Source organism: Nonomuraea soli (assembly GCF_013761175.1).
GTDB lineage: Bacteria > Actinomycetota > Actinomycetes > Streptosporangiales > Streptosporangiaceae > Nonomuraea > Nonomuraea soli.
Window position 1 is genome coordinate 512,407 of sequence record NZ_JACDUR010000004.1, and the last position, 54,659, is coordinate 567,065.

58 protein-coding genes (2 of these 58 only partly in view) are annotated in these 54,659 nt (G+C 71.3%); 37 read left to right on the forward strand and 21 right to left on the reverse strand.

Annotated features, from left to right (window positions below; genetic code table 11):
* Window positions 1–26: the 3' end of an SWIM zinc finger family protein gene (locus HNR30_RS20815; RefSeq protein WP_181611563.1), read on the forward strand. It extends 1,300 nt beyond the left edge of the window; 26 of the gene's 1,326 nt are visible here — the last part of the coding sequence; the start codon falls outside the window, past its left edge; its stop codon occupies window positions 24–26.
* Complete coding sequence (locus tag HNR30_RS20820; protein WP_181611564.1) at window positions 23–2,932, forward strand: DUF7824 domain-containing protein; 2,910 nt, start codon at window positions 23–25, stop codon at window positions 2,930–2,932. The genes HNR30_RS20815 and HNR30_RS20820 overlap by 4 nt, the downstream gene beginning before the upstream one ends.
* A gap of 20 nt (window positions 2,933–2,952) precedes the next feature.
* Here HNR30_RS20820 and HNR30_RS20825 read toward each other — a convergent pair whose 3' ends face one another.
* The 3 genes from HNR30_RS20825 to HNR30_RS50215 form a co-directional block, all read right to left on the reverse strand.
* Window positions 2,953–3,336 (reverse strand): TIGR03618 family F420-dependent PPOX class oxidoreductase, encoded by a 384-nt coding sequence (locus HNR30_RS20825; RefSeq protein WP_181611565.1) that lies wholly within the window; start codon window positions 3,334–3,336, stop codon window positions 2,953–2,955.
* Between the two features lie 86 nt (window positions 3,337–3,422).
* Window positions 3,423–4,718 carry an FAD-binding oxidoreductase gene (locus HNR30_RS20830; RefSeq protein ID WP_181611566.1) on the reverse strand — a complete coding sequence of 432 codons (1,296 nt, stop codon included), beginning with the start codon at window positions 4,716–4,718 and terminating at the stop codon, window positions 3,423–3,425.
* Window positions 4,719–4,868: 150 nt separating this feature from the next.
* Entirely contained in the window at window positions 4,869–5,699 is an 831-nt protein-coding gene (locus tag HNR30_RS50215) for a helix-turn-helix domain-containing protein (protein ID WP_220133795.1), read from the reverse strand.
* Between the two features lie 87 nt (window positions 5,700–5,786).
* Between HNR30_RS50215 and HNR30_RS20840 the strand changes: the two genes are divergently transcribed.
* Genes HNR30_RS20840 through HNR30_RS20850 form a run of 3 tightly spaced genes read left to right on the forward strand, consistent with a single transcriptional unit; the run spans window position 5,787 to window position 8,877 of the window.
* On the forward strand, window positions 5,787–7,403 hold the full coding sequence (locus HNR30_RS20840) for a PP2C family protein-serine/threonine phosphatase (protein WP_312894540.1): 1,617 nt from the start codon (window positions 5,787–5,789) through the stop codon (window positions 7,401–7,403).
* Complete coding sequence (locus HNR30_RS20845; protein WP_181611568.1) at window positions 7,400–8,524, forward strand: cobalamin B12-binding domain-containing protein; 1,125 nt, start codon at window positions 7,400–7,402, stop codon at window positions 8,522–8,524. Before HNR30_RS20840 ends, HNR30_RS20845 begins: the two co-directional genes overlap by 4 nt.
* Window positions 8,521–8,877, forward strand: coding sequence for an STAS domain-containing protein (locus HNR30_RS20850; RefSeq protein WP_181611569.1), 357 nt, complete (start codon window positions 8,521–8,523; stop codon window positions 8,875–8,877). The genes HNR30_RS20845 and HNR30_RS20850 overlap by 4 nt, the downstream gene beginning before the upstream one ends.
* Here HNR30_RS20850 and HNR30_RS20855 read toward each other — a convergent pair.
* Window positions 8,869–9,288 (reverse strand): STAS domain-containing protein, encoded by a 420-nt coding sequence (locus HNR30_RS20855; protein ID WP_181611570.1) that lies wholly within the window; start codon window positions 9,286–9,288, stop codon window positions 8,869–8,871. The genes HNR30_RS20850 and HNR30_RS20855 overlap by 9 nt on opposite strands.
* Window positions 9,289–9,395: 107 nt before the next feature.
* On the opposite strand from HNR30_RS20855, the gene HNR30_RS20860 reads away from it, so the two are divergent.
* Window positions 9,396–10,007 carry a DUF6461 domain-containing protein gene (locus HNR30_RS20860; protein WP_181611571.1) on the forward strand — a complete coding sequence of 204 codons (612 nt, stop codon included), beginning with the start codon at window positions 9,396–9,398 and terminating at the stop codon, window positions 10,005–10,007.
* A gap of 5 nt (window positions 10,008–10,012) precedes the next feature.
* Here the strand turns inward: HNR30_RS20860 and HNR30_RS20865 are convergent, their stop codons facing one another.
* Window positions 10,013–11,167, reverse strand: coding sequence for a VLRF1 family aeRF1-type release factor (locus HNR30_RS20865; protein ID WP_181611572.1), 1,155 nt, complete (start codon window positions 11,165–11,167; stop codon window positions 10,013–10,015).
* Between the two features lie 128 nt (window positions 11,168–11,295).
* Between HNR30_RS20865 and HNR30_RS20870 the strand changes: the two genes are divergently transcribed.
* Window positions 11,296–13,860: an ATP-dependent Clp protease ATP-binding subunit gene (locus tag HNR30_RS20870; protein ID WP_181611573.1), complete on the forward strand. Its 2,565-nt coding sequence runs from the start codon at window positions 11,296–11,298 to the stop codon at window positions 13,858–13,860.
* Here HNR30_RS20870 and HNR30_RS20875 read toward each other — a convergent pair.
* The 3 genes from HNR30_RS20875 to HNR30_RS20885 form a co-directional block, all read right to left on the reverse strand.
* Complete coding sequence (locus HNR30_RS20875) at window positions 13,789–14,826, reverse strand: hypothetical protein (protein ID WP_181611574.1); 1,038 nt, start codon at window positions 14,824–14,826, stop codon at window positions 13,789–13,791. The genes HNR30_RS20870 and HNR30_RS20875 overlap by 72 nt on opposite strands.
* A gap of 13 nt (window positions 14,827–14,839) precedes the next feature.
* Window positions 14,840–15,262 (reverse strand): hypothetical protein, encoded by a 423-nt coding sequence (locus HNR30_RS20880; RefSeq protein WP_181611575.1) that lies wholly within the window; start codon window positions 15,260–15,262, stop codon window positions 14,840–14,842.
* A gap of 106 nt (window positions 15,263–15,368) precedes the next feature.
* Entirely contained in the window at window positions 15,369–16,148 is a 780-nt protein-coding gene (locus tag HNR30_RS20885; protein ID WP_181611576.1) for a DeoR/GlpR family DNA-binding transcription regulator, read from the reverse strand.
* A gap of 78 nt (window positions 16,149–16,226) precedes the next feature.
* On the opposite strand from HNR30_RS20885, the gene HNR30_RS50220 reads away from it, so the two are divergent.
* Genes HNR30_RS50220 through HNR30_RS20905 form a run of 4 tightly spaced genes read left to right on the forward strand, consistent with a single transcriptional unit; the run spans window position 16,227 to window position 20,606 of the window.
* Window positions 16,227–17,624: an FGGY family carbohydrate kinase gene (locus HNR30_RS50220; protein WP_312894541.1), complete on the forward strand. Its 1,398-nt coding sequence runs from the start codon at window positions 16,227–16,229 to the stop codon at window positions 17,622–17,624.
* Window positions 17,621–19,021 (forward strand): FGGY family carbohydrate kinase, encoded by a 1,401-nt coding sequence (locus HNR30_RS20895; protein WP_312894542.1) that lies wholly within the window; start codon window positions 17,621–17,623, stop codon window positions 19,019–19,021. The genes HNR30_RS50220 and HNR30_RS20895 overlap by 4 nt, the downstream gene beginning before the upstream one ends.
* Complete coding sequence (locus HNR30_RS20900; protein WP_181611578.1) at window positions 19,018–19,623, forward strand: histidine phosphatase family protein; 606 nt, start codon at window positions 19,018–19,020, stop codon at window positions 19,621–19,623. Before HNR30_RS20895 ends, HNR30_RS20900 begins: the two co-directional genes overlap by 4 nt.
* The gene (locus HNR30_RS20905; protein WP_181611579.1) at window positions 19,620–20,606 is read left to right on the forward strand and encodes a 2-hydroxyacid dehydrogenase; all 987 of its coding nucleotides are present in this window, start codon (window positions 19,620–19,622) and stop codon (window positions 20,604–20,606) included. Before HNR30_RS20900 ends, HNR30_RS20905 begins: the two co-directional genes overlap by 4 nt.
* 3 nt (window positions 20,607–20,609) lie before the next feature.
* Here the strand turns inward: HNR30_RS20905 and HNR30_RS20910 are convergent, their stop codons facing one another.
* The 3 genes from HNR30_RS20910 to HNR30_RS20920 all read right to left on the reverse strand — a co-directional run bounded on the left by HNR30_RS20910 (window position 20,610) and on the right by HNR30_RS20920 (window position 23,419).
* Window positions 20,610–21,260, reverse strand: coding sequence for a TetR/AcrR family transcriptional regulator (locus HNR30_RS20910; protein WP_312894543.1), 651 nt, complete (start codon window positions 21,258–21,260; stop codon window positions 20,610–20,612).
* 4 nt (window positions 21,261–21,264) lie between these two features.
* Window positions 21,265–22,536 carry an MFS transporter gene (locus HNR30_RS20915; RefSeq protein ID WP_181611580.1) on the reverse strand — a complete coding sequence of 424 codons (1,272 nt, stop codon included), beginning with the start codon at window positions 22,534–22,536 and terminating at the stop codon, window positions 21,265–21,267.
* 82 nt (window positions 22,537–22,618) lie between these two features.
* Window positions 22,619–23,419: a poly(ethylene terephthalate) hydrolase family protein gene (locus tag HNR30_RS20920; protein ID WP_181611581.1), complete on the reverse strand. Its 801-nt coding sequence runs from the start codon at window positions 23,417–23,419 to the stop codon at window positions 22,619–22,621.
* A gap of 117 nt (window positions 23,420–23,536) precedes the next feature.
* Between HNR30_RS20920 and HNR30_RS20925 the strand changes: the two genes are divergently transcribed.
* On the forward strand, window positions 23,537–24,652 hold the full coding sequence (locus HNR30_RS20925) for a PucR family transcriptional regulator (RefSeq protein ID WP_181611582.1): 1,116 nt from the start codon (window positions 23,537–23,539) through the stop codon (window positions 24,650–24,652).
* On the opposite strand, the gene HNR30_RS20930 is transcribed toward HNR30_RS20925, so the two are convergent.
* On the reverse strand, window positions 24,649–26,055 hold the full coding sequence (locus HNR30_RS20930) for a carboxylesterase/lipase family protein (protein ID WP_181611583.1): 1,407 nt from the start codon (window positions 26,053–26,055) through the stop codon (window positions 24,649–24,651). The genes HNR30_RS20925 and HNR30_RS20930 overlap by 4 nt on opposite strands.
* Before the next feature lie 84 nt (window positions 26,056–26,139).
* Between HNR30_RS20930 and HNR30_RS20935 the strand changes: the two genes are divergently transcribed.
* From HNR30_RS20935 to HNR30_RS20955, 5 genes are all read left to right on the forward strand, one after another.
* Window positions 26,140–26,646, forward strand: coding sequence for a SigE family RNA polymerase sigma factor (locus HNR30_RS20935; protein WP_181611584.1), 507 nt, complete (start codon window positions 26,140–26,142; stop codon window positions 26,644–26,646).
* The gene (locus HNR30_RS20940; RefSeq protein ID WP_181611585.1) at window positions 26,643–27,383 is read left to right on the forward strand and encodes a hypothetical protein; all 741 of its coding nucleotides are present in this window, start codon (window positions 26,643–26,645) and stop codon (window positions 27,381–27,383) included. The genes HNR30_RS20935 and HNR30_RS20940 overlap by 4 nt, the downstream gene beginning before the upstream one ends.
* A 117-nt stretch (window positions 27,384–27,500) precedes the next feature.
* Window positions 27,501–29,096, forward strand: a complete 1,596-nt coding sequence (locus tag HNR30_RS20945; RefSeq protein WP_181611586.1) for a PP2C family protein-serine/threonine phosphatase — start codon at window positions 27,501–27,503, stop codon at window positions 29,094–29,096.
* The gene (locus HNR30_RS20950) at window positions 29,089–30,039 is read left to right on the forward strand and encodes a cobalamin B12-binding domain-containing protein (protein WP_181611587.1); all 951 of its coding nucleotides are present in this window, start codon (window positions 29,089–29,091) and stop codon (window positions 30,037–30,039) included. Before HNR30_RS20945 ends, HNR30_RS20950 begins: the two co-directional genes overlap by 8 nt.
* Complete coding sequence (locus tag HNR30_RS20955) at window positions 30,033–30,365, forward strand: STAS domain-containing protein (protein ID WP_181611588.1); 333 nt, start codon at window positions 30,033–30,035, stop codon at window positions 30,363–30,365. The genes HNR30_RS20950 and HNR30_RS20955 overlap by 7 nt, the downstream gene beginning before the upstream one ends.
* Here the strand turns inward: HNR30_RS20955 and recD2 are convergent.
* Window positions 30,362–32,464, reverse strand: coding sequence for an SF1B family DNA helicase RecD2 (gene recD2 / locus HNR30_RS20960; protein ID WP_312894545.1), 2,103 nt, complete (start codon window positions 32,462–32,464; stop codon window positions 30,362–30,364). The genes HNR30_RS20955 and recD2 overlap by 4 nt on opposite strands.
* Before the next feature lie 46 nt (window positions 32,465–32,510).
* Between recD2 and HNR30_RS20965 the strand changes: the two genes are divergently transcribed.
* The 12 genes from HNR30_RS20965 to HNR30_RS21020 all read left to right on the forward strand — a co-directional run bounded on the left by HNR30_RS20965 (window position 32,511) and on the right by HNR30_RS21020 (window position 43,857).
* Window positions 32,511–33,590, forward strand: coding sequence for an ABC transporter ATP-binding protein (locus HNR30_RS20965; RefSeq protein WP_181611589.1), 1,080 nt, complete (start codon window positions 32,511–32,513; stop codon window positions 33,588–33,590).
* Window positions 33,583–34,722 (forward strand): ABC transporter ATP-binding protein, encoded by a 1,140-nt coding sequence (locus HNR30_RS20970; protein ID WP_181611590.1) that lies wholly within the window; start codon window positions 33,583–33,585, stop codon window positions 34,720–34,722. Before HNR30_RS20965 ends, HNR30_RS20970 begins: the two co-directional genes overlap by 8 nt.
* Window positions 34,719–35,582, forward strand: coding sequence for a carbohydrate ABC transporter permease (locus HNR30_RS20975; RefSeq protein ID WP_181611591.1), 864 nt, complete (start codon window positions 34,719–34,721; stop codon window positions 35,580–35,582). The genes HNR30_RS20970 and HNR30_RS20975 overlap by 4 nt, the downstream gene beginning before the upstream one ends.
* Complete coding sequence (locus HNR30_RS20980; RefSeq protein ID WP_181611592.1) at window positions 35,579–36,385, forward strand: carbohydrate ABC transporter permease; 807 nt, start codon at window positions 35,579–35,581, stop codon at window positions 36,383–36,385. Before HNR30_RS20975 ends, HNR30_RS20980 begins: the two co-directional genes overlap by 4 nt.
* Window positions 36,385–36,660, forward strand: coding sequence for a DUF2160 domain-containing protein (locus HNR30_RS20985; protein WP_181611593.1), 276 nt, complete (start codon window positions 36,385–36,387; stop codon window positions 36,658–36,660). Before HNR30_RS20980 ends, HNR30_RS20985 begins: the two co-directional genes overlap by 1 nt.
* Complete coding sequence (locus HNR30_RS20990; RefSeq protein WP_181611594.1) at window positions 36,657–38,399, forward strand: ABC transporter substrate-binding protein; 1,743 nt, start codon at window positions 36,657–36,659, stop codon at window positions 38,397–38,399. Before HNR30_RS20985 ends, HNR30_RS20990 begins: the two co-directional genes overlap by 4 nt.
* Window positions 38,400–38,433: 34 nt before the next feature.
* Window positions 38,434–39,807: an ABC transporter substrate-binding protein gene (locus HNR30_RS20995; RefSeq protein ID WP_181611595.1), complete on the forward strand. Its 1,374-nt coding sequence runs from the start codon at window positions 38,434–38,436 to the stop codon at window positions 39,805–39,807.
* 1 nt (window position 39,808) lies between these two features.
* Window positions 39,809–40,699 carry a carbohydrate ABC transporter permease gene (locus HNR30_RS21000; RefSeq protein WP_181611596.1) on the forward strand — a complete coding sequence of 297 codons (891 nt, stop codon included), beginning with the start codon at window positions 39,809–39,811 and terminating at the stop codon, window positions 40,697–40,699.
* Complete coding sequence (locus HNR30_RS21005; RefSeq protein ID WP_181611597.1) at window positions 40,696–41,514, forward strand: carbohydrate ABC transporter permease; 819 nt, start codon at window positions 40,696–40,698, stop codon at window positions 41,512–41,514. The genes HNR30_RS21000 and HNR30_RS21005 overlap by 4 nt, the downstream gene beginning before the upstream one ends.
* A gap of 37 nt (window positions 41,515–41,551) precedes the next feature.
* The gene (locus HNR30_RS21010) at window positions 41,552–41,836 is read left to right on the forward strand and encodes a hypothetical protein (protein ID WP_181611598.1); all 285 of its coding nucleotides are present in this window, start codon (window positions 41,552–41,554) and stop codon (window positions 41,834–41,836) included.
* A gap of 49 nt (window positions 41,837–41,885) precedes the next feature.
* Entirely contained in the window at window positions 41,886–42,452 is a 567-nt protein-coding gene (locus HNR30_RS21015) for a DUF305 domain-containing protein (protein WP_181611599.1), read from the forward strand.
* A gap of 115 nt (window positions 42,453–42,567) precedes the next feature.
* Complete coding sequence (locus HNR30_RS21020; protein WP_181611600.1) at window positions 42,568–43,857, forward strand: FAD-binding oxidoreductase; 1,290 nt, start codon at window positions 42,568–42,570, stop codon at window positions 43,855–43,857.
* Here the strand turns inward: HNR30_RS21020 and HNR30_RS21025 are convergent.
* Window positions 43,829–44,437 carry a CoA transferase subunit B gene (locus HNR30_RS21025; RefSeq protein WP_181611601.1) on the reverse strand — a complete coding sequence of 203 codons (609 nt, stop codon included), beginning with the start codon at window positions 44,435–44,437 and terminating at the stop codon, window positions 43,829–43,831. The two genes, HNR30_RS21020 and HNR30_RS21025, sit on opposite strands and share 29 nt — an antisense overlap.
* Window positions 44,437–45,165, reverse strand: a complete 729-nt coding sequence (locus tag HNR30_RS21030) for a CoA transferase subunit A (protein WP_181611602.1) — start codon at window positions 45,163–45,165, stop codon at window positions 44,437–44,439. Before HNR30_RS21030 ends, HNR30_RS21025 begins: the two co-directional genes overlap by 1 nt.
* Before the next feature lie 120 nt (window positions 45,166–45,285).
* On the opposite strand from HNR30_RS21030, the gene HNR30_RS21035 reads away from it, so the two are divergent.
* Window positions 45,286–46,011: a helix-turn-helix domain-containing protein gene (locus HNR30_RS21035; protein WP_181611603.1), complete on the forward strand. Its 726-nt coding sequence runs from the start codon at window positions 45,286–45,288 to the stop codon at window positions 46,009–46,011.
* A 12-nt stretch (window positions 46,012–46,023) separates the two neighbouring features.
* Here HNR30_RS21035 and HNR30_RS49385 read toward each other — a convergent pair whose 3' ends face one another.
* Window positions 46,024–46,158, reverse strand: a complete 135-nt coding sequence (locus HNR30_RS49385; protein ID WP_281389733.1) for a hypothetical protein — start codon at window positions 46,156–46,158, stop codon at window positions 46,024–46,026.
* 75 nt (window positions 46,159–46,233) lie between these two features.
* Window positions 46,234–46,482, reverse strand: a complete 249-nt coding sequence (locus HNR30_RS21040; protein WP_181611604.1) for a hypothetical protein — start codon at window positions 46,480–46,482, stop codon at window positions 46,234–46,236.
* 243 nt (window positions 46,483–46,725) lie between these two features.
* Between HNR30_RS21040 and HNR30_RS21045 the strand changes: the two genes are divergently transcribed.
* From HNR30_RS21045 to HNR30_RS21070, 6 genes are all read left to right on the forward strand, one after another.
* The gene (locus HNR30_RS21045) at window positions 46,726–47,301 is read left to right on the forward strand and encodes a TIGR03086 family metal-binding protein (protein ID WP_181611605.1); all 576 of its coding nucleotides are present in this window, start codon (window positions 46,726–46,728) and stop codon (window positions 47,299–47,301) included.
* A gap of 72 nt (window positions 47,302–47,373) precedes the next feature.
* Window positions 47,374–47,952: a PadR family transcriptional regulator gene (locus HNR30_RS21050; protein ID WP_181611606.1), complete on the forward strand. Its 579-nt coding sequence runs from the start codon at window positions 47,374–47,376 to the stop codon at window positions 47,950–47,952.
* Window positions 47,885–48,295 (forward strand): ABC transporter ATP-binding protein, encoded by a 411-nt coding sequence (locus tag HNR30_RS21055; protein WP_181611607.1) that lies wholly within the window; start codon window positions 47,885–47,887, stop codon window positions 48,293–48,295. The genes HNR30_RS21050 and HNR30_RS21055 overlap by 68 nt, the downstream gene beginning before the upstream one ends.
* A 19-nt stretch (window positions 48,296–48,314) precedes the next feature.
* On the forward strand, window positions 48,315–49,397 hold the full coding sequence (locus tag HNR30_RS21060) for a serine hydrolase domain-containing protein (protein WP_181611608.1): 1,083 nt from the start codon (window positions 48,315–48,317) through the stop codon (window positions 49,395–49,397).
* Window positions 49,398–49,428: 31 nt separating this feature from the next.
* On the forward strand, window positions 49,429–50,016 hold the full coding sequence (locus tag HNR30_RS21065) for an ArsR/SmtB family transcription factor (RefSeq protein ID WP_181611609.1): 588 nt from the start codon (window positions 49,429–49,431) through the stop codon (window positions 50,014–50,016).
* Window positions 50,013–50,750 (forward strand): SRPBCC family protein, encoded by a 738-nt coding sequence (locus tag HNR30_RS21070; RefSeq protein ID WP_181611610.1) that lies wholly within the window; start codon window positions 50,013–50,015, stop codon window positions 50,748–50,750. The genes HNR30_RS21065 and HNR30_RS21070 overlap by 4 nt, the downstream gene beginning before the upstream one ends.
* Window positions 50,751–50,810: 60 nt before the next feature.
* On the opposite strand, the gene HNR30_RS21075 is transcribed toward HNR30_RS21070, so the two are convergent.
* Entirely contained in the window at window positions 50,811–51,983 is a 1,173-nt protein-coding gene (locus HNR30_RS21075) for an MFS transporter (RefSeq protein WP_312894547.1), read from the reverse strand.
* A 52-nt stretch (window positions 51,984–52,035) separates the two neighbouring features.
* Here HNR30_RS21075 and HNR30_RS21080 point away from each other — a divergent pair, with 52 nt between their 5' ends.
* Window positions 52,036–52,746 (forward strand): SDR family NAD(P)-dependent oxidoreductase, encoded by a 711-nt coding sequence (locus tag HNR30_RS21080; protein ID WP_181611611.1) that lies wholly within the window; start codon window positions 52,036–52,038, stop codon window positions 52,744–52,746.
* Window positions 52,747–52,897: 151 nt separating this feature from the next.
* Here HNR30_RS21080 and HNR30_RS21085 read toward each other — a convergent pair whose 3' ends face one another.
* The 3 genes from HNR30_RS21085 to HNR30_RS21095 form a co-directional block, all read right to left on the reverse strand.
* On the reverse strand, window positions 52,898–53,590 hold the full coding sequence (locus HNR30_RS21085) for a maleylpyruvate isomerase family mycothiol-dependent enzyme (protein WP_181611612.1): 693 nt from the start codon (window positions 53,588–53,590) through the stop codon (window positions 52,898–52,900).
* Window positions 53,591–53,655: 65 nt separating this feature from the next.
* Entirely contained in the window at window positions 53,656–54,348 is a 693-nt protein-coding gene (locus HNR30_RS21090) for a hypothetical protein (protein ID WP_181611613.1), read from the reverse strand.
* A 232-nt stretch (window positions 54,349–54,580) separates the two neighbouring features.
* Window positions 54,581–54,659 carry the end of a S8 family serine peptidase gene (locus HNR30_RS21095; RefSeq protein ID WP_181611614.1) on the reverse strand. It continues 2,120 nt past the right edge of the window, so 79 of the gene's 2,199 nt are visible here — the last part of the coding sequence; its start codon lies off the right edge, out of view — the gene reads right to left on this strand; the stop codon is at window positions 54,581–54,583.

Here is a 54,659-nt window from a genome sequence, read left to right on the forward strand (position 1 = left end):
AGACCCTCGTGGAGAGCACCCCGTGACCACCACCTGGCCCGATGTCCGCGACCTGATCGCCGGGTGCCGTCCGGTGCAGCTGTCCCGGCTCCTGCTCACGCTGACCGGCGAGGAGCGCGCGGAAATCGCCGCCCACCTGCCGGCCTTCCTCAAGGAGATGCGCTCCGCCGCGACCAGGATCGCGCGGGCGTTCTGGAACGACATCCCCGCCTCCGAGCTCGACCTGCCCGGCTGGGCGGCGGGAAGGCTCGACCATGCCGAGTTCGCCGGCGACGTCCACGAAACGTACGCCGCCTGCCTGCGCCTCGCGGGCGCGGCCACCCTGCCCGCCGCCGCCGCGGCCAAGTGGCTCGCCCACCGCGATCTCAACCCGCGCTGGGAGTCCGACCGGCACGACAGCCGCCTGCTCCAGGTGCTCGCCTCCCGCCCGACGGCCTGGCAGGGCGAGGTGGGCGTACGGCTCGCGGAACGCATCAGGCGTCCCGGCGACACGATCGTCCCCCTGGTCCTCGAGCTTCTCCGGTCCAGCGGGGCCGAACCGCCCAAACACGACCCCCTGGTGGTGGCCTGGGTGAGCGGTCCGGTGCTCAAGGACGACCCTCTCGCCCCCTGGCTTCTGCCCCGCGTGTTCGAAGCGGAAGGAGCAGGCCGAGCCCTGCGCGACGAGCAGGTGCCCTCCGCTTCCGTGCCCCGCGCCACCCCGTGGTTGCGTGCCGTGGCCGCGATGCCCCGCGAGCAGCTCCTTGACGCCCTCCTCACCCGCTTCTTCAGCGGCGGCGACCAGCTCGACCTGCGCTTCTTCGTGCGGCTCCACACCATGGCGGCCCCCACCCCCGAAGAGCGCACCGCCCGCCTGCGCGACTACGTCCGCCTCCTGCCCGCCTCCCCTGGCACCGTCGCGGAGCTGGCCCTGGACCAGGTGCGGCACCTGGAGTTCGACGACGAAGCGGATCTGGTGGAGGCGATCGAAGCCCTCACCTTCCGCCCCGAGATCAAGCTCGCCACGGCAGGGCTTCGCTGGTTCGCCGACCTGATGAAGGAGCGTCCCGCGCTGGCACCCGACCTGGCGCCGGCGCTGGCCAACGCCTTCAGCCACACCGCCTGGGCGGTGCAGCATCGTGCCGAGCAACTGGCGTTGAAGCATGCCGCCGCGCTCAGGCCCGCCGCGGCGATCCTGGCGCAAGCCGTACCCCATCTGCCTCCCGCGTCGGGGGCCAAGGTGGCGGCGTGCTTCGGCGGCGAGGTGACGCCGGAGGGGCCCTGCGGGCCCGAGGTGTTCGTGCCTGGCACGTTGCCGGAGGTGGCGGCCGAGTCGCGGTCGCGGTTGCCCGAACCTACGCTGAGCTCGGGCGTCCGCCATGTGAACGGCCTGACGGCCGAGCAGTGGATGGCGGCGTTCGTCGGACGGCTGGCGGACCGCGAGGCGTTACGGGCGGAGCTGGCCGCGACGGAACAACTCGCCGAGCCGTACCTCTTCTCGCTGGATGCCTGGCCGTCGGCCTCGATGTGGCTCACGGCCCTCGCCACCGAGGTCGTGGCTCCGGGCACTGATCCTGGCGTCCCCGACCCGGAGCCGGTGGACCGCTGGGCGGACACCAGCTTCCAGGTCAAGGTGGTCGTGACGGAGCCGGACGAAGCGGAAAGTGCCGAGACGCAACCGGGGCCGTGGTTCACCGAGATGCCCCCCGACGCGCGGGAGGAGATCTTCCGGCAGCTTGACGGCATCGGCGTCGAGGCGGAGCGCATCGCCGCCATGCGCGATGGTGGGCCGGTGCCGCCTCCGGGCTCGGACGAGCCTTTCTGGACCGTCTCCGTCATGTCCTTCGGCTTCAGCTCCTTCTTCCGCGACGAGGAGGCCGAGCGCGTCGAGCTGGAGCGCCGCCGTAGCCGCATGCCGTACCACAGCAGCGTCGCCCCGCTGCAACTGTTCATGCTGCGCCGCCTGCATGAGCTGTACCAGGCACTCCGTGAGGGCACGGTGCCGCCCGTCCTGCTGGCCACCCCCACCTGGAGCACCGGCCATCTCGACCCCGACGTCCTGGTGGATCGGTTGGCCACCTGCGCGGCGGCGGGAGCGCACCCTCTGAAGGCCGACTTCCAGCAGGCGCTCCTGCGCCTTCCCCGAGGGGCGCACCCCGAGGCGGCGGCGCGCGCCGCCGCGATCGGCTCCCGCGCGGCCGGCCAGGCGGCCGACTGGCTGGCGCGGGGCGGCCTGCCCGACCCGGAGACGGGAGTGGCCTGGAAGCCGGACGGCATCGACCCCGTCCCGGCGCTCAGCGCGGAACCCACCGGTTACGACCTGATCGACCAGCTCCTGAGCGCTCCCGCGCGGTGGCGGGCGGAGGATACCTACGACGGCATGCGCTGGTGGGCGCAGGCCATGCCCTCCCACCGGGAGGTGGTGGCGGTCCACTATCTGCCGTACCTGGTCGATCGGTGGAACCACTCCAACGTGGGGGCCGACTCGCTGGAGGCGCTGATCCAAGCGGACGGCCCGGTCGGCGAGGCGATGGCCGCCTTGGTCGCCGGCCTCCTGACCCGCCCCCACGGCCCCGGCGCGCACCTGATCCTGCACCTGGCGGTCCGTGGCCACCCCGACGCGGGCGCGGTGGGCCGTCACCTCGGCGGCCTGATTCGCCACTCCGAGGTGGAGATCCGCCGGGTTCTCCCGCTTCTGGACCAGGCGGCCCGCGAGGGTGCCCACGCTCAGGTGTGGGAGATGCTCCGCGCGCTGCTGCCGGTGGTGCTGCCCGCGGGGGAGGAGAGGGCGAACGTCAACCACAGTGACCTCGTGGCCTTCGCCGCCCGGGTCGCGGGCTGGGTGGGGGCCCGGGGGGAGATCCCCGAGGTGGCCGTCCACGCGGCGGGGAAGGGGCAGAGCCGGTTCCGTCGCGAGTGCCGGGCGTTGAACGCCGTGATCGTCGGCGGCTGAGTCGCGGCGGCGCCCGCCGATCACCCCACCCCGGCCCTCTGCCGTTCGGGCTCGATCACGACCACGACACGTTCCTCCTCCCTCGGGTACGGCATGCCGGTGTACTTCACGGCCACCCGGTCGACGATCTCCCAGGCCGCCTCACCCTCCACCCACTCGACGACCCGCCCGCGCATCACCACGGGCTCGAACGGGTTGTCCACGGGCGCGATCGACAGCGCCACCCGGGGGTCACGGCGCAGGTTGCGAGCCTTGCGCGTGTCCGGCCCGGTGAACAGGACGACGCGCTCGCCCAGAGTGCCGACGAAGACGGGGGCGACGTGAGGGGAGCCATCGGGCAGGACGGTGGCGAGGTGGGCGATCGAGGCGCCGTCGAGGACGCGGCGCACAGCGGGATCGAGCATGGAGCACTCCTTCAGCGGCATTCGCGGGCACGCCACGCGACGTGGCCGGGATCGTTCCCGGTCCGCCGCTGACGAAAATTCGCAGGTCAGATGGCTTGGGGAAAGTCGAGGAACCGGTGGGGGTCGTAGGCGTGCTTGACCGCTGCCAGCCGGGTGCGGTTGCCCGCGTGGTAGGCCGGCGCCCAGTCGTCGAGCGCCGGGTCGGGGAAGTTGGGGTAGACGCGTCCGGAGGCGTCGGGGTGGGCCGTTGCCCAGGAGCGGTCGATCCACGGGTCGTCCGCATGAGCGATGTGTTCGAGCAGGAAACGTTCGCCGCGGTGGGCGAAGGCGGTGGCGTCCTCGGCGACCCGGTTGTACGCGCCGCCCATGGCGGTGAACGTCAGCTGCCGGTGCCCGGCGCTCCTGGGTTCGGTGAGCAGGGTCAGGAGAGAGGTGAGAGTCCGAGAGGACATGGGGCGGACGAAGAATTCGGATCTGATCCTCACCTCGCGGGAGTCGGGGCCGGCGAGGGTGCCCTTCAGGCGGTGGTACGGCACGCCGGGCCGCAGGTCGATCTCGGGGGCGAGGTGCCGGAGCGCTTCCCTGGTGGCCGCCGGGCCGAGGGCGGAGGCGCCGACGAGCCTCGCCCGGACGTCAGCCGTGCCCGGCACCGAGTCGAGGGTGAGGTTGACGGTGATGTCGTCGGGAAGGTCGGGCGCCCACGTCTGCCAGGCTGCGGCCAGGTCGCGGGCGGCCGTTCCGTGGCGGTGTCCCTCGATGGGGATGACGTCCGGCTCGGCGACGGTGGCGAATCGCAGCGACGTGACCACGCCGAACTGCCCGCCGCCCGCGCCGCGCAGCGCCCAGAACAGGTCGGGTTCGTGCCGGGTGTCGCACTCCACGACCCTGCCGCCGGGCAGTACGGCCTGAGCGCCGACGAGGCGGTCGCAGGTGAGCCCGTGTTTGCGGCCGAGCAGGCCGATGCCGCCTCCGAGGGTGAGGCCGGTGATGCCGACCGTGGGGCCGCACCCCGCGGGCAGGGTGCGGGCCTGGGTGTGGAGGGCGGCGTAGACCTGCTCCAGGCGGGCGCCGGCGCCGATCGTCGCCGTCCCGTCTTCCGAAACGGAGATGCGGTCGAGCCCGGACACGTCGAGCACGATGCCGTCCGTCGTCGATCGTCCGGCGAAGCAGTGGCCGCCGTTGCGCGGGGTGAGCCGGTGTCCCGTGGCTGCTGCGTACGCCATGGTGGCGGCGACGTCGGAGACGGAGCGGCACAGGACCACGAGCCTGGGCCGCACCTCACGGAAGGCCGGGCGGCGGATCGCGTCGTAGCCCGGTGAGCCGGGAGTGAGCAGCTCGCCGTCGAGTGAGGCGCTGAACGCGGCGAGGGCGGGATCGGGCACGAGGGAGACCCTAGGCGCGGGGCGACGGCGCGGGCTTGAACAAACCGCGCACGTTCAGCTCGGAAGCAGCGGAGGGGCGGAAGGAGCCGAAAGGGCGAAAGGAGCGGCGGGAGCGGCCGGTCGCGGGCCCCCGGAAGGAGCGGCGGCCGGTTACGGGCCGTGAGGGAGGAGCGGTGGCCGGTTGCGGGCCGCGAGGAAGGGCCGGTACGAGGCGGAGTGGTCGTGCCCGCACGCACACCGATCGATGGCGCCTCCGAGCAGCCCGCTCGGTGTCAGCCCCGTCAGCCGCAGGCACTCACGGCTGAGATGCGCCTGATCCGCGTAGCCCACGTCGGCAGCCGGCCCCGCCATGCCCTCCGCCCCGCGCCGCCCCGACGCCACGGCGCCGGCCTGGGCCAGGGCGAGGAACCCCTGGAACCGCAGTGTCCGCTGAAGCGCCTTGGGGCTCACTCCGACCGCGTGCAGGCAGCGCCGTCGCAGCTGGCTGGCGGAGAGCCCGAGGTGAGCGGCCAGGCCGTCGACGGACATCGGCTGCCACGGCATCAGAGCCCTCACCGCCTCGCCCACCAGAGGATCGGCGCCTGCCGTACCCCGGAACTCGCGCAGCAGGCGGGCCTGCACGAGCGTGAGCGCCCGCTCCGGCGTCGCCGCCCCGGCCAGGCGTTCCGCCACGTCTCCCCACGGCCCTTCCAGGGTTATCCGCTGGTCGACCAGGTCGTCCAGCGGCGCAGGGAGCGGCGGCGCGCTCCCCGGGTGGAAGCGCACGCCGACGAGTGTGGTGCGCGGCGGTATGACCTCGATCGCCGGCCCGGTCAGCGGTCCGATCAGCTGCGGAAACTCGCCGAGCGGAAAATGCATCTCCACGCCGCCTGTGGGCAGATGCCTCTGCACATAGGCGTTCTCACCGGTGCGCTGGATCCAGACCGTCCGCACCAGCCCCGCCAGCTGCGGTAACGGCGGGCGCTCGACATAGGACTCCACCAAGCCATCGTCGCACTGGGCGACAGTCAGTACAGTGGAGACAGACGTCTCAGGAGGAAGGGGAGAAGGCCCACAGGGTTGCCACGCGTGGATATAGAGACTGAGCAAGCGGTCAGCGCTCCAGAGGCGGTGTGGGAAGTCGCGCCGTACCCCCTGCTCGTCGTGTCTCCGTCCGGCACCGTCGAGGTGGCCAACGCCGCGGCCCGAGCCCTCCTGCCCGACGCCGCTCCCGGCGTCGCGATCATCGATGCCGCCCCCGCCTGGTTGTCGCAGGCGTACGCCCAGGGACCGATCCAGGCGGTCAGCGGCCCGATCGGCGAACGCACCTACGAGGCCCACCCCTCCATGCTCGGCGCGGGCACCGCGTGGTGGTTCGCCGACGACACCGACCATCGCCTGGCCCGCGAGGAGCTGCGGCTCGAGCGCGAGCGCACCGCGTTCCTCTCGCAGGCGTCCACCGAGCTGCTGTCGTCGCTCAACATGGACCGCTGCATGGAGGTCACGGCGCGGCTGGCCACGCGCCACCTGGCCGACGCCGCCCTCGTCATCACGCCGAGAGCCGGCCGCCGCTACCCGATCGCCTACTGCGGGCCCGACGGGCGGGTCGTGCGCGAGAGCCTGGTCGTCGACCCGGGGGTGGTGCCCGGCCTGGCCGAGGCGCTGCAGGGGTTCCCGCCGATGCCGTCGCGCTGGATCGACCCGACCGCCGCGCCCGAGTGGCTGGCCCGCCCGGAGTTCGGTCCCGTCGGCTCCGTCGTGGTGACGGCGCTGCCCGGCCACGGCGTGCCCGCGGGTGTGCTCGTCCTGCTCCGCCGTACGGATCAGGCGGCGTTCACCGACAGCGAGGAGATCGTCGCCCGCCTCTTCGCGGCCCGTGCCGGAGCGGCCATGTCCGCCGCGCGCCTCTACACCGAGCAGGTCTCCATCACCGAGACCCTCATGCGCGAGCTGCTGCCACCGAAGGTCCAGCGGCTCGACGGCGTCGACATCGCCGCGCGCTACCGCGCCTCCGTCGACAGCGAGCTCGTCGGCGGCGACTTCTACGACCTGCACCCGGCCACGCAGGCCGGTCAGGAGTCCCTGATCGTGCTCGGCGACGTCTGCGGCAAGGGCCTGAGGGCGGCGGTGCTCACCGGCAAGATCCGCAACACCCTGCACGCCCTGCTGCCCATGGCCGCCGACCACCAGCGGGTCCTGGGGCTGCTCAACGACGTGCTCATGGACGAAGACAACGCCCGTTTCGTCACGCTGGTCCTGGCCTCCGTACGGCGTGACGCCCACCAGGTCACGCTGCGGCTGACCAGCGCCGGCCACCCGCTGCCCTTCGTCGTCAGGAACGACGGCACCGTCGAGGACGTCGACAGCAGGGGCACCCTCATCGGCGCCCTGCCCACGATCCGCTCCAACACGGCCGAGGTCGTGCTCCAGCCGGGCGAGACCTGCCTGCTCTACACCGACGGCATCACCGAGGCCAAGGGCGGCCCGCTCGGCGACGAGTTCTTCGGCGAGAACCGCCTGCGCGACGAGCTCCAGCAGTGCGCCGGCATGCCGCCTCAGGCGCTGGCCGAACGTATCCAGATGCTCGCCTCCGAATGGGTCGGCGGCGGCCACCACGACGACATGGCCGTCATAGCCATCACCGCGCCGCGCGGACGCCACCTCAGCGCGGTTGGGGGGCGCAGCCGGGGCAGGTACACGGCATGACCCATCGCACCATCGCCGCACCCGGCGGCGTCATCCCCGCATGGACGGCACGGCTGTGGGATGCCGTCCTCGACGGCGACGAGTTCGCCGCCGTCGATCTCGTCGACGCCGCGCTCGACGAGGGAGTCGAGCCCGAGTCGTTCCTCCTCGACGTCGTGGCGCCCGTGCAGGCCAGGGTGGGGGCCGAGTGGGCCGCCAACCGGCTCACCGTCGCCCAGGAGCACGCCGCCACCGCCATCAACGAGCGGGTCGTCGCCGCCCTCGCCCTCCATCCGGCCGCGCGCCGTACCTCCCGCTCGGCCGCGCCGGCCGGACGCATCACGATCGCCTGCATCGACGGCGAGTGGCACGCCCTGCCCGCCCGCATCCTGGCCGAGGTGCTGCGCCTGCGCGGCTGGCAGGTCGACTTCCTCGGCGCCCAGGTCCCGACCCACCATCTCATCACGCACATCCACCGCACCGCGCCGCAGGTGGTCGGCCTGTCGAGCAGCATCCCCACCCGGCTGCCCACCGCGCACGCGGCCATCACCGCCTGCCAGGCCACCGGCACCCCCGTCCTGGTCGGCGGCGCCGCGTTCGGCCCCGGCGGAGACTACGCCGAGATCCTCGGCGCCGACGCCTGGGCGCCCGACGCCCGCGCGGCGGCCGAGCTGATCCCCTCGATCGCCCCGCGCACTCCGGCGCCCCAGCAGGCCGCCATCGACGACCTGCCGCACCTGGCCGACCAGGAGTACACCATGGTCAGCCGTACGGCAGGCACGCTGGTCAAGAGCATCATGACCGGGCTCGAGGAGCGGTTCCCCGCCATGGCCTCCTACACCCCGAAGCAGCGCGGGCACACGGCCGAGGACGTCGCCCACATCGTCGCGTTCCTGGCGACAGCCCTGTACCTGGACGAAGAGCGGCTGTTCACCGATTTCATCACCTGGACCTCCGGCATCCTCACCGTCAGGGGAGTGCCCGCCCTCAGCCTGGTGCCCACGCTCGAGCTGCTGGCCCAGGAGCTGTCCGACTTCCCGCGGGCGCGCGCCATGATCACCGCCGCCCTGGGGACGATCACCGCGCCTCCTCCCGGCGACGCGGAACCCGCACTCCCGCACGACCACGGAAAGCCCGCATGACCAGCTACGCCCAGGATTCTTTCACCGTGGTCGAGGTCTCCTCGAACTCCCTCGCAGCCGCCTTCCGGCTGCGAGGGGACCTCGACTACGTCAGCGCCGAGGACCTGCTCACCGTCGTCACGGCCCGGCTCCGCCAGGCCCCGGCACCGCGGGAGATCCGCCTCGACTGCGCCGGGCTGGGCATCTGCGACTCCACGGGCCTGTCGGTCCTGCTCGTCATCCGCCGCCGCGCCGACGCCGTGGGAACCCGGCTCCACCTCGACAACCGGGGAGCCGCGCTGAACCGGCTCCTCGACATCACCGGCACACGAGAGCACCTCGTCGCCGGACGCGACGGGGTGCACTCAAGCTGACCGCGCCTCGCCGGTCTGCTCGCCGCCTGTGATGGTGAGCAGTGCCCGCGCGGCCTCCAGGCTGCGCGCGGACCGGATGTGGCCGGTCAGCCCGGTGCGCTCCAGCCACCCCTCGCACACCGGCGACGGCCGCGACAACACCAGCGCCCCACCGGCCGACGTCGCCGCGCGCCACACCATGATGAGCGCGCCGAGTCCGGAGGAGTCGATGAAACCCACCTGGGACAGATCGAGCACCACGGCGGGGACCCGATCGTCGCCGATCAACGCCAGGACCTGGTCGCGGAGCGACGTCGAGTTTCTGTAATCGACGTCGCCACTCACGTGGACGGCGAGCCACTCGCCCCGGTCCTCGATCCTCAGCCGCAGTTCGACGTCGCTGACAGGACCACTGCCTTCCAAGACGTCCACCTCCCTGCCCTGTCGCTACCCCGACGTCGCACGATCACTCGGATCTACGTTATCGGTCGGAGGGATGTGTGTCAGGGCACTCCACGGCCAAGAAGGAGGATCGAGCCATGCCGGGCGATGATCTCTACCACCTGCTGCGCTCCTACGACCCGAGCGACGTGTCGATGCAGCGGTTCCACACCGTCTGGTGCGAGGGCATCCCGGTCGAGGAGGCCGTCTCGCTGCTCGGCGCCGACCCCGCGACGGGCACGCCGGACCGTTTCTGCGAGTGGGGGCCGGGCTCCGACGGCGACGGCGAGCAAGCCGGAGGCCTGCTCGCCGGCACTTTCGACGGCTGGACGGTGCTGATCGGCGATCACCGCTGCACCGCCGACGACGTGGTGACCGAACTCTCCCGCCGCGACCGCCGGACGCTCGCCCTCGCGTGGGACTACCACGGCGAAAGCCTGCTCAAGTACGCACGATCAGGAGAGCTGATCACGGTCCTCGACGTCTTCGACCCCGAGGACCGTTCGGGCGCCGATCCTGACGCCCTGGACGCCTGCCTGGAGGGCCTGCGCTTCGACCTCGACGAAGGCGAGCCCGCCGTCGAACCGGCGGAGGCGTTCACCTCCGCGCTGGTCGTGATCGGCAGGGTGGTGGGGCGCCCGCTCGACCGGGAGTGGCTCGACGCGCCTCACACCGGCTACGTCGTCCCCGGGTACGAGGAGTGGGTGTAGCCCGCCTACCAGCGCAGCAGTGCCGCCACCCCGTTGTAGTCGGCCAGCCCGGCCGCCGCTTCGGGTCCCAGGACGGTGAGGGTGGCCCCGCTGTCCAGGACGGCCTCGATCATGCGCTCCCCGAGGTCGGACTCCTCGGCCCCCTCGCCCGACTCGAACAGGAACCCGTCGGCCCCCCGTACCCCGCTCCACCGTCCGGCCTCGTCCAGCAGCAGGTGCTCGACGCGTCCCTCGTTGAGCAGCGCGAGCGTCTGGTTGAGCCCCAGCGCCCCCTTGCCTCCCGACTTGGCCGTGTCGATGGCTCGCGCGACCAGGGCCTGGTCGCGCGAGACCCGGGTGGCGGCGAGTTCGCCTGACACGTGCTTGGCGACCTCGCCGGGGGCGAGGGCGTCGATGATGAGGTCGACGGTGACGGGCGTCATGGGGCGCATGGCCGCGGCCAGGACCTCGGTCACGGGCGGGGCACCGATGAGCAGGACGTCGACCCATCCGCGCGAGCGCGCCTCGGCGGTGACCGCCGGGCCTGCGGCGTGGATCTGGCGGCGCAGGTTGTCGTCGACGCGCGACTGGAACTTGTCGGTGTGGGTGGCGACGGGCTGGGAGCCGCCGCCGGGGCCGCCGCCCGGGCCGGGGCCGCGCATGAGGCGCCAGTCCTCGGTGTCGATGTCGAACGGCTTGCGCTCGAGCTCCTCGGCCATGCCGTACCTGAAGTCGATCAGCCGGAGCCCGTCGCGCGAGACGACGACGAGGCCGGCGGGCGCGCTGGTGGCCATGGCGCTGACCAGCGGGCGCACGTAGGCGGTCGATTCGAGGGTGGCGCAGTCCTCGACGGGCACCTGGAGCGAGATCTTCCTGATGTCGGAGCGGTCGCTCACCGAGGCGAACAGGGCGCGGCCGATGCCGGGCTCGGAGGCGTCGGTGAGCTCGTGCAGCTCGGGTTCGAGGGATTCGAGCCGGTTCAGGACGGCGGTGCGACGTTCGCGGTCGGGCCAGGAGGCGATCTCCTCGCGCAGCGCGGACAGCTCGTTGCGCAGGCGGATGCCCCACGCGGGGCGCTTGGACGCCTCTTCCTGCGGGGTCGCGCAGGCGTAGAGGGACAGTACGCCGATCTGGTCCTTCATGGTCACGAGGTCGCGGAGGAAGGTCTGGTCGAAAGGCACGTCTTCTCCCTTGGTGTCGTCCGTCTCTTCCGACCATACGAAGGAGAAATGTCCCAACCTGAGAGTTTTGCCGGATCTAGAGCCAAAGGTGGCAATGATCTGAAATCCGGAGGGCGATGTCTTTCATCATGAGTACATCACCCTTCGGGTCGTTCTTCGGTGAGGACCCCTTCCGCGGCTTCGACATGCTCGCGGGACGGCTGTTCGGAGGGGCTCAGGACTCCTGGCCGCCCAACCGGCCGGGCACGCAGCGGATCGACGTGGGCAAGCTGCTCACCGAGCAGGCCAGGGAGCTGCTGAGGCGGGCACTGGCCCTGGCGGGCTCGCGCGGCGCCGCCGACCTCGATGTACTCGACCTGCTCCAGGCCGCCGCGGGCGACCCCGCGACCAGAACGTTGCTGATGAACGCCGGGGCCAACCCCGAGAAGCTCGACGAGCTGATCAGCGCCATGATCCCCAAGGGCCCCGAGGGCGACCCGCCCACCACGCTGACCCCGGCGGCCAAGCGGGCGCTGCTCGACGCGCAGCGCATCTCGCAGGCCATGGGCGACTCCTACATCGGCCCCGAGCACCTGGTGACGGCCATGGCGGCCAACCCGGACTCGGCGGCGTCCCGGCTGCTCAAGGCCTCGGGCGTGTCGGCCAACGAGCTGCAGGAGTCGGCGCGTGACGAGCGGCAGCCGAGTAAGACGCCGACCGTCGAGGAGTACGGCAGGGACCTCACCGAGGAGGCCAGGGCCGGCAAGCTGGACCCGGTCGTCGGCCGTGAGGACGAGATCGAGCAGGCCATCGAGGTGCTCTCGCGGCGGCGCAAGAACAACCCGGTGCTGATCGGCGAGCCGGGCGTGGGCAAGACGGCGATCGTCGAGGGCATCGCCCAGCGCATCGTCAACGGCAGCGTTCCCGACACGCTCAAGGGCCGCCGGGTGATCGCGCTGGACCTGACGGGCATGGTCGCCGGGTCGAAGTACCGCGGCGAGTTCGAGGAGCGCATGAAGAAGGTGATCGACGAGATCACCGCCAACAGCCAGGACATGATCGTCTTCATCGACGAGGTGCACACCGTGGTCGGCGCGGGCGCCGTCGAGGGCGGCATGGACGCGGGCAACATGCTCAAGCCCGCCCTGGCCCGCGGCGAGCTCAACGTGGTCGCCGCCACGACGATCGACGAGTATCGCAAGAACATCGAGAAGGACGCGGCGCTGGAACGGCGCTTCCAGCCGATCCTGGTCCCCGAGCCGAGCGTCGACGACACGGTCGGCATCCTGGCCGGGCTGCGCGACCGCTACGAGGCCCACCACCAGGTCCGGCTCGCCGACGACGCGCTGGACGCCGCCGCCCGGCTGTCCGACCGCTACATCAACGACCGGTTCCTGCCCGACAAGGCGATCGACCTGATGGACCAGGCCGCGGCCAGGGTACGGCTGCGCGCGACGACGCCCGACGAGGGGGCGCGCGAGCTGGAGGAGCGGGTCGAGGAGCTGCGCAGGGACAAGGAGCAGGCGGTCAGGAGCGAGGACTACGACCGCGCCAAGCAGCTGACCGCCGAGATCGAGCGGGCGCGCGACGAACTCGAGAACGCCCGCCACGGCCACGACGACGTCCCGGAGGTCACCGCGCAGGACGTGGCCGAGGTGGTCTCGCGCCTGACCGGCATCCCGGCCAGCCAGCTCACCGAGGCCGAGCGCGAGCGCCTGCTCAAGCTGGAGGAGCACCTGCACGAGCGGGTCATCGGCCAGGACGAGGCGGTGGTCGCCGTCGCCGAGGCCGTACGGCGGGCCCGCGCGGGGCTGTCGGACCCGAACCGGCCGATCGGCAGCTTCATGTTCCTCGGCCCGACGGGCGTGGGCAAGACGGAGCTGGCCAGGGCCCTGGCCGACGCGCTGTTCGGCGGCGAGGACCACATGATCCGCATCGACATGTCCGAATACCAGGACAAGCACACCGTCTCCCGGCTCGTGGGCGCGCCTCCCGGCTACGTCGGCTACGACGAGGCGGGCCAGCTGACCGAGGCGGTACGGCGGCGCCCGCACACCGTGGTGCTCTTCGACGAGATCGAGAAGGCCCACCCGGACGTCATGAACATCATGCTCCAGCTGCTCGACGACGGCCGCCTGACCGACGGGCAGGGCCGTACGGTCGACTTCACCAACACCGTGGTGATCATGACGAGCAACATCGGCTCCTCGCTGATCCTGATGAGCGACGCCGACACCGCCACCCTCAAGGACCAGCTCATGGACCTGCTCCAGCAGCAGCTGCGTCCGGAGCTGCTCAACCGGATCGACGAGATCATCGTCTTCCATCGCCTGGAGAAGCAGGAGATCCGCCAGATCACCGCCCTGCTGCTCGACAAGACCAGGCGGCGGCTGGCCGCCCAGGAGGTCGAGCTCAAGGTCACCGACCAGGCCATGGACTGGCTGGCCGAGCAGGGCTACAAGCCGGAGTTCGGCGCCCGTCCGCTCCGCCGTACGGTGCAGCGCGAGGTCGACAACCGGCTGTCGACCATGCTGATCAACGGCGACGTCAACCCGGGGGACCGGGTGCTGGTGGAGGCCGAGAACGGGCGGCTGACGGTGGTGGTCGACGGCAGCGGCGAGTTCGAGACCCGCGCCGGGCACCTACCGCCGTCGGAGGGTGACGATCGACTCGGAGTCGCCGTTGACGACGGAGACGGCCAGCCACAGCTGTGAGGTGCCGGGGACGCTGGTGATGCGCGCGCGGGTCACCTCGCCGGGCGACGGCGTCAGCTCGCGGGTCCAGGTGCCGCCGTCCCCGTGCAGGATGACGACGTGGTTGGGGTAGGCGTCGTCGGTCGCCGCGATCCACACCTCGCGCGGCCCCGTGGCGGTCACGCCGACCGGCTCGGCGGTGCCGCCGGGGAGCTGCGCCGGGGTCCACGCGCGGCCGTCCCAGTGCAGGGCCAGCGGCGCCCGGCCGGCCGTGCCCACCGCCCACACGTCGTCGCCGCCGTTCTGCCAGACGCCGGTCAGCTCGCCTTCCAGCAGGTCGGGCAGCGGCTGCCGGGCGAACGAGCCGTCCCGGCCGTGCCAGAGGGCGGGGCGGCCGGAGGCAGAACCCGTGACCCAGGCGTGGCCCGCGCCCGCGTCGACGGCGGTGAGCGCCACCGTGTTGTCGTCCTGGTCGAGGACGGTGGTGAAGCGCGTGCCGTCCCACGTCGCGACGTCCGCTGCTGAGATGACGATTGCGCGGGGCCCGTCGCCGGCGACGTCACGCGGCCGGATGGGCGTCTTGATCCGGCGCCAGGCGCGCCCGTCCCAGTGCATGGCGTCCTTGTCGCCGCCCACCGCCCAGACGTTGGCCGGGCCGTCGGAGTCGATCCCGTGGAAGGACCCCGCCTGCCCGGCGGGGAGCGCGTGCCAGCGGGTGCCGTCCCAGCGGCGCAGCGTCGCGGTGACGCCGTCCTCCCAGCCGGTGTAGCCGACGGCCCAGGCGGCGCCTGGGCCCGCGGCGGTGATGTCGTGCAGGCCTCGCTCCCAGGCGTCGTCGCCGGGCAGGCCGGTCACGCGCTCCCATCGCAGTGACAGGGGGATCTCCTCCAGCGTCGCGGCGGCGGGAGAAGGCGGGGGAGGGGGAGCGGGCTGGGAGGTGCAGCCCACCAGCACGCAGCTCAGGAGGGCGATCACCCGGCGCCTCATCCGCTCCTCCTCATCACGAACGGGCGCTCGTTGCCGCCCACGATCCACGGGACACTGCCCGCCACGGCGAGCTCCAGTCCGTGCGACGACCCTGCTCGGGCGGCGCGCCGATCCCGCCGACCGCCCACACCTCGGACGGCCCGCGCCGGGCGATCGCGCTCAGATGGCCGTCCTGTACGGCGGGCACGGCGACTTCGGCGAACGGGGCGTCGGGGCGGGAGCGATGCCAGAGCGCGGGACGGAGCGAGCGGCACGACGTGTCCGTCCTGGTGCCCGCCAGCCACGTGTGACCGTCGCCCGACGCCACCGCCGCGACGGCGGCCGGCCGCCCGTGGGCCAGCCGCGCACCGCGCCCGTCCCACGTGGCCACCGACAGCGCGCCGTGATCGGAGCAGACGGCCGTCACCTGCTCGCCGTCGGCGGCGAGCTCGTTCACCGGCATCCCGGCCGCAAGCAGCCACGCCGCTCTATTCCACCGTGTTCCGGCCCCGGCTCATCGGGCGAGAGGGCCAGCAGGGCGCCGGCCAGGAGCGCGGCGACTCTCACGGCGCCGCCCTGCGCAGGTTCACGTTCGCGGAGCGCAGCGGCGCCAGGTGTTCCTCCGGAGTTCCGGCGTCGACGATCACCAGGTCGAAGTCCGTCAGCGCCGCCAACCGGTGCACCCCCTGCTTGCCGAACTTGGTGTGGTCGATCAGCAGCACCCGCTGGTCGGCGCAGTCCATCATGGCGCGTTTGACCGCGACCGTCTCCTGCGACTGGTGGTAGCAGGAGCCGTGGGTGACCGCGGTGGTCGAGGCGAACAGGAAGTCGGCGCGCAGCGACCTGACGGCGTCGGTGGTGCGCATGCCGAGGAAGGCGTCGTAGGCGGGATAGTAGGCGCCGCCCAGGGAGATGAGGTCGATGGAGGCCTCGCCGACGAGGTGGTTGACCGCGGCCAGGAAGTTGGTGATCACGGTGAGCGGTCCGCGGGAGGGAAGCAGCGCGGCCAGGGCCAGGGCGGTGGTGCTCTCGTCGAGGATCACCGACATGCCCGGCTCGATCATGGTGACGGCCGCCTCGGCCAGGCGTTGTTTCTGCGCGGCCATGGCCTGCCTGCGGTGCCGTACGTCGCCGTGGTGGAGGGCGGAGGGCTGGGCGGTGGCACCGCCGCGCACCTTGCGCAGCCAGCCCTCGGTCTGCAGGGCGTCGATGTCGCGGTGGATGGTCATGACGCTGACGCCGAAGGCCTCGGCCAGGTCCTCCATGCGCGCGAAGCCCTCGTCGGTGACGCGGCGGCGGATCTGGTCGCGCCGCTCGCGCGGGCCGAGAACATCACCCTCCATCCGGCCAACCTAACAGGAAGCGTGTTAGATATCACGACTTATTGACATATCGCGGTAGGCAAGTGTTGGGTTCTTATCGTGAAAGGTGCGATCTGCGTCGATGCCGGCACCACGATGATCAAGGCGGTCGCCTACGACGGCGGCGGCCGCGAGACAGCGCTGGCCCGCAGGCCCACGAGGGTGACCCGGCCCGCCCCCGGCCACTCGGAACAGGACATGGACGAGGTGTGGGCGGCCGTGGTGGCCTGCGTGCGTGAGGTCGTGGCGGCCGCCGGGGCGGTCGACTTCCTGGCGATCACCGCGCAGGGCGACGGCCTGTGGCTGGTCGACGAGCGCAACCGCCCCACAGGGCCGGCCCTCCTGTGGAACGACGGCAGGGCCGCCGCCATCGTCACCGGATGGGAGGAGCGGGGCGTGCTCGCGCGCGCCTTCCCGATCAACGGCTCGGTGACCTTCGCAGGCCTGCCCAACGCCATCCTCGCCTGGCTCGGCGAGCACGACCCGGCCAGGCTGGAACGCTCGGCCGCCGCGCTGACCTGCGGCGGCTGGATCTTCGCCAACCTCACGGGCCGCCGGGCGATCGACAGCTCCGACGCGGCGGCGCCGTTCACGGACCTGGCGACCGGCGAGTACTCCGCCGACCTCCTGACCCTGTACGGCATGAGCTGGGCACGGAGGTTGTTACCCGCCAGGATCGCCGACGAGCACCGCACCGCCCCCCTGACCACCGCCGAGCTGGGCCTGCCGCCCGGCACGCCGGTGGTGATGGCCCCCTACGACATCGCCGCCACCGCCATCGGGGTGGGCGCGACCGAGCCCGGCCAGGCCTGCGGCATCCTGGGCACCACCCTGTGCACGGAGATCGTGACCGCCGACCCCGCTCCGGGGAGCGCGCAGGCGGGCTTCACCGTCGCGCTCGGCCTGCCACGGCGGCACCTGCGGGTCTTCCCGACGCTCGCCGGAGTCGAGGTGATCCACTGGGCCTGCACCCTGCTCGGCCTGCGCGACCCCGAGGAACTGGGTCGCAGGGCCGCGCCCGACACCAGAGGGCTGAGCTTCCTGCCTTACCTGTCACCGGCGGGGGAGCGGGCGCCGTTCCGCGATCCCGGCATCCGCGGCTCGATGCACGGCCTGACCGTGGAGCACGGGCCCGAGCACGTGGCGCGTGCCGTCCTGGAAGGCCTGAGCCTGGTGATCCGCGACTGCCTGGAGGCGGCCGGGAGCCCGCCCGGGGAACTGCGGGTATGCGGTGGGGGAGCGGCCAGCGAGGAGTGGACCCAGCTGATCGCCGACGCGACGGGGGTGACGGTGCTGAGGCCGGTCGACACGGAGGCGGGAGCCAGGGGCGCCTACCAGGTGGGACGCCTGCAACTGGGGCAGGAGCCGGTGGCCCCCGCCGTCAGGGACGTATGGGTGCCGCGCGGCGACCTCGACGACGCGTACGAGCGTTTCGTCAGGCTGAGGGGCGTGCGGTGAGCACGTGGATGGGCGTCGACCTGGGCACCCAGAGTGTGCGCGCGCTCCTGGTGACCGCCGACGGCGAGGTGGTGGGGATGGGGTCGCGGCCCCTGACCGGCCACCGCGACGGCCCGCGTCACGAGCAGGACCCCGAGCAGTGGTGGAACGCGGTCGCGCTGGCGTGCAGGCAGGCCGCCGCAGGCAGGAGCGACATCGAGGGCGTCGCGGTCGACGCCACCTCGGGGACGGTGCTGCTGACCGATGACGACGGCCGTCCCCTCAGCCCTGCGCTGATGTACGACGACACACGGGCCGCGGCCGAGGTGGAGGCGATCAACGACAGGGGCGCCGCCGTCTGGGCCGAGCTCGGCTACCGGCGCATGCAGGCCTCCTGGGCACTGCCCAAGGCGCACTGGCTGCTCAGGCACCACGGCCATGGCCGGGTCACGCACCAGAGCGACTTCGTCAACCGTCGGCTGACCGGTCACGAGGTGGCCACCGACCTGAGCAACGCGCTCAAGACGGGCGCGCACCTGATCGGGGAACGCTGGCCGTACGAAGCCCTCGGCCTGCCCGACGACGTGCTGCCGGATCTCGTGCGCTCCGGCACGCCGCTCGGTGTGGTCTGCGAGCGGGCGGCCGAGGCCACCGGCATCCCCGCGGGCACGCCGGTGATCGCCGGCATGACCGACGGCTGCGCCGCCCAGCTCGGCGCGGGCGGCATCGAGCCGGGCAGCTGGAACTCCGTGCTGGGCACCACGCTGGTGATCAAGGGCGTCACGCGCGACCTGCTGCACGACCCCCTGGGCGCCGTCTACTCCCACCGCTCGCCCACGGGCGCGTGGCTGCCCGGCGGCGCCTCCAGCACCGGTTCCGGAGTGATCGCCCGGGACTTCGCCGACCCCGACCGGCTTTCGGGTGCGGTGGCCTTCACCGACGTGCTGGCCTATCCGCTCCTCGGCACGGGGGAACGCTTCCCCTTCGTGGCCCAGGAGGCGGAGGCCTTCATGATCGGCGAGCCGCGAGACGAGGCCGAGCATTTCGCCGCCGTGCTGCAGGGTGTCGGGTTCGTGGAACGGCTCTGCTTCGACTACCTGGACCTGCTCGGCGCCCCCGACGGCGGGCGGCTCACGCTGACCGGCGGCGCCGCCCGCAACCATTACTGGTGCCGGCTGCGTGCCGACATCCTGGACCGCCCCGTCACCCTCCTGGAGAACGCGGAACCGGCCCTCGGCATGGCGATCCTGGCCGCGGGGGAGCACGGCGGCACGATGGTCAGGGTCAGGCAGACCCTCGACCCCACGGGTGCGGGACGGTTCGACGAGCCCTACCTGCGCCTGGTCGAAGCGCTGCACGAACGCGGCTGGCTGCCCGCAGCGCTCGCCGCGCACGCCGAAGAGAGGACATCACGATGACCCGCCTCGTCCTGGTCCGCCACGGTGAGACGGTCTGGCACGCGGAGAACCGCTACGCCGGCGTCAGCGACGTCGGCCTGACCGAACGAGGCCACCGGCAGGCGGAACGGCTGGCCGAGTGGGCGGGCTCCGCGGGCCTGGCCGCCGTCTGGAGCTCCACGCTGTCGCGGGCCAGTCTCACCGCCGAGCGCAGCACCACCAGGCTCGGCCTGCCGCTCGGCGTCGACGAGCGCCTGCGCGAACTCGACTTCGGCCAAGGCGAGGGTCTGACCAGGCAGGAGATGGCCGGGCGTTTCCCCGAGGCGCTGGAGGCGTTCAAGGCCGATCCGGTCGCCCACCACCTGCCAGGCGGCGAGGACCCGGTCAGGGCCGCGGAACGGTTCGCCGGATGCCTGGCCGGCATCGCCGCCGCGCACGAGGGCGAGCGGGTCCTGGTCGTGGCGCACACCACGGCGATCCGTCTCACGTTGTGCCGCCTGATCGGGCTGCCGCTGCGCGAATACCGGCGGGTCTTCCCCTCCCTGCGCAACTGCGCGCTGACCGAGATCGAGCTGGACGGCCCGCGAGCCGCCGTCCTGGAGTACAACGGAGCCCTCGCATGAGACTGCTGGCCGCAGGCGACCACTTCGTCCTCAACAGCCTGTTCAGGCAGGAGCTGCGGGGCTACGACCTGGAGATCGGCGAGCTGACCCTGCCCTGGCCGGTGGAGCCGTTCGGCCCGGTCGCCGAGGTCGGCGAGGCCTCCGGCACCGAGGAGCAGCTGATCGAGGCGCTGCGCGGGGCGGAGATCTGCGTGACCCAGATGGCCCCGCTGACCGAGCGGGTCCTGGACGCGAGCCCTGACCTGAGGCTCTTCTGCGTCGGCCGCGGCGGCCCGGTCAACGCCAACCTGCGGGCGGCGGCCGAGCGCGGCGTCCGGGTGACCTTCGCGCCGGGACGCAACGCCACCGCGACGGCCGAGCACACCGTGGCCATGATCCTGGCCGCGATCCGCCGCATCCCGCAGACCCACGCCGAGCTGCGGCAGGGCGTCTGGCGCAGCGACTACTACCGCTTCGACGCCGTCGGTCCCGAGCTGGAGGGCGGCACGGCCGGCGTGGTCGGTTACGGCGCGATCGGCCGCAAGGTGGCGCGGATCCTGGAGGGCTTCGGGGCCGCCGTGCTGGTCCACGACCCCTACGTGCCCGAGCGCAGCGTCCCGCTCGACGAGTTGCTCGCCAGGAGCGGCGTCGTCACCCTGCACGCCCGCGCCACGCCCGGCAATGCCGGCATGATCGGCGCGCGGGAGCTGGACCTCATGCCCGCCGGCTCGGTGCTGGTCAACTGCGCACGCGGCAGCCTGGTCGACTACGACGCGGTCTGCGACGCGCTGGAGCGGGGCCACCTGTTCGCGGCCGCCTTCGACGTCTTCCCCGAGGAGCCCCTTCCGGCGGGTTCCCGCCTGCTGACCACCGAGGGGGTCGTCATGACCCCGCACCTGGCGGGGGCGAGCAGGCAGACCGCGCAGAAGGCCGCCCGCATCGTCGCCGCCGAGGTGGGCCGCTACCTGCGCGGCGAGCCCCTCCTGCACCTGGCGAACGGGTGAAGGTCAGGCGGCTCCCACGATCCGCAGCGCGAAATCGGCGTAGGTCTCGGCGATCTGCTCGGGGGAGTACGGCACGCCGGAGCCGTACCAGTTGGCCACGCGCATGCCCATGCCGCTGATCGCGGTCACCGCCAGGAAGGCGTCCGGCACGTCGAACACCTCCTCGCTGATGCCCTCGTTGATGATGTCCATGAGCAGCTGCCGCCCGTCGGCGCGCAGCAACATCGCGGGAGCGGCCATCTCGGGCGACAGCGCGTGCAGCTCGTTGTTGGAGACGACGGCCAGCAGCGGGTATTCGGCGTGGGCCAGGACGTGCTCGCGTACCACGGTGCGCAGCCGCTCGACGGAGTCGCGCCCCTGCGCGCCGACCAGGCGGGCGTGGTGCGCCTCGTGGCCGATGCGCACGAGCTCGGCCAGGACGTGCTCCTTGCTGGGGTAGTGCGCGTAGAGGGTGGCGGAGCGGATCTGGCAGGCGTGCGCGAGGTCGCGGATCGAGGTGCCGTGGAAGCCCTGCTCGGCGAAGAGCAGCAGGGCTTCGCGCAGGATCCTGCCGGAGGTGCCCTCCAGCAGGACGCTCGGCGGCAGCCGCACGTCGGAGGTGCCGACCCGGCGCTGGTCGAGGTCGGGCAGGGCTGCCGATCGATCGATAGTCACAGGCTCATTCTGCCGTGATGTCGGCCTGGTTCGTCTCGGGCAGGGCCAGGGCGCAGGCCAGCGAGACGAGCATGGACAGCGCCACGTACGCGGCCACGCTCCAGGCGCCCAGCGAGGCGAGCAGGGCGGTGGCGATGAGCGGGGCCAGGCCGCCGCCGAGGACGGCGCCGATCTGGCCGGCCAGGGAGGCGCCGCTGAAGCGCACGGAGGTGGGGAACTGCTCGGCGATGAAGGTGATCAGCGGTGAGTACATGATCGTGACGAAGCCGAACGCGAGCGCGTAGGCCAGGTAGATCACCGTGGTGTCGCCGGTGTCGAGCAGGCGGAAGAAGGCGAAGCTGTAGAGCGCGACGAGGGCGGAGCCGAGGGCGACCATCGGGCGGCGCCCGAAGCGGTCGGAGAGCTTGCCGCACAGCGGGCCGAAGACGATGACGACCAGCGAGCCGACGGCCACGGCGACCAGCGGCACCTGCGCGGGCAGCTTGAGCGTGGCGGTCATGTAGGAGCCCGCGAAGACGAGCAGCACGTAGAAGACCACGTAGAAGCCGAATCCGGTGCCCACGCCGAGCAGCAGCGGGCGGGTGTGGCGGCGGAAGACCTCCATGACGGGCATGGCGTGCCTGGTCCTGGTCTCGGAGAAGGCGGGGCTCTCCGGGGCCTTGGCGCGGATGACCAGGCCGACGACGACCAGGACCGCCGACAGCAGGAACGGGATGCGCCAGCCGTACGACAGGAAGTCGGCCTTGTCCATGCCGGCCACGACCATGATGGCGATGGTGGCCAGCAGCAGGCCGGCTGGTCCGGCGGCGGGGATGAAGCTGCCGACGTATCCGCGGCGGTGGCGCGGGGCGAACTCGGTGGTCATCAGGACCGCGCCGGTCACCTCGCCGCCGTAGGAGAAGCCCTGGACGACCCGGAGCACGATCAGCAGGATCGGGGCCCAGATGCCGATGCCGGCGTAGGTGGGCAGCAGGCCCATGGCGGTGGTGGCCAGGCCGGCGACCAGGAGGGTCATGACGAGCATGGATTTGCGTCCGACGCGGTCGCCGTAGTGTCCGGCGACGATGGCGCCGATCGGGCGGGCCACGAAGCCGATCGCGAACCCGGCGAAGGCCACCAGGGTGCCCACGGTCGGGTCGCTGCTGGGGAAGAAGAGGGTGTTGAAGACCAGGGCGGTCATGAAGCCGTAGAGCAGGAAGTCGTACTGCTCGATGACGGTGCCGACGAAGCTGCCGACGGTCACCCGCAGCAGGGGGCTCTTGGTTTCGACGGGCATGGGGGGTGCCTCCTTCGCGAGCCGATCGATCGATCGGTAGGCAGGGACTCTAGCGATCGATCGATCGGCTGGGAAGGGGGTGTCAGGGCACGAGTGCGTTGCGGCGCACGTCGGACCAGGTGCTCGTGTCGGTGCAGATCCCGCAGTTCGGCCCGTAGAACAGGGCGCGTGCCTCCTGGTCGCCCATCAGCTGGAAGCGGAACCAGGCGGTGGTGGGCGCGGCGAACGGCCCCGGGTCACCGACGACCGTGAAGTGGTCGGCGCGCCGTACCTCGCCGTAGATCGCCGGGATGTGATCGGCGTCGTTGTAGAACGACTTGACCAGCGCGGGGAAGACGATGCTGTCGTACTGACCGGCCATCAGGAAGGCGGGCCCGTCGACGGCGTCGATGTTGGCCAGCGGACCGGGCTGGATCGGCAGGATGGTGTCGACGCGCGCGTCGTCGCCGACCACGATCGCCGCGGCGCCGCCCTGGGAGTGGCCGGAGGCGCCGATGTGCTCCAGGTCGACCTTGCCGTGGAAGATGCTCGACGGGTCGGCGTCGCGGGCGGCCAGGGCGTCGATCCCGGCGCGCATCGAGATGCCCAGGTTCGACATCGGGGTGTTGGCCGCCGAGACGATGAAGCCGTGGCTGGCCCACTGCAGCATCAGGTCGCGGTAGACGACGGGGAAGGCGAAGGTGCCGTTGCCCCAGACGATCACGGGGTGGCGGCGGGTGCTCTGGGCGATGTCGCGCGGGTAGTACAGGGTGTTGACCGCGCCGACCTCGACGGCGGTGGCGTACGGCCCGGCCGCGCCGTAGTTCGTGGCCGCGTGGGCGGGCGGGGCGGCGGTCAGCATCGTGGCGATCAGCGCTGCCACGGGCAGCAGGCGTCGGAACATGGACGGTCCTCTCCAGGCTGGGGGCTTGAACGCATCCTGGATAAGAGATCGGCCCGCGTCTGTCCGCACTTGGGGCAATGATTGACCGTGAGGTTTGGGCAATGTGACGATCCGACGGTGCCCGACCTCTACTCCCGCATGGCCCCGCGGGTCCGAGAGCTCACCGCCGAGGTGGTCGCGCGGTGCGCCGCCGAGGTGCCCTTCTACCGGGAGCTGCCGCGCGAGACGCTCGACGGCGAGGTCACGCGGTCCGTCGCCGCGGTCTTCGGCCTCCTGCTGCGCTCGCTGCGCGACCCCGGCATCCTGGGTCCCGGCGAGCTGACCCGCATCATCGAGTGGTCCGCCCGCCGGGCCGAGGAGCGGCTGCCGCTGCCCGCGGCGATGACCGCCTACCTGATCGGCGCCGAGGTCTGGTGGCGCGCCCTGTGCGCGACGGCCACGCCCGACGAGCTCGCGGACGCGGGCTCGGGGCTGCTCGGCTGCCTGCGGGCCGCGGTGCCGGCGGTGGCCCTGGCCCACGACCAGGCGGCCGAGGACGTCAGAGGCGAGGAACGCAGGGTCCGCCGTGCCCTGGTGTCGGCGCTGTTCGCCGGGCAGCCCTACCAGGCGCTCGCGGAGGCGGCGCGGATCGAGGTGGCCCCCGCCTACGACGTCGTCGTCTACGCGTTCGAGGGCGGCCCGCGGGCACGCCTGGTCCAGTCGGCCCTCGACGCGCACGCGGGCACGCTGGTGCTGGCCGACCCCGACGAGGGCGTGGCGCTGCTGCCCGATCGGGGCACGCCCGAGCTCGGCTGCCTGGCCGGACGGCTGATCGGGGACGTGGGCCCGGTGCTGCTGGCCGCCGCGCGCGCCACCGACCCCGCGGGCATCCCTGGCGCGCTGGAGGAGGCCCGGCGGGTGATGGAGATCGTCCAGCGTCTCGGGCGGCCGCCGGGGCTCTATCGTTTCGACGACGTGCTGCTGGAGTATCAACTGGCCAGGCCGGGCGCCGGACTCGACCGGCTGGCGGCCAAGCTCGACCCGCTGGCCGCGCACCCGCACCTGGTCGACACCCTGCGCGCCTTCGTCAACCGCGGCCACAACCGCCGCCAGACCTCCCTCGACCTGCACATCCACCGCAACACGCTCGACTACAGGCTGCAGCGGGTGAGCCTGCTCACCGGCCTGGACCTGGGCGTGCCCGCCCAGGCCAGGCTCCTCGAAGCGGCCCTGACCGCGCGTGACCTGCTCTAGATCCAGGCCTTCAGCTCCTCGTCGCGTGGTGCGTGGACGATCCCGGACTCGGGCGCGTCGAACACCATGACCGGCCGCGAGGCGTCCCAGGCCGGCCAGCCCGGATCGCCGCCCGATGCGAACGCGATCCAGGCCCGGTGCATCGTGTCGGCGAGCGGCTGCGGTGCTTCGGGGCCGGTGAGCTCCCGCGCCGCCGCCAGGTTGTCGAAGACGAAGCCGATCTCCAGGGCGTGGCAGGCCCCCAGATCGCGCTCGGGCGAGCGCCAGGCGAACTCGTAGACGAAGCTCCTGCCCCGGTGGGAGTCGGCCAGCCTGTTGATCGGCCCGCGCAGCAGCATGTCGGTGGCGATCTCGCCGAGGATCTCGCCCGGCGGGGCGCCCGGCCTGCTGGAGCGGTAGAGCCCGGCCGCCCGCCACGGGATGCGGAACTTGAGCATGGCCAGCCGCAGCACCAGCGGGCTGATGCGGTGCACCGCCCCGGTCGGCACCAGCCACAGCCGGTACTCCTCCCGGTTGGCCCCGACCAGCAGGTCCACGTCGGCCGGCAGCGCGCCGTCGGGCACCACGACGTCGCCGTCGGTCACGATGTGGAAGCCGGGACCGCCGGTGATCGGATTGCCCTTGGAGGTGGCGGTGACCTGGGCGTCGAGCAGGCTCGACGGATCGACGTCGGCGAAGGCCGCGGCCCTGGGCGGCACCCCGAGCGCGCGCGCCATCACTTTGACGATCTTGGCGCCCTCCTTGCGCGAGACGGTGTGCGGCGGGCCGCTCTGCATCGCGGCCCGGTGGAACAGGCCGCGCGCGTGCGGGCTGGTCAGCAGGGCGGCGATGCAGATGGCCCCGGCCGACTCGCCGAAGACCGTCACGTTGCCGGGGTCGCCGCCGAAGGCCGCGATGTTGTCACGCACCCACCGCAGAGCCTCCAGCTGGTCGAGCAGGCCGCGGTTGTCGGGGGCGTCGGGGAAGACGCCGAAGCCCTCGACGCCGAGCCGGTAGTTGACCGAGACCAGCACGACCCCGTCGCGGGCGAAGGCGGCGCCGTCGTAGAGGGGGATCGTGTTGGAGCCGTTGCGCAACGATCCGCCGTGGATCCACACCATCACGGGCAGGCTCAGACCCGGCGCGGGGGAGGGCGTCCAGACGTTGACGTTGAGGCAGTCGTCCCCGGCCACGTCCGGATCGGGAAGGATCTCGTCCAGCGGCGGCCGGTAGGGCCGTTTCGGCGCCGTCGCCCCGAAGGAGAGGCAGTCCCGCACCCCGTCCCAGGGGGTGACCGGCTGCGGAGCGAGGAATCGCCGGGCCCCGAAGGGCGGGGCGGCGTAGGGCACGCCGAGGAAGGCGGCGACCCCGTCCTGGATGCGCCCCCGGATCTTGCCGTGCCGGGTGACCGCGATGGTGTCCATGCATGGATCCTACCGATCGATCGATCGGCAACAAGGCTCTGCTCTAGTGTCAACCTCGTCGGCCGCCGAAGGAGTGTGCACGGTATGGCTCACGACTTCTCCGCCTTCGTACGGCGGCGCGGCGCGCATCACCTGCGCACCGCGGTCCTGCTCACCGGCGACTGGCACGCCGCGGAGGACCTGCTGCAGAGCTGCCTGGTCAAGCTGTACAAGGCCTGGCCGCGCCTCGACACGGCCACCGATCCCGACGCCTACCTGCGGCGCACGCTGGTCAACACCCATCGATCCTGGTGGCGGGTGAGCTGGCGCAGAGAGACGCCGAGCGACGCCATGCCCGACCCGCCGGCCCGGCCCGAGGACCCCGCGCTGGCGCTGGCCGTACGGCAGGCGCTGGAGATCCTGCCGCCACGCCAGCGGCTGGCGCTGGTCCTGCGGTATTTCGAGGATCTGCCGGAAACGCAGGTGGCCGAGCTCATGGGCTGCTCGGTCGGCAGCGTCAAGACGCACACCCACCGGGGCGTGCGCAGGCTGCGCGAGGTACTCGGCGCGGAGCTGATCCCCGATGACGACGAAGTGGAGGCAAGGCGATGAACGAGGCGACGGAGCGGGCGGTCAGGTCACTGCTGGCCACCGCGAGCGACGGCGGCCCCGAGCGGGTCGAGTTCGAGGCGCCGGCACGGCGGCGCCGGGTGCTCGTGCCCGTGCTGGCCGCACTGGCAGCGGCCCTGGCGGCGGTGATCACCATGACGAGCACCACCGGCTCGGCCCTGGCGGTGGTCACCGCGGCCGCCGAGCGCACGGCGGGCGACAGCTTCAGGGTGACGGGCTCCTCCGTCTCACCCGAGAAGAGCATGACCTCGACCGGCTACTTCGACCCCGCGGCCAGGACCGGCCGTACGGTCGTCGAGGGAACCGGACGGGAGACCAGGTTCATCGGCGACCAGGTCTACCAGTACGACGGCGTGAGGTGGACGGTCGAGCCCAGGGTGGACGACCCGCCGGTCTTCAAGCTCGCCTACATGGACCCGCAGGCCGCGCTGGCCCAGCTCCAGGCGGCCAGCCAGGTCAAGGAGGAGGGCGCGGCCCCGGGCGACGGCTGGACCGGCACCCGCTACTCCTTCGAGATCGACCTGCCCGACCTCAAGGGCGACCGGCACGTGACGGGCATCGTCGACATCGACGAGCAGGGCCGGGTCCGGCACATGGAGATGCAGGTCGGCGACAGCCGCAACGTGGCCGACTACTTCGACTTCGGGGCCCGGGAGGAGGTGGCGGCACCCCCGGACGCGCAGCCCGCGCCGGACGGCAAGCGGAGCACCCGTCCCTGACCGCTACCGAGTGCGCTGAAAGCCGTACGCCACGTGTCCGATAGGGGCACAATGAGCTCAACGATGGACCAGGTGCCCGGGCCCGATCCATCACCCCCCGCTTGAAGGGTTCAGGTGATGAAAAGCGTGCCCGCGTTCGGCGGCGTCCTTGACGACGCCCCGCTGCTGGAAGGCGTGCTCGGCGCCAGCAGCGAGGGCGTCGTCCTGTGCGCGTCGGACGACACAGTCTTGCTCGCCAACGCCGCTGCGAAGGCGCTGGTGCCCGAGCTCACCCCTGGCTACTCGGTCTCGGCCGGGAGCCTCACCGGACTGTTCGATCTCATGGCCGCGGAAGGGCAGAGCCGCGAAGCCGAACACCGAGGCCGTCGCCTCAAGGTGCGAAGGCAGCACGTGGCCGGCTCACACCGCGTGTGGTACCTCCGCGACACCAGTGCCGACACCCTGCTGGCCGAGCGCCGGCAGGCCGACTTCCTGGCCGAGGCGGGCCTCCGCCTGACGGCCTCGCTGAACGTGCGCCGCTGCGCGCACGCCGCGGTCCGCCTGGCCACCGACTTCCTGGCCGACGCCGCGATCCTGCTGCTGCCCGCCCGCAGGCGGCACGTCGAGTGGGTGCGCGGCGCGGCCGGGCGCGAGGCCGACGAGGGCCGCACACCCCTGGCGGCCATGTCCGAGGTGCCGGGGGTCACCGACGCGCTGTTCGGCTCGGCGGTGCCCAGCCGGTGGCTCGACCCGCTCCTGGTGCCCGCCTGGCTCACCCCTCCGGGCTTCGGCCAGGTGCGGGCGCTGTCGGTGGCGGCGCTGCCCGGTGACGGCGTGCCCGCGGGCGCGCTCCTGCTGTTGCGGCGCGAGGGCAGCGCTCTGTTCGACGACCAGGCCGAGACGCTGGTGCGGCTGTTCGCGGCCCGGGTCGGCGCCGCGATCTGCACCGCCGCCCGCTACCAGGAACAGGCTGACGTCAACGCCGCGCTGAGCGCCTGCCTGGCCCCCGGCCAGCCGTACGTCTCGTGGGCCGACGCGGCGGGCACGATCCGCACCTGCCCGGAGGCCGGCAGGACCGGCGGCGACTTCCTCGACATCCAGGAGCGCGAGGGAGAGCTCATGGTGGCGCTCGGCGACGTGTGCGGGCGAGGGGCACGCGCAGCGCTGACCGCCTCACAACTGCGCCACTCGTTGCGCATGCTGCAGAGTGTCGAGCGGCGTCCGGTGCCGCTCATGAACCTGATCAACAGGGGGCTGCCGCGCGCCGGCGTGCCCAGCCCCTACCTGTCGCTGGCGCTGTGCTCGATGCGCCCGCTGCCCGGCGGCGGACTGCGGGCCACGCTCGCCTCCGCCGGCCATCCCGCCCCGCTGGTGCTGCGCTGCGACGGCAGCGTGCGCGCGCTGCCCGTGAGCGGCGCGCCGCTCGGGGCCTTCGACGACGACGAGCTGGGCCTGCGCGCCGTCGACTTCGAGCTCGCGCCGGGCGAGCTGTGCCTGCTCCACGCCGACGGCAACGCCGAGGCGCTCGGCGGCCCCGGCAAGGGCGAGCCGTACGGCACCGCCCGGCTGGCCGACGCGCTGGCCGGATGCGAGGGCATGCCCGCCACGGCCGTGGTCGAGCGGCTGGACCAGCTGATCACCGAATGGACCGGAGGAGACGAGCTCGACGATCGAGGGCTGCTGGCGGTCAGGGCCCGGCCCCCCGCACGGAAGGAGCGCGACGATCATGGATGACGTCCTGACGAAGGCGAGAGCGCGTTTCCTCGACCACATCGGCGACGGCGACGAGCCGGGCGCGGTGGACCAGGCCCTGCGGCTGCTGGAGCTCGGCGTCCCCGCGGAACGGCTGCTCATGGAGGTGATCGCCCCGGTCCAGCACGACGTGGGCCGGCTGTGGGCGCAGAACCACTGGAGCGTGGCGCGCGAACACCGGGCCAGTGCCATCAGCGAGCGCGCGGTGGGCGCGGTCATGACGCAGGCGCGCCCCGATCCGTGGCACGGCGGCAGGGTCGCGGTGGCCTGCGTCGACGGGGACTTCCACGCCCTGCCCGTGCGCCTGGTGGCCGAGGTCCTCAGGCTGTACGGCTGGCGCGTCGACTACCTGGGCGCCAGCGTTCCGGCCCCCCAACTGGTGGCTCACCTGCACCAGAGCGGGTGCGACGCCGTCGCCCTGGGCTGCTCGCGGGCGAGCGCGCTGCCGAAGGCGCACGCCACGATACGGGCCGGCCAGGCGGCCGGGGTGACCGTGCTCGCGGGCGGTCAGGGGTTCGGCGCCGACGGCAGGTACGCCCGCCGGTTCGGCGCGGACCTGTGGGCGGAGTCCGCGGCCGGGGCGGCGCGCGCCGTCTCGGGCGGCGTACGGCGCCCCGCCATCGTCGAGCCGGAGCCGCCGGCCGACGAGGAGTACCTCAGGGTGGCGCGCTCGCGCGGCTCGCTGGCCGAGCGCATGGCCCTGGAGGAGGCCATCGACGTGATCGACTTCCTGGCGGCGGCGCTCTACACCGACGACAGCACCGTCTTCACCGACTTCGTGACGTGGCTGGTGCCCGTCAGGAAGGTCCGGGGGCTCGACGCCGGCCACCTCGTCGACGCCCTGTCCGAGCTGGCGGGCGCGTTTCGCGACTTCCCGCGCGGCGAGAGGCTTCTCGCCGACGGCATCCGGGCGGCGTCATGTTGAGCAGGAGCCACCTGCAGATCGAGGTCAGATCCCTGGAACCTGGGGTCTGCCAGCTGATCCTGGTCGGGGACCTCGACTTCGACACCGCGGGCCAGCTGCCCGTGTCGGCCGCTCCGCTGCTGGCGGCGGGCGTCACGCGCTTGGACGTCGACCTGTCGAAGCTGGAGTTCATCGACTCCTCCGGCCTGGGCGCGCTGATCCGGGTGCGCAAGGACGCCAGGCGGCACGACGCCGGGATGCGGCTGGTGGCCATGACGCCACGGGTGCGGCGGCTGCTCCGGGTGACGTGCCTCGACACCGTCTTCGACCTGGGACCTGACCTCTAACCGCCGAGGGCGGCGGTCAGCCGCCTGGCAAGGGTGGTGTTGCGGCGCTGGCCGAGCCGCGACACCGCCAGTTCCAGCGCCTTGCGCTGGCCGACCAGCACCACCCAGGCCTTGGCCCGGGTGACCAGGGTGTAGAGCAGGCGGCGTCGCAGCATGATGCCGCCCGCCTCCACCACGACGGGCGCCACGACGAACGGGTATTCGCTGCCCTGCGAGCGGTGCACGCTGATCGCGTAGGCCTGGGTCAGGTCGTCGAGCTCGTCGAAGCCGTAGGTCACGCTCTGCTCGTCGACGACCAGCTCCACGGTGCGCTCCTCGGGGGAGAGCGCGGTGACCACGCCGGTCTCGCCGTTGAAGACGCCCTTGTCGTAGTTGTTGCGGATCGGCATGACCCGGTCGCCCACGCGGAAGACGGAGGAGCCCGCCCAGTGCTCGGGCCGGTCGGCGCCGGGCGGGTTGAGCCGTTCCTGCAGCATGCGGCCCAGCTCGGCGGTGCCCGCCAGGCCCTTGCGCATCGGGCACAGCACCTGCACCTGGTCGGGGGAGACGCCCTGCTTGCGCGGGATGCCCACGGTGGCCAGCTCCACCACGCGGGAGGCCACCTGGGCGGGATCGTCGATCTCCTCGAACCAGAACCCGCCGCCGCCCGGCAGCTGCGGCATGGCTCCCGCGCGGATGTCGTGCGCCGCGCGGACGATCGCGCTGCCCGAGGCCTGGCGGAAGATGTGCGTGAGCCGCACCCGGGGGATCTCCTCGACCTGCAGCAGGTCGGCCAGGACGCTGCCGGGGCCGATGCTGGGCAGCTGGTCGGAGTCGCCGACGAGCAGCACGTGGCTGCCCGACGGCACCGCGGAGCACAGCCGGGTGGCCAGGTGCAGGTCGAGCATGGACGCCTCGTCGATGACGATCAGGTCGGCCTGGGAGGGCACCTGGTCGAAGAGCGCCTCGGGGTCGGGCTCGATGCCGAGCATACGATGCACCGTCATCGCGGGCAGCCCCGTCAGCTCCGACAGCCGCTTGGCCGCCTTGCCGGTCGGCGCGCAGAGCGTGACCCGGCCGCCCATGGACCGCACGGTCGAGGCGATGACCTTCACGGTGTGGCTCTTGCCGCAGCCGGGGCCGCCGGTGAGGATCGACAGGGTGCTGGTCAGCGCCATGTTGACGGCCGCCTGCTGGTCTTCGTGCAGCGACGGGTCGTCGTCGAAGAGCCGCAGCCGCAGCGTGGAGCGGGCCCTGACCAGCCGGGTGAGCTCGGCGGTCAGCTTGACCTCGCGCCCGTGCAGCTCCTTGAGGAAGACGGCGTCGGCCTCGACGACCACGCGCTGCTCGGCGCGCAGCGCGTCGAGCTGCTGCCTGATCGGCTCCTCGTCCTGCTCCAGGAGCTCGACGGTCTGCGTCACCAGGGCGGTGGGCGACAGGAAGCAGTGGCCGCCGCCGCTGGCCGCGCCTTCGAGCCGGTCGACCAGGGCGGCCTTGAGGCGCTGCGGGCTGTTCTCCGGCACGCCGGAGCGCAGGGCGATGCGGTCGGCGGTGGCGAACGCGATGCCGCGCACGGCGCCGATCAGCCGGTAGGGGTCCTCGACCAGGACATGCTCGGACTCGGCGCCGAAGGCCTGGTAGACCTTGGCGGCCAGGAGCGGGCTGACGCCGAAACCCTGCAGCGTCACCATCAGCGCGGCGACGGCCTTCTGCTCCTGCCAGGCCTCGACGATCTGGTTCTGCCGCACGGGACCGATGTTGATCACTTCGCGCAGGCGGGCGGGCTCGGTGTCGATGATCTTCAGGCTCTCCTCGCCGAACTGGCTGACGATCGCCTGGGCCAGGCGCGGGCCGATGCCGCGGATCAGGCCGGAGCCGAGGTAGAGCTGGATGGCGCGGACGGTGGCGGGCATGATGCGCTCGCAGGCGCTCACCTTGAAGCGGCTGCCGTGCCTGGCGTGCTCCTCCCACTCGCCGGTCAGCCGCAGCGTCTCGCCCGGCTGCACGGCCGCCAGCGCGCGCCCGGCGGCCACGAACGCGGGCAGGCCGTCGGCGCTCATGCGCGCCACGGTGTATTCGTCCTCGCGGACGTACACGAGCTGCTCGACGGAGGCCTCCACGAAGGGAACCCTAGGTCATCTGTGGAATCACGTGTTATATGAATTGGTGGCGCTGATTCTTGACGGCGTGTCGGTACGGCAGGGCGGCCAGACTTGGCTCGACCGCGTCGACCTGGAGTTCCTCGACGGGCTCACCACCCTGATCGGCCCCCTGGGCGCGGGCAAGACGACCTTGATGAGAGTCGCCGCGGGCCTCCGGTCACCCACGACGGGCCGCATCCTGGTCGACGGTAAAGATGTCAGTTCGGTCTCGGTGCGAAAGCGATCTGTGGCTTTCGTCTACCAGCAGTTCATCAATTACCCGTCGCTGACGGTCTACGACAACATCGCCTCGCCGCTGCGCTCGCTGCCGCGCGAGCAGGCCGACGCCCGCGTGCGCGAGGTCGCCGAGCTGATGGGGCTCGGCGAGTTCCTGCGGCGCAGGCCCGCCGAGCTCTCGGGAGGCCAGCAGCAGCGCACCGCGATCGCCCGCGCGCTGGCCCGCCCGGTCGACGTGCTGCTGCTCGACGAGCCGCTGGCCAACCTCGACTACAAGCTACGCGAGCAGTTACGCGCCGACCTCAAGACGATGTTCTCCGGCTCCCGGGGCGTGGTCGTCTACTCCACCGCCGACCCGGCCGAGGCGCTGACGTTCGCCGCGCCGACGGTCGTCCTGGGCAAGGGCCAGGTGCTGCACGTCGGCTCGGTGACCGAGATGTACGCCAGGCCGCCGACCCTGGAGGTCGCCCGCACCCTCAGCGATCCGCCGCTCAACCTGCTGCCCGGCGTGGTGCGCGACGGCCGCATCGAGTGCCTGGGCGCCTCCTTCCCCGCGCCGCGCGCCCACGAGTCCGGCAGGGCCGTACGCCTGGGTGTGCACCCGCACCAGGTGGCGATCTCCCGCTCGCGCGCCGAACAGCTGGCCTTCCCGGCCGAGATCCGCCTGGCCGAGGTGACCGGCAGCGCCACCTTCCTGCACCTGATGCTCGCCGACGACCTCCACCTGGTCGCCCACCTGGAGGGCACCCAGGTGTTCGAGCCGGGCGAGCGCACCACCGCCTACGTCGACCCCGCCCACGTCTTCGTCTTCTCCGACAACGGCGAGCTGCTGGCGGCCTCGGCGACGGAGGTGGACCTGCATGGCTGACATCCGGCTGGAGGAGGTCGGCCACCGCTACACCGACGACTGGGCGGTGCGGCCCATGACGTGGACGTGGCGCAGCGGTCGCGCCTACGCGCTGCTCGGCCCGAGCGGCTGCGGCAAGACGACCCTGCTCAACATCATCTCCGGGCTGCTGACGCCCACCCAGGGGCGTGTCTACTTCGACGACAGGGACGTCACCTCGGTGCCCACGGCCGGGCGCGACATCGCCCAGGTCTTCCAGTTCCCCGTGCTGTACGAGGAGATGTCGGTCTACAACAACCTGGCCTTCCCCCTGCGCAACCGCAAGTACCCGCGCAAGGAGGTCGACGAGCGGGTACGCCGCGTCGCCTCGCTGCTCGGGCTGGAGGAGCACCTGGGCAGGCGGGCCAGGCGGCTCGACGCGGGACGCCAGCAGATCGTCAGCCTCGGCCGGGGCCTGGTGCGTTCCGGCGTGGCCGCGGTGCTGCTCGACGAGCCGCTGACCGTCGTGGACCCGGCGCTGAAGTGGACACTGCGCAGCAAGCTCAAGGAGATCCACCGCGACACCGGGCACACGCTGATCTACGTCACCCACGACCAGACCGAGGCGCTCACCTTCGCCGACGAGGTCGTGGTCCTCAAGGACGGCGCGATCGTGCAGTCGGGCACGCCGGAGGAGCTGTTCCTGTCGCCCGCGCACGAGTTCGTCGGACACTTCATCGGCTCGCCCGGCATGAACATGCTGCCCGCGACGGTCGTGGACGGCGAGGTCAGGATCGGCGGCGCGTGCGTTGGCCGGGCAGCCGGTCTGCCGCTGCCCGGCGAGCGCGGGGCCCCAGGATCGACGGGTACGGCCGGATCGGTGATCACGGGTCCCGTCCCCGGCCCGCGCTCGGCGCAGGCCATGCCGATCAGCGCGGGCCCGGTACGGCTCGGCGTGCGCCCCGAGTTCGTGCGCCTGGGCGGGAGCGGCCTGTCCGCCCGCGTGACCGGCGTCGACGACCTGGGCGCCTACCTCCTGGTCCACGCCGAGGTCGACGGCCACGCGCTGACCGCCAAGACCGCGCCCGGCGCCCCCGTGAGCGGAGAGCACGTGCGCTTCGAGAGGGCTTTCCTCTTCCGGGACGAGGTGAGGATCGGGGAGGTGGTGGCATGAGCGACGGAAGGCAGAAGCACAACCGCGCGTGGTGGCTGGTCCTGCCCGTGGTGGTCTCGGTGGCCTTCACCGCGATCATCCCGCTGATGACCGTGGTCAACTACTCGGTGCAGGACATCTTCAGCCCGTTCGACCGGATCTTCGTCGGGCTCGACTGGTTCCGCGACGTCGCCCGCGACCCCGAGGTGCGCGGCGCCCTGGTCAGGACCCTGATCTTCTCGGCCCAGGTGCTGCTGATCGAGATCCCGCTCGGCGTGCTGATCGCGGTGTGCATGCCGCGGCGGGGCTGGACGGTGAGCGTGGCGCTGGTGCTGGTCGCGCTGCCGCTGCTGATCCCGTGGAACGTGGTCGGCACCATCTGGCAGATCTTCGCCCGCGGCGACATCGGGCTCGGCGGCTGGGCGGTCAACAAGGTCGTCAACTTCAACTACACGCTCGACTCGGCCGACGCCTGGATCACGGTCCTGGCCATGGACGTGTGGCACTGGACCCCGCTGGTGGTGCTGCTGGCCTACGCCGGGCTGCGCTCGATCCCCGACCCCTACTTCCAGGCGGCTCAGATCGACGGCGCCTCGGCCTGGGCGACCTTCCGCCACATCCAGCTGCCCCGGCTGCGAGGGGTGCTGACCATCGCGATCCTGCTGCGCTTCATGGACAGCTTCATGATCTACACCGAGCCGTTCGTGGTGACCGGCGGCGGCCCCGGCAACGCGACCTCGTTCCTGAGCATCCTGCTGTCGAAGATCGCGGTCGGGCAGTTCGACCTCGGGCCCGCCGGCGCTTTCTCGCTGCTGTACTTCCTGATCGTGCAGATCGTCTGCTACGTCTTCTTCACCGTCCTGACGAGGAGCGGCCGATGAGACGGCTTCCCTGGGCACGCACGGTCTTCTGGCTGTACGCGGCCACGCTGATGTTGCCGCTGCTGTGGATGTTCGGCATGTCGATCCGCCCCAACGCCGACATCCTGGGCGCCTTCTCGCTGGTGCCGCAGCGGGTGACGCTGGAGAACTACGAGACGTTCTTCACCGACTCGACGTGGTACTCCAGCTACCTCAACTCGATCGTCTACACCTCGATGAACACGGTGATGTCGCTCGTCGTGGCGCTCCCGGCGGCCTACGCCTTCTCGCGCTTCCGTTTCGCGGGCGACAAGCACCTGTTCTTCTGGCTGCTCACCAACCGCATGGCGCCGCCCGCGGTGTTCCTGCTGCCGTTCTTCCAGATCTACCAGAGCGTGGGGCTGTTCGACACGCACCTGGGCGTGGCCCTGGCGCACATGCTCTTCAACGTGCCGCTGGCCGTGTGGATCCTGGAAGGCTTCATGTCGGGCATCCCGCGCGAGATCGACGAGACCGCGGCGATCGACGGCTACTCCCTGCCTGGCTTCTTCTTCAGGATCTTCCTGCCGATGATCCGCTCGGCGATCGGCGTGACGGCCTTCTTCTGCTTCATGTTCAGCTGGGTCGAGCTGCTCATCGCCAGGACCATCACCTCGGTCGACGCCAAGCCCATCGCCGCCACGATGACCCGCACGGTCAGCGCGGCCGGTGTCGACTGGGGCCTGCTCGCCGCCGCCGGTGTCATGACGATCATCCCTGGAGCCATCCTCATCTGGTTCGTGCGCAACTACATTGCCAAGGGCTTCGCGCTGGGGAGGGTGTGATGTTCGACTGGATGCTCTGGACGACGCCCACGGCGCTCGTCTTCGCGGGCATCGCCGCCCTGCTCCTGATCATGGGGGTCTGGGCCAGGCTCTCACCGCCCATCGCACGCCGCGGGTTCCTGCGCATCGAGACCGACCGGGGCGACCGCCTCTACATCGGGCTGATCAGCGCCGCCGCCTTCCTGGTGCTCTGGATCGCCGTCACCGACCTGTCCATGCTCCTCGCTCTGGGGGGTGCACTCGTACTGATCGTCGTCATCGGGAGGTGGGGATGAAACACCAAGCAATGGCACTGCTGGCCCTGCTGGGGCTGGTCGCCTGCTCTCAGGAGCCGGGCGCCGACTTCAACGAGGCGAACGCGCGGGCGGCCGCGCAGCGGTGGGTGAGCGGAGAGTTCACCCCGTCGACTCTCTCCAAGGAGCAGCAGCTCGCGGAGATGGAGTGGTTCATGAAGGCGGCCGCGCCGTACCGCGGCATGCAGATCAACGTGGTCTCCGAGACGATCACCACCCACGAGTACGAAGCGCAGACCCTCGCCAAGGCGTTCAGCGAGATCACCGGGATCAGGCTCAAGCACGACCTGATCCAGGAGGGCGACGTCGTCGAGAAGCTGCAGACCCAGATCCAGGGCAACCAGAACATCTACGACGCCTACGTCAACGACTCCGACCTCATCGGCACCCACTCGCGCGGCAACGCGGTCATCCCGCTGTCCGACTACATCAACGGTGAAGGCAAGGCGGTCACCTCACCCACCCTGGACCTGCAGGACTTCATCGGGATCAGCTTCACCACCGGGCCGGACAAGAAGGTCTACCAGCTGCCCGACCAGCAGTTCGCCAACCTCTACTGGTTCCGCTACGACTGGTTCACCGACGAGAAGATCAAGAAGCAGTTCAAGGACGCCTACGGCTACGACCTGGGCGTGCCGGTCAACTGGGCGGCCTACGAGGACATCGCCGACTTCTTCACCAACAAGGTCAACGGCGACGGCACGATCGACGGCAAGAAGGTCTACGGCCACATGGACTACGGCCGCAAGGACCCGTCGCTGGGCTGGCGCTTCACCGACGCGTGGTTGTCGATGGCCGGCAACGGCGACCCCGGCATCCCCAACGGCTTGCCGGTCGACGACTGGGGCATCAGGGTGGAGAACTGCCGCCCGGTCGGCTCCAGCGTCACCCGCGGCGGCGACACCAACGGGCCCGCCGCCGTCTACGCGCTGACCAAGTACGTCGACTGGATGAAGAAGTACGCCCCGCGCGAGGCGGCCGGGATGAACTTCAGCGAGTCCGGCCCGGTGCCCGCCCAGGGCGCGATCGCCCAGCAGATCTTCTGGTACACCGCCTTCACCGCCGACATGACCAAGCAGGGCCTGCCGGTCGTCGACTCCGAGGGCAAGCCGAAGTGGCGCATGGCCCCCAGCCCGCACGGCGCCTACTGGAAGGACGGCCACAAGCTCGGCTACCAGGACGCCGGATCGTGGACGTTCCTGAAGAACACCCCGAAGGAACGCCGCGACGCGGCCTGGCTCTACGCCCAGTTCGTCACCTCCAAGTCCGTCTCGCTGAAGAAGTCGATCACCGGGCTGACCTTCATCCGCGACAGCGACATCAGGTCCGACCACTTCACCCAGAACGCCGACAGGTACGGCGGGCTGATCGAGTTCTACCGCTCGCCCGCCCGCGTGCAATGGACCCCTACCGGCACGAACGTGCCCGACTATCCCAAGCTGGCCCAGCTGTGGTGGCAGAACGTGGCCACCGCGGTGACCGGCGAGACCACGCCGCAGCAGTCGATGGACAACCTGGCCAAGCAGCAGGACGACATCCTGGCGCGCCTGGAGCGCATCGGGTACGGCGGCGACTGCGCGCCCAAGCTCAACCCCGAGCAGAGCGCGCAGACCTGGCTCGACCAGCCGGGCGCCCCCGCGCCCAAGCTCGCCGACGAGCGGGGCAAGCCGGAGACGCTCGACTACGACAAGCTGCTCGCCACCTGGAAGAACGCCGACTGACGTGTGAGTGACCCGGCCCGGGCAGCTCCCGGCCATGAAGACGCCGATCCGCCTCGCGGTTCTCGCACTCGCCCTGACCTCCTGCGCCAAGGGCACAGGGGGTCAGGCGGCGCCGCAGGAGGCCGGCACGTTCAACCCGGGCGCCGCGTACACGGGCACGATCACGGTGATGGGCATCGCCGGCGTCGACGAGGTGGCCACCACCCGCCTCGACCTGGCCAAGGCCGCCCTGGGCGGAGCCGACGTCAAGCGCACCGAAGGCGACCTGGACGTGCAGCAGTTCCTGTCGTCGGTCGCCTCGGGCTCCCCGCCCGACCTCGTCTACGCCATCCGCGACCAGATCGGCACCTTCGCCTCGCGGGGTGCGATCATCCCGCTCGGCGCCTGCATCGAGGGCGAGCAGATCGACGTCGGCATGTATGACGACGCCGCGCTCGCCCAGGTCACCCTGGGCGACGAGGTGTGGGGCATCCCCGAGTTCAACCAGGTCCAGATCACCATGGCCAATGCCGGCCTGCTGGACAAGGCGGGGTTGACCATCGCGGACGTCAACGGCTCCGGCTGGGAGAACATCACCGCCGCGGCGCGGAAGCTGCACCAGAACGCCGGCGGCAAGCTGAAGGTCATCGGCTTCGACAGCAAGCTGCCGGAGTTCTTACCCCTGTGGGCCAAGGCCAACGGCGCCGACCTGCTGTCCGAGGACGGCAGGACCGCCCGGCTGAACGACCCCAAGGTGGTCGAGGCACTGACCTTCGCCGCGGGCGTCTACGACACGCAGGGCGGCTTCGCCAAGGTCAAGGCGCTGCGCGACGCGGCCGACTTCTTCGGCAAGGGCAACCAGTTCGCCAAGAACGAGCTGGGCGCGATGCCGATGGAGCAGTGGTACGTCAACGTGCTCAACGACGAGTCGCCCAAGGCGGCCATGGCCTTCGACGCCTTCCGCGACAAGGAGGGCAACCCGCTGGCCTACTCCTCGGGCCGCGCCTGGGCCATTCCCAAGGGCGCCAAGAACCCCGAGGCCGCCTGCCGCTTCGCCAAGCACATGACGCTGGTCGACACCTGGAGGGCGGCCGCGCAGGCCCGGGTGGACCTGCGCACCAAGGAGAACAAGCCCTTCACCGGCATCCTGACCGGCAACGAGCAGGCCGACGAGACCATCGAGTCGATGCTCACCCCCGGCGGCCAGCCCTGGGACACCGGCGTGAAGGCCGTCTACGAGGCCAACGACAACAACTTCAGCCTCCCGGCCAACCCGGCGGGCGAGGAGTTCAAGAAGGCCTGGCAGGATGCCGCCAACCGGGTCCTGAACGGGCAGATGGGGCCGAAGGAGAGCCTCGACAGGGCCCAGCAGGAGGCGCAGGCCGCGCTCGACAAGGCGTGGGCCGGGTGGACGAAGCGAACCAACTGAGATGAGGCGGCGTGACACCCGGGCGGCCCTGCTGTTCATCAGCCCGTGGATCATCGGATTCCTGATCTTCACTCTCTGGCCGGTGCTGTACAGCGGCTACCTCTCGCTGACCGACTACGACGTGATCAACGACCCGAACTTCGTGGGCTTCGACAACTACGCGGCGCTGTTCGAGGATCCCAAGATCGGGCTCGCCTTCCGCAACACGCTGATCTTCGCCGCGATGTCGGTCCCCGCCCAACTCGTCGTCGCGCTCGCGCTCGCGCTGCTGCTGAACGCCGCGGCGCGGGCCACCGGCTTCTTCCGCACCGCCTTCTTCCTGCCCAAGATGACCCCGCCGGTGGCGGTCGGGATCCTGTTGCTGATGCTCTTCAACGGTCAGAGCGGGCTGATCAACAGCGTGCTGGGCGTCTTCGGGATCGACGGGCCCTCCTGGACCACCGATCCCGGCTGGGTCAAGCCCGGGCTGGTGCTGATGAGCCTGTGGACCGTCGGGGCCACGGTGATCATCCTGCTGGCGGCGCTGCGTGCCGTACCCCAGGAGCTCTATGACGCGGCTCTGGTCGACGGGGCCGGATGGTGGCGGCGCACGCTGCGGGTCACCGTGCCGATGATCAGCCCGACGATCTTCTTCGTCGTCGTCGTGGACACCATCGGCGCCCTGCAGTCCTTCACCGAGGCCTACACCGCCTTCTTCGGCTCCGGCAACACCACTTACAGCAACGACGCCGCGCTCTTCTATGTGATCTACCTGTTCCAGCAGGCCTTCGAGTTCCTGCACATGGGTTACGCCTCCGCCATGGCCTGGGTGCTGTTCATCGTGATCATGGCGATCACGGTGGTGCAGGTGCTGGTCTCCAGGCGCTACGTGCACTACGAGGGGCGGCCATGAGGAAGGCGCTCATCTGGAGCACGCTGGCGCTGCTGTCGGTGGTGTTCATCTATCCGTTCGTCTGGCTGCTCAGCGCCTCCTTCAAGCCCCGCGGAGAGGTCTTCGACCACAGGCTGATCCCGGAGACCTTCACCTTCGAGAACTACCTGAAGGTCTGGCAGGAGGCCCCGATGGGGCTGTGGATGCTGAACACGGCCTACGTGACCGTGCTGGCCGCCGTGGCGGTCACCGTCACCAGCGCCATGGTCGCCTGGGGCTTCGCCTACTTCCGCTTCCCCGGACGCAACCTGCTCTTCGGCGTCGTGCTGGCGACCATGATGCTGCCCGGCGCCGTCACCATGATCCCGACGTACCTCATCTGGAACTCGCTCGGCATGGTCGGCACGCTCACCCCGCTGTGGGCGCAGAACCTGTTCGGCAGCGCCTTCTACATCTTCCTGCTGCGCCAGTTCTTCCTCGGCCTGCCGCGCGAGCCGTTCGAGGCGGCCAGGGTCGACGGGGCGAACAACTGGACGATCTTCTCCCGGATCGCGCTGCCGCTGTGCCGTCCGGCGATCGTGGTGACCTGGCTGTTCGAGTTCCAGGCCGCCTGGACCGACCTGATGCGGCCGCTGATCTACCTGCGCGACTCCTCGACCTTCACCGTGCCGCGCGGGCTCAAGGCGCTCCTGGACGCCTACGGGTTCGGCGGCGAGTGGCACTGGGAGATCGTGATGACCGCCAGCGTCATCACCACCGTGCCGATGATCATCCTGTTCTTCCTCGGGCAGCGTCACTTCGTCAAGGGCATCGCCACGACGGGCGGCAAGGGCTGATCCGGGGCCTACACCCTCCTGGGGTAAGGTACCTGCCGTGCCCGTTCGACTCGTGCTCCTGATCGCCCTCACGCTGGGCCTCGGCGGCATGCACACGATCGGGCACGTCTCGCCGGAACACTGCCACAGCGTCTCCGCCGACCACCGGCCCGACCCCTCGTCGGTGTGCGTCGCCGTCGCCGCCTCGCCCGTCGTTCTGGTGGCCGTCCTCGGAGGGGCCCTGCCGCCCGTGCCCCTGCCCCTCGCCCTGCCGTACGGCATGCGGCCGCCGGCCGAACCGGTCGCCCGCCCGCCGCCGCGCACCACGGTCCTTCGTCAGTAGGCCGGATCCCGCCTCCGGACCCATCCAGACGAAGACACCAAGGAGCACGATGTTCAAGCGCACGATCGTCGCCGTGGCGGGAGCGCTGGCGCTGGCCGCCTGCGGAAACACCTCGACCACCGTGACCCCGGCGACCCCGGCGTCCTCGCCCGCCGCGAGCGCCGCGTCGTTCAACGACGCGGACGTGATGTTCGCGCAGATGATGATCCCGCACCACCGGCAGGCCGTGCGGATGGCCGATCTGGCCGCCACCCGGGCGGCCGACCCCGAGATCAAGGAGCTCGCCGGCAGGATCAAGGCCGCGCAGGACCCCGAGATCACCACCCTGACGGGGTGGCTGACCGCATGGGGCGAGCCCGTCGAGGCGCCGATGCACCACGGCATGCCGGGCATGCTGTCCGACGACGACATGGCCAGGCTGGGCGCGGCCCAGGGCGCCGCGTTCGACAGGCTCTTCGCCGAGCAGATGATCGCCCACCACGAGGGAGCGATCGAGATGGCCGAGACCGAACGGTCCGACGGCCGTGATCCCGCCGCGAAGGCGCTGGCCAAGGAGATCGCCGAGGCGCAGAAGGCCGAGGTCGCGCAGCTCAGGAAGATCCTCGAACGGATCTGACGGAGCGAAGGGCACACCGGGCTAAGGTGTGCCCTTCAAATTTTTTCGCCACATGTGTCGAGGAAGCGTGAGCGGCTTCGACCTGTTGGTGGAAGGCACGGAAAGGAAAGTAATCATGAGTGTTGATGTCATTCGTCCCGGTGACCCGTCCTACGAGCAGGTCTCCGGTTCGTTCGCCCACAGCGGCAGCCCCGCGCACGTGTTCCTGCCGCGTTCCGCCGCCGAGGTCGCCGAGGCCGTCGGCTTCGCGCGTGACGGCGGCCTGGAGTTGTCGGTGCGCAGCGGCGGCCACCACGGCGCCGGCTACGCCACCAACGACGGTGGTGTGATCATCGATCTGTCCCGGCTGAACACGATCGAGGTCGACGGCGACCGGGTGGTCATCGAGCCGGGCGCGCACTGGCACCAGGTGGCCGAGACGCTGGCGCCGTACGGCCTGGCCCTCTCCTCCGGCGACACCCGCTCGGTCGGGGTCGGCGGGTTGCTGGTCGGCGGCGGCATCGGATGGCTGGTGCGCAAGTACGGCCTGACGATCGACCACGTGACGGCCGTCGAGGTGGTGACGGCCTCGGGCGAGATCCTGCGGGCCTCCGAGGCGGAGAACGCCGACCTGTTCTGGGCCGTGCGCGGCGGCGGTGGCCAGGCCGGGATCGTGGTGAGGTTCGAGCTGGTCGTCCCGCGGGAGACGCTCGTCACCTTCGCGCGCTACACCTACGCGGCCGACGACATCGCCTCGGTGCTGAAGACCTGGCGCGACGTGATGCGCACGGCCGACGAGGGGCTCACCTCGACGGCCTCGATCTTCCCCGCCTTCGGCCCCGACGGATCGCCGTCGCTGTCGATCGCCGCCGCCTACGCGGGCGACGACCACTCCGGCGTCGAGGTCCTGGCCGGGCTCGGGGAACTGGTCGACAAGGAGGTCAAGGTCGTGCCGTACGCGGAGGTGCTGGAGGAGGCGGGCCTGCCGCCCGGCTGGCAGCCGATCGTGCGCAACCGCCTGTCGCCCGACCTGTCCGACGCGGCCATCGACACGCTGGCCGCGGCGCAGGTCCCGCTCATGTACCGCGAGGTCCGATTCATCGGCGGCGCGCTGAACCGCGTGGCGCCCGAGGCCACGGCCTTCGCGCACCGGGACGCCGAGGTCATGATCTCCACGGTGCTCCTGGGCGCCCCGGAGGACCACCCGGCACGGCTGGAGGCCTTCGAGGAGCTCTGGGCCGGCCTGCGCCCGCACGTGAAGGGCGCGTACGGCAACTTCATCACCCACCCGGACGCCGACGACGTCGCCGAGGTCTACCCGGCCGCGACCGCGGAACGCCTGGCGGCCGTCAAGCGCGCCCACGACCCGGGCGGCCTGTTCAGCCGCAACCTGCCCATCACGGCAGGCGCAGTTCCTCGGGACTGACCCCGGGGGCCGTCTCGACGAGCGACAGACCGTCGCCGGTGACGTCCACCACGCACAGATTCGTGATCACGCGGTGGACGCACCGGCGGCCGGTCAGCGGCAGGTCGCACTCGGCGACCAGCTTGGGAGCGCCGTCCTTGGCGGTGTGCTCCATCACGACGATCACCCGGCGGGCGCCGTGGATCAGGTCCATGGCCCCGCCCATGCCCTTGACCAGCTTGCCGGGCACCATCCAGTTGGCCAGGTCGCCGTGTCGCGACACCTGCATCGCGCCGAGCACCGCCACGTCGATGTGGCCGCCGCGAATCATCCCGAACGACAACGCGGAGTCGAAGTAGCTGGCCCCCGGCACGACCGTCACGGTCTCCTTGCCGGCGTTGATCAGGTCGGGGTCGACGTCCTGCCTGGCCGGGTAGGGGCCCACGCCGAGCACGCCGTTCTCGGAGTGAAGCCAGACGCCGACGCCAGGAGGCAGGAACTCGGGGATGCGCGTCGGCAGCCCGATGCCCAGGTTGACGTAGTCGCCGTCACGCAGCTCGGCCGCCGCGCGGGCGAGCATCTCATCGCGGGTCCACGGCATCAGGCACGCACCGTCAACTTCTCGATGCCCTTCTGTACGGCTTGCGCGGGCGTCAGCACCACCACCCGCTGGACGAACACACCCGGCAGGTGCACCTCGTCGGGATCCAGCTCGGTCAGCTCCTCGACCTCGGCGATGGTGACCTTGCCCGCCATGGCGGCGAGCGGGTTGAAGTTCCTGGCGGACTTGTTGAAGACCAGGTTCCCGTGGCGATCGGCCCTGGCCGCGCGCACCAAGGCGTAGTCGGTGGTGATGGCGCGCTCCAGCACGTACTCCCTGCCGTCGAACCGCCTGACCTCCTTCGGCTCCGACAACCCGGTGCCCATCGGCATGCCGCCCTCGGCCACCTGGGTGCCGACGCCCGCCGGGGTGTAGAAGGCCGGGATGCCGCACCCGCCGGCCCTGAGCCGCTCGGCCAGGCTGCCCTGGGGGACCAGTTCGACCTCCAGCTCGCCGGCGAGCAGGAGGCGGGCGAACTCCTTGTTCTCGCCGATGTAGGAGGCGGTCACCCGGGAGATGCGCCCCTCGGCCAGGAGCACGCCCAGCCCTCCGCCGTCGACGCCGCAGTTGTTCGAGACCACCGCCAGATCCCGCACGTTCCTGTCATGCAGTGCCTGGATCAGGACCGTCGGCACGCCGCTGAGGCCGAAACCGCCCACCGCGAACGACGTGCCGTCCCGCACGTCCGCCACCGCCTCGGCCGCGGAGGCCACCACCTTGTCAGTCACGTTCGTATAGTGAACGAAGGGTGCAGTATCAGTCAATTTCCCCAGATAGTGGATCGTTCTCTATAAGAACGAATGTGCGCGATGCGGCTTTGGTCGAGCGGGCGGTAGGCTCCTGCGACTATGGAGCACGCCGAGCTTTTGGACCGCGTACGCGAGCTGCGCGGCGAGGGGAAATCGCCCAAGCAGATCGCCAGGGCGCTGGGTCTGTCACCCGCCGCCGTCGCCCCTCTCGTCAGGGAGGTGGCCGCCGCTGCCGCCCAGCGCGAGCCCGGCGAGGCCGAGCTGCTCGGCTGCTGGATGAACTCGGGGTGGAGCGCCGGGCTGGCCTTCGACGCCTCGCGCGGCTGGAGCGACGACGCGCCCGACGACACCTCGGCCGCGGGCATGGTCAGCGTCCTGGTGGCGCGCAGGCACGGCTACGACAAGGTCTCCGTCTGCGGCTACCTGGCCGACGTGTACTGCCTCGGCGTCAGGAACGCCATGGGGCCGGAGATCATGGACGAGCGCGAGCTCAGCAAGTACCGGCAGTTCTTCTTCGGGGAGTACGCCGGGTGGCAGGCCGTCCCTCTGGAACTGGCCAGGCAGGTCGTGATGGGCTCCGTGGAGTACGCCAGGGGGCTGGGGTTCGAACCGCTCAGGTTCGACGAGGCCCAGGGGCATCTCGGGGAGTGGGAGATCCCGTCGGCGATCACCTTCGGGCGGAACGGCAGGCCGTTCTACGCGGCCGTGGCGGACGACGAGGCCAGGAAGATCGTCAGAGTGCTGGAGAAGTCGCTAGGGGCCGGGAACTTCGACTACGAGGTCGAGTCGGCGGACGGTGCGTCGCTGTGGGGGCGGGTGGTCTAGCCTGCCCCCGGGTCAGCGGGCGTTGCGGCGGTCGGTGGCCGGGCGGCGGACGATGGCGCGGACGCGGGTCTGGCGGCGCCTGCGGGTGCGCCCGCGGCCGTCGTCGTCGGTGTCGGGTGCGATGATCTCTGCGAACCAGGGGTGCATGGCGGTTGCTCCTTCGCTGCTCATGCGCGGTGCTCGTGCGCGTGTGCGGTGTGGTGCGAGGGCGGTGTGCGTGGCTCAGGCGGCCAGGCGCAGGGCGGGAGCGCCGGCCGGGTAGGCCATGGCGACGGCCCGCAGGGCCCAGCGCATCCGGGTGACGTAGGACTCGGGGTGGTCGCCCGCTTCCTGGGCGACGTAGGCGGCACAGGCCTCGGCGTCGCATGCGCAGGTCTCGATGGCCGCCCGCACCCGCTCGGGGGTCAGGTCGGTCGAGGGCTGCAGCGGCGAGGCGAACAGAACTTGGGCCAGATCGGACGTGGTGCTCATCGCGGGCCTCCTCGTTGGTTGCTTCACCAGTACAGACCGGTGTGCGCCGACAAACTCATCGTTCGCCGCCAAGGAATTTCCGACATCCGTGCTTGACCCTGATTGTCCACTGAGCGGACTCCGGGATGACCCCTACAGGTACCCCAGACCTTGCTCCGACATATGTTACGAAACAGCCACCCCGGCGAGGCGATGACTTTTCGCCGCCCCGACCGTCTACAAAAGCAGGAAGGGGGTGAGGTGATGACGGGTGGACTGGCGCTGCTTGAGCGCGCCATCTCCTACACGCTGGGCAGCCTGGTCCTGGTGACCCCGCAGGCGCTCGACCGGCCGACGCCCTGCTCGGCGTGGGACCTGCGGGCCTTGCTGGCGCACATGGACGACTCGCTCGCGGCCTTGTTCGAGGCCGCCGACCTGGGCGAGGTGGAGTACGACCCGGCTCCGGTGGGCCGGCACCGGGCTTCGCAGGCCGTGGGCGACCCGGTGGCGAGCCTGCGGTTGCGGGCCTGCCGCCTGATCGGCGCCTGGACGTGGGCGGGCGAGGAGGGCGTCGTCACGGTCGGCGGGTGCCCGCTGACCGCGATGACCGTGGCGGGAGTCGGGGCGATCGAGGTCGCGGTGCACGGCTGGGACGTGGCCATGGCCTGCGGCCAGAACCGGCCGATACCGGGACCGCTGGCGACGGAACTGATGGAACTGGCGCCGGTGCTGATCGACGACGACGACCGGCCGGTGCGGTTCGCCGCGCGGGTCCCCGTCGGCCCGGCGGCCACGCCGGGCGAGCGGCTGCTGGCCTACCTGGGCCGCGCCGCCCGCTGAGCGTCCGCCTCCGGGCGGGCGCTCGTGCACCGGACCGTTGACGGCCCGACTATACTCGGTATTATACCGAGTATGAGCATCCGCCACGCCCTGCTCGCCCTGCTCAGCGAGGGCCCCAAGTACGGCCTGCAGCTGCGCCAGGAGTTCGAGGCGCGCACGGGCGAGGTGTGGCCGCTCAACGTCGGCCAGGTCTACACGACCCTGCAGCGCCTCGACCGCGACGGCCTGGTCGCGTCCGGCCAGGCCGCGGGGGAGGGCCTGCAGAACGTCTACCAGCTCACGGATTCAGGCCGCGACGAGCTGGCGGCCTGGCTGCGCACGCCGCCGGCCACCACGGCGCCCCCGCGCGACGAGCTGGTCATCAAGGTCCTCGTGGCGACCACGGTGCCGGGCATCGACGTACGCGAGCTGCTGCAGATCCACAGGAAGCACGTCGTCCAGGCCATGCAGCAGTACACCCAGCTCAAGGAGGACGAGCCGGACCTGGGGCTGGCGCTGGTGGTCGACTCCGAACTGTTCCGGCTGGAAGGTGTCATCCGTTGGCTCGACTCGGCCGAGACACGGCTGGGCGGGAGGCTGCACGATGATCGAGTTACGCGGGGTCACGAAGGTCTACGGCAGCGGCCCGGCCGAGGTGCGGGCGCTCGATGAGATCGACCTGAGCGTCGCGCCCGGCGAACTGGTCGCCCTCATGGGCCCCAGTGGCTCGGGCAAGAGCACCCTGCTGACCATCGCGGGCACGCTGGAGCGCGCGACGGCGGGAACGGTGCTGATCGCCGGCCAGGACGTCTCGCGGCTGGGCAAGGACGAGCTGGCCAGGCTGCGCAGGCGCTCGATCGGCTACGTCTTCCAGGACTTCAACCTCCTGGCCGGGCTGACCGCCGTGGAGAACGTGATGGTGCCGCGCGAGCTCGACGGCCTGGGCCACCGGCGGGCGTGCCCGCGCTGGCCACGCTGGGCGGCTGGCTCCTGGCCGGCAAGGAGCCCGCGGTGATCTCCAGGCGGGTGCTGGAATGAGACGGACCCTGCCGGTCGTGCCCGCCCTGCTGCCGGTTCTGCTGCTGGTCGTGGGCTGCGCCGGCTACCAGCGCGGCGACCTCGACGACGCGGTCAGGCGCGTCAGGAACGCCGGGGCCGTCGGCGCCCAGGCGATGATGGCCGTGGACGGGCGCTTCATCGCCGCCACCAGCGGCCCCGCCGTACCCGAGAACGGGCACTTCCGCATCGGCAGCACGACCAAGACCTTCGTCGCCACCGTGGTGCTCCAGTTGCGCGCGGAGGGCAGGCTCCGGCTGGAGGACCCGGTGGCCACGCACCTGCCGGGCGTGATCCCGGAGCAGATCACCGTCACGGACCTGCTGCGGCACACCAGCGGCCTGCCCGACTACAGCCAGGATCCCGCATGGGACCCGTTCGCTTCGGCCGAGGACTTCGCCGAGCGGCGGTTCCAGCACTACACCGCGCGAGACCTGGTCGAGGTCGCCATGCGCCGCCCGCCCAGAAGCGAGCCAGGGCTCGCGCACCAGTACTCCAACACCAACTACGTCGTGCTCGGCATGCTGATCGAGGCGGTGACCGGGCGTGGCTGGCAGCGGGAGGTGCGCGGCCGGATCATCGAGCCGCTCGGCCTGACCGGGACGAGCACGGGGGAGGGCACGCGGGTCCCCGAGCCGCACGCCAGGGGCTTCACCCGCTTCGAGACCGGAGGCCCGCTGGTGGACACCACGAGGCTCGACCCCAGCGCGGGCGACGCGGGCGGTGCGATCATCAGCACCCCGCGCGACCTGCTGCGCTTCTTCGCCGCCCTGCTCGGCGGCGAGCTCCTCGCGCCCGCCGAACTGGCCGCCATGAAGAGCACGGTGCCCGCCGAGGGCGGGAGGTACGGCCTGGGCCTGGCGTGGAGCGAGCTGACGTGCGGCGGGGGTTACTGGAGGCACGGCGGGTCCGTGCCCGGCTACCTGACGTACGAGGGATTCGCCGACGACGGCAGCCGCGGTGTCGTGCTGTCGGTGTCGAGCATGTCGATGGACGGATTCTCCGACCTGGAGCAGGACGCGGCCGCTCAGGAGCTGATCGATGCGGCGTTGTGCGCTTGACAAATTTTTTTGTCGCGTGCACGCTGGGGATATGTTCGACGTGGCAGTGATCGAAGATCCCGGTGCGGCGGAGGCGTCGCTGGATCCCATGCGGGCGCGCCTGCTGGCCGAACTGGCCGAACCCGGCTCCGCCAGCAGCCTGGCGGCGAAGGTGGGCCTGCCCCGGCAGAAGGTCAACTACCACCTGCGCACCCTGGAGAAGCACGGCCTGGTGGAGCTCGTCGAAGAGCGCAGGAAGGGCAACTTCACCGAGCGTGTCCTGCGGGCGTCGGCGGCTTCCTACGTGATCTCGCCGAGCGCGCTGGGCGCCGTGCAGCCGGACCCGGGCAAGGCCCCCGACCGGCTGTCGGCCCGCTGGCTGCTGGCGCTCGCGGCCCGCCTGATCAAGGAGGTGGGCCTGCTGGTCACCGGCGCCACCAAGGCGGGCAAGAAGGTGGCCACCTTCGCCCTGGACGCCGAGGTGCGCTTCGCCAGCGGAGCCGACCGGGCGGCGTTCGCCGAGGAGCTCGCGCACGCTGTCGCGACTCTTGTCAGCAAATATCACGACGAAAACGCGGAAGGCGGCCGTCCCCACCGGGTCCTGATCGCCGTGCACCCCGCCGTTAAGGAGCAGCAGTGACCAAGGAATTCGAGATCAGCAAAGAGGTTGAGCTGCCGGCCACGCCCGAGCAGGTCTGGGAGGCCATCGCCACCGGTCCCGGTCTGGCGTCATGGCTCTTCCCGCATTCGGTGGACCCCGGCGTCGGCGGCAAGCTCCGCCTGGAGGTCGCGGGCTACACCGAGGAGTCGACCATCACCGGCTGGGACCCGCCCAGGCGGCTGACCGTCGAGAGCCCTCCCGGCGAGGACGGCACGCTCATGGCCTTCGAGTACCTCATCGAGGGGCGCGACGGCGGCAGCACGGTGCTGAAGTTCGTGCACAGCGGCCACCTCGGCGAGGGCTGGGGCGACGAGTACGTCATCATGACCGGCCACGGCTGGGACCAGTACCTTCACTCGCTGTCGGAGTACCTCACCCACTTCCCGGGACGCCACGCCGTCTACGTGCTGGCCGAGGGGCCCAAGGAGCAGACCGAGGTGTGGCCGGCGTTCGCCGCGGCGCTCGGGCTGTCGGAGATGCCCGCCCCGGGTGACACCGTGCGGCTGCCGAACGGCGCGCAGGGCGTGGTCGACTACACGGTCGAGCCGGCGTTCTACGGGTTCTTCCTGGGAGTGCGCACGGAGGACGGGCTCTACCGCTTCCAGGGCAAGCCGGACTCGGTCGACATCGCCCACCACCTGTTCGGCGCCGACGTCGACCAGAAGGAGTCCGAGCGTTACTGGCGCGAGTGGATCACCGGCGTCTACGCCTGAGCCGGGGTCGCAGCGTGAACAAAGGGTGCGCCATGAGCCGGGGTCGCGCCGCGAGCGGTCTCAGTGGGGCTCGCGGGTGATCCACTGGTAGGCCACCAGGGCCGCCCCGCCCGCCGCGCAGGCCGCCGCAACCGCGGTCATCACCACCGCGTACCCGGTGACCTGCGCCGCGAAGGCGGCCACCAGCGGCGCCATCGCCTTGGCCGCCAGGATCGGCAGGGCGGTGGCGCCGCTGATCGAGGCGTAGGCCGCCGTGCCGTACCTTTCGGCCAGCAGCGCGGGGCGGGCGATGGTGGCCACCCCGAAGCCCAGCCCGAACAGGACCACCGAGCCGATCGCCCCCGGCACGCTCCGCCCGGTCAGGGGCAGCAGCAGCGCGGCCAGCGCCTGCAGGCCGAAGACCGCGGCGGTGACCAGGGCGATCGGCCAGCGGCTCTGCAGGCCGGTGGTGATCACGCGCCCGGTCACCGACAGCACGCCGAGCAGACCCGCCACGGTGGCGGCGAACAACGGCGGATGGCCCAGCACGATCAGATACGTCACCAGCAGCATCGCCACCACCGCGACCGCACCGGTCTGGGTGAGGAAGGCGAAGGCCAGCAGCCAGAACGGCCGCTCGCGCAGGGCCGCGCCCACCCCGGCGGGGGCTCGGGTCAGAGCCCTCACCCGAGGCAGGGTCGCGTGCAGCGGCACCGCGATCACCCCGTAGCCCGCGGCCAGGATCACCAGCGCCGTGCGCCAGCCGTACTCCTCCACCAGCAGTCCCGTGAGCGGCATGAAGACGGTCGAGGCGAATCCGGCGACGATCGTGACCGACAGGAGCGCTCTGGAGCGCCGTTCCGGGTCGAACCAGGCGACGATCACGGCGAAGGCGGCCTCGTAGAGCACCATCGCCGCGGCCACGCCCAGCACCAGGCAGACCAGGTAGAGCTGGAGCAGGTTCTGCACCTGCGACCAGGCGAGCAGGCCGGCGGTGCCGAGCAGCGAGCCCAGGGTCATCATGCCGCGCCCGCCGCGCCGGTCGAGCCGGCGGCCCAGGAGCGGGGCGGCCAGTCCGGACACCAGGTTCGCGAGCGTGATCGCCACGGTCAGCTGGGCGACGCCGGCGCCCAGGTCGCGGCTCATGGGCGGGATGAAGACCGAAAAGGCGTAGTACAGGACGCCGAAACCGATGGTCTGGGTGATCGCCAGCGCGGCGACCAATCGGGGTCCCGTCGTCCGTGCGCGGAGCACGCCTTCGACTCTCGCACGACTGATCCGGATCTTCAGTGACTAGGGTCACAATATGGGCGATACATATGTGGTGACCGGAGGAGCACAGGGCATCGGACGCGCGATCGTGGAGGCGCTGCCCGGCAAGGTCGTTGTGATCGACCGGGCAGGACCCGCCGACGTGGTGGGGGACGCGGGCGACCCGGCCGTGGCGGCGCGGGCCGCCGACCTGGCCGAGGAGTACGGCACGCTCAGGGGCTGGGTGAACAACGCCGCGATCTTCCAGGACGCGTCGCTGCACTCCTCCCCTGTCGAGGAGGTGCTGGGGCTCATCCAGGCCAACCTCGCCCTGGCCGTCGTGGGGTGCGCGGAGGCCGTACGCAGGTTCATGGCGCGCGGGAGCGGGGGAGCGATCGTCAACGTCACCTCCCACCAGGCGCAGCGGCCCGTGCCCGGCGCCCTGCCGTACGCCACCGCGAAGGCGGGCGTCGAAGGGCTCACCCGCGCCCTCGCCGTGGAGTACGGCAGGCACGGGATCAGGGTCAACGCCGTGGCGCCCGGCACGGTGGCCACCGCCCGCTACCGCGAGATGGTCGCCGAGCGCGGCCCGTCGGTCGAGGCGGAGGTGGCCAGGCTGCAGCCGCTCGGCCGCGCCGCGGGACCGGAGGAGGTCGCGGCGACCGTGGCCTACCTGCTGTCGGACGCGGCGAGCTTCGTCTCGGGCGTGAGCGTGCCGGTCGACGGCGGCCGCGCGGCCCTGGGCCTGGACCCCGAGGCGATCTGAGCGCTGCGTCTCCAGGGCCCGAGGCGATCTGAGCGCTGCGTCTCCAGGGCCCGAGGCGATCTGAGCGCTGCGTCTCCAGGGCCCGAGGCGATCTGCGCCCCGCGCGCCCTGCGCCGGGCACACCCGAGCTTCACGGCCTGTGGCCGGGGGCTCAGGCCAGGCAGCGCAGGGCGGAGGCGAGTTCCTGGTCCAGCGGGTGATCGGCGGGCAGCCGCCCCACGGTGGCCTCCACGAACTCGGGGAAGGACAGCGTGGCGCCGGCGTCGCCGGCGTGCACCCACATCTGCTCGGCCGTCTGCTCCACCTGGACCTTCGCCCCCGCCTCCTCCAGGGCGAACCGGCCGACGTCGACGCGCCACCGCGTGCGCGCCTCCGCCTCGTCGTCGCCGACCTCGGCGCCCACGTCGTCGGCATGCGTGGCGTACTCCGAGCAGTAGTGGAAGGTCTGCAGCCCCACCGGATACGGCCCGGCGGCGGTCGCCAGGGTGGCGTCGCGTCCGAGGGCCCGCATGCGCTCGCGCGTCTGCCCGTTGCGCTCTCGCCACTCGGCCAGCACGTCGGCGACGGGCAGGTCACGCCGCTGCTCCACGCACCACTGGTTGAAGTCGTCGAATCCGCGTACGCCGACCTCCTCCAGCTTGGCCATCAGCGCGGGCACGGAGCCGTCGAGGCAGGCGTGGTTGTAGAGCTCCTCGCCGGCCAGGTGGCCCAGCACGTCGCGCACCGACCAGCCTTCGCAGCGGGTGGGCCTGGCCCAGCCGCGCTCGTCGAGCGTGGCGAAGTGCCGGTCGAGCCGGGCCGCCTCGGTGTCGAAGATGTCGAAGGGATCGTGATTGTCCAGCATGCCTGCAGCCCTACCCACGAAAGAGCCCGGCTCCTCTCCGGAGCCGGGCTCTGTTCGCTCACTTCTTAGTGGTGGGAGTACCAGGAGCGCTTGACGCGCACGTACTCGTAGCCACTGGTCGAGCCGTTGAGCTCGTCGTTACCGGCGAACACGGCCTTGAACGTGCCGGACTTCCACGCCTTGGTGGTGGCGTAGAAGCGGCCGTGACGGTCGGTCCAGTCGCGGGCGACCCACTTCCAGCCGCTGTGACGGCTCTGGCGGTAGTAGATGTTGACCTTCTCGCCGCTCGCGTTGTGCCAGCCCTCGTCGTTCACCTGGAGGCGACCGGCGAAGTAGATCTTCTTGCCCTTCTTCACGCTCTCCGGGTTGGCGGAGAAGTGCCTGAAGCGGGTGTCGAGCTTGCCCGCCGGGGCCTGCTCGACGTAGAAGTAGGCGCGGTCGGAGTCCGTCTTGCTGGTCTGGACGTCCGTGGCGAGCGCGGTGGCCTTCCACTTACCGGCCGGGTCGTTGCCGTTGAACGAGACGGTGTACACCCACTTCTCGGTGTTGCCGATCTCCTTGGCGACGAACGTGCGGACCTGTCCGTCGGCGGGCTCGACCGCGATCTCGACCTTGTCGACATCGGGCGACGCCTCGACGACGATCTTCACCTTGGTCTCGCCGCCGCGCGGCACCTTCACCGGGTTCGGCGAGATGTCGACGATGTCCACCGTGGGATCGGTGGTGGTCGCGAACGCCGCGCTCGCGGGAACGAGCATGGTGCTACCGGCTGCGACGGCCAGAAGAGATACTGCGAGTTTCTTCATGAGGGTGCTGATTCCTCTCCCCGTTACCAGGGGGTCGGCTCGGGACTGCCGACCCTCTATTTACTTTGAGGCACAAATTGGGGAGAAGGTTGACTCAAGTTGCGGAAAGTTTGTGATCAAGGTTCTGACCTGGTGGATCATGACAGAATCCGTTTACCTAGTTTTGGGATGACCGAAATACGCGTCAGGCGGCCAGGACCCGGAGCTCGGCGAGCTGCGCCGCAGGCCAGCCGGTGTTCCCCGTGAACACCAGGCGTACGTAG

What these genes read in the sequence shown, in the direction of transcription:
- HNR30_RS49385 (WP_281389733.1), bottom strand. Translation starts at nt 46,158, where the DNA reads ATGCACCCCTGGTTCGCAGAGATCATCGCACCCGACACCGACGACGAC.
- HNR30_RS20870 (WP_181611573.1), top strand. Translation starts at nt 11,296, where the DNA reads ATGAGTACATCACCCTTCGGGTCGTTCTTCGGTGAGGACCCCTTCCGC.
- HNR30_RS20990 (WP_181611594.1), top strand. Translation starts at nt 36,657, where the DNA reads ATGAAACACCAAGCAATGGCACTGCTGGCCCTGCTGGGGCTGGTCGCC.
- HNR30_RS21055 (WP_181611607.1), top strand. Translation starts at nt 47,885, where the DNA reads ATGATCGAGTTACGCGGGGTCACGAAGGTCTACGGCAGCGGCCCGGCC.
- HNR30_RS21065 (WP_181611609.1), top strand. Translation starts at nt 49,429, where the DNA reads ATGTTCGACGTGGCAGTGATCGAAGATCCCGGTGCGGCGGAGGCGTCG.
- HNR30_RS20825 (WP_181611565.1), bottom strand. Translation starts at nt 3,336, where the DNA reads ATGCTCGATCCCGCTGTGCGCCGCGTCCTCGACGGCGCCTCGATCGCC.
- HNR30_RS21005 (WP_181611597.1), top strand. Translation starts at nt 40,696, where the DNA reads ATGAGGAAGGCGCTCATCTGGAGCACGCTGGCGCTGCTGTCGGTGGTG.
- HNR30_RS20850 (WP_181611569.1), top strand. Translation starts at nt 8,521, where the DNA reads ATGACCAGCTACGCCCAGGATTCTTTCACCGTGGTCGAGGTCTCCTCG.
- HNR30_RS20950 (WP_181611587.1), top strand. Translation starts at nt 29,089, where the DNA reads ATGGATGACGTCCTGACGAAGGCGAGAGCGCGTTTCCTCGACCACATC.
- HNR30_RS21020 (WP_181611600.1), top strand. Translation starts at nt 42,568, where the DNA reads ATGAGTGTTGATGTCATTCGTCCCGGTGACCCGTCCTACGAGCAGGTC.
- HNR30_RS20985 (WP_181611593.1), top strand. Translation starts at nt 36,385, where the DNA reads ATGTTCGACTGGATGCTCTGGACGACGCCCACGGCGCTCGTCTTCGCG.
- HNR30_RS20940 (WP_181611585.1), top strand. Translation starts at nt 26,643, where the DNA reads ATGAACGAGGCGACGGAGCGGGCGGTCAGGTCACTGCTGGCCACCGCG.
- HNR30_RS21000 (WP_181611596.1), top strand. Translation starts at nt 39,809, where the DNA reads ATGAGGCGGCGTGACACCCGGGCGGCCCTGCTGTTCATCAGCCCGTGG.
- HNR30_RS20955 (WP_181611588.1), top strand. Translation starts at nt 30,033, where the DNA reads ATGTTGAGCAGGAGCCACCTGCAGATCGAGGTCAGATCCCTGGAACCT.
- HNR30_RS21060 (WP_181611608.1), top strand. Translation starts at nt 48,315, where the DNA reads ATGAGACGGACCCTGCCGGTCGTGCCCGCCCTGCTGCCGGTTCTGCTG.
- HNR30_RS21025 (WP_181611601.1), bottom strand. Translation starts at nt 44,437, where the DNA reads ATGCCGTGGACCCGCGATGAGATGCTCGCCCGCGCGGCGGCCGAGCTG.
- HNR30_RS21080 (WP_181611611.1), top strand. Translation starts at nt 52,036, where the DNA reads ATGGGCGATACATATGTGGTGACCGGAGGAGCACAGGGCATCGGACGC.
- HNR30_RS20945 (WP_181611586.1), top strand. Translation starts at nt 27,501, where the DNA reads ATGAAAAGCGTGCCCGCGTTCGGCGGCGTCCTTGACGACGCCCCGCTG.
- HNR30_RS21085 (WP_181611612.1), bottom strand. Translation starts at nt 53,590, where the DNA reads ATGCTGGACAATCACGATCCCTTCGACATCTTCGACACCGAGGCGGCC.
- HNR30_RS20920 (WP_181611581.1), bottom strand. Translation starts at nt 23,419, where the DNA reads ATGTTCCGACGCCTGCTGCCCGTGGCAGCGCTGATCGCCACGATGCTG.
- HNR30_RS20900 (WP_181611578.1), top strand. Translation starts at nt 19,018, where the DNA reads ATGACCCGCCTCGTCCTGGTCCGCCACGGTGAGACGGTCTGGCACGCG.
- HNR30_RS20975 (WP_181611591.1), top strand. Translation starts at nt 34,719, where the DNA reads ATGAGCGACGGAAGGCAGAAGCACAACCGCGCGTGGTGGCTGGTCCTG.
- HNR30_RS21050 (WP_181611606.1), top strand. Translation starts at nt 47,374, where the DNA reads ATGAGCATCCGCCACGCCCTGCTCGCCCTGCTCAGCGAGGGCCCCAAG.
- HNR30_RS20935 (WP_181611584.1), top strand. Translation starts at nt 26,140, where the DNA reads ATGGCTCACGACTTCTCCGCCTTCGTACGGCGGCGCGGCGCGCATCAC.
- HNR30_RS20845 (WP_181611568.1), top strand. Translation starts at nt 7,400, where the DNA reads ATGACCCATCGCACCATCGCCGCACCCGGCGGCGTCATCCCCGCATGG.
- HNR30_RS21035 (WP_181611603.1), top strand. Translation starts at nt 45,286, where the DNA reads ATGGAGCACGCCGAGCTTTTGGACCGCGTACGCGAGCTGCGCGGCGAG.
- HNR30_RS20915 (WP_181611580.1), bottom strand. Translation starts at nt 22,536, where the DNA reads ATGCCCGTCGAAACCAAGAGCCCCCTGCTGCGGGTGACCGTCGGCAGC.
- HNR30_RS21045 (WP_181611605.1), top strand. Translation starts at nt 46,726, where the DNA reads ATGACGGGTGGACTGGCGCTGCTTGAGCGCGCCATCTCCTACACGCTG.
- HNR30_RS20905 (WP_181611579.1), top strand. Translation starts at nt 19,620, where the DNA reads ATGAGACTGCTGGCCGCAGGCGACCACTTCGTCCTCAACAGCCTGTTC.
- HNR30_RS20930 (WP_181611583.1), bottom strand. Translation starts at nt 26,055, where the DNA reads ATGGACACCATCGCGGTCACCCGGCACGGCAAGATCCGGGGGCGCATC.
- HNR30_RS20970 (WP_181611590.1), top strand. Translation starts at nt 33,583, where the DNA reads ATGGCTGACATCCGGCTGGAGGAGGTCGGCCACCGCTACACCGACGAC.
- HNR30_RS20875 (WP_181611574.1), bottom strand. Translation starts at nt 14,826, where the DNA reads ATGAGGCGCCGGGTGATCGCCCTCCTGAGCTGCGTGCTGGTGGGCTGC.
- HNR30_RS20885 (WP_181611576.1), bottom strand. Translation starts at nt 16,148, where the DNA reads ATGGAGGGTGATGTTCTCGGCCCGCGCGAGCGGCGCGACCAGATCCGC.
- HNR30_RS20995 (WP_181611595.1), top strand. Translation starts at nt 38,434, where the DNA reads ATGAAGACGCCGATCCGCCTCGCGGTTCTCGCACTCGCCCTGACCTCC.
- HNR30_RS20980 (WP_181611592.1), top strand. Translation starts at nt 35,579, where the DNA reads ATGAGACGGCTTCCCTGGGCACGCACGGTCTTCTGGCTGTACGCGGCC.
- HNR30_RS21040 (WP_181611604.1), bottom strand. Translation starts at nt 46,482, where the DNA reads ATGAGCACCACGTCCGATCTGGCCCAAGTTCTGTTCGCCTCGCCGCTG.
- HNR30_RS21015 (WP_181611599.1), top strand. Translation starts at nt 41,886, where the DNA reads ATGTTCAAGCGCACGATCGTCGCCGTGGCGGGAGCGCTGGCGCTGGCC.
- HNR30_RS20860 (WP_181611571.1), top strand. Translation starts at nt 9,396, where the DNA reads ATGCCGGGCGATGATCTCTACCACCTGCTGCGCTCCTACGACCCGAGC.
- HNR30_RS21090 (WP_181611613.1), bottom strand. Translation starts at nt 54,348, where the DNA reads ATGCTCGTTCCCGCGAGCGCGGCGTTCGCGACCACCACCGATCCCACG.